56 protein-coding genes, 1 other RNA gene and 1 riboswitch (2 of these 58 cut by a window edge) are annotated in these 57,671 nt (G+C 40.0%); of the genes, 16 read left to right on the top strand and 41 right to left on the bottom strand.

From position 1 onward, the window contains the following. The 4 genes from FPV17_RS10925 to pdxR all read right to left on the bottom strand — a co-directional run. Positions 1-775: the 5' portion of an ABC transporter permease gene (locus tag FPV17_RS10925; protein ID WP_144559012.1), read on the bottom strand. 125 nt of this gene lie to the left of the window's left edge; 775 of the gene's 900 nt are visible here — the first part of the coding sequence; its start codon is at positions 773-775; its stop codon lies off the left edge, out of view. 11 nt (positions 776-786) lie between these two features. Further along, positions 787-1,701 (bottom strand): ABC transporter permease, encoded by a 915-nt coding sequence (locus FPV17_RS10930; protein ID WP_144559013.1) that lies wholly within the window; start codon positions 1,699-1,701, stop codon positions 787-789. An 18-nt stretch (positions 1,702-1,719) separates the two neighbouring features. Further along, positions 1,720-2,340 carry a TetR/AcrR family transcriptional regulator gene (locus tag FPV17_RS10935; protein ID WP_035398245.1) on the bottom strand — a complete coding sequence of 207 codons (621 nt, stop codon included), beginning with the start codon at positions 2,338-2,340 and terminating at the stop codon, positions 1,720-1,722. Positions 2,341-2,575: 235 nt separating this feature from the next. Continuing rightward, complete coding sequence (pdxR, locus tag FPV17_RS10940) at positions 2,576-3,970, bottom strand: MocR-like pyridoxine biosynthesis transcription factor PdxR (protein ID WP_035398247.1); 1,395 nt, start codon at positions 3,968-3,970, stop codon at positions 2,576-2,578. A 108-nt stretch (positions 3,971-4,078) separates the two neighbouring features. On the opposite strand from pdxR, the gene FPV17_RS10945 reads away from it, so the two are divergent. Further along, positions 4,079-4,792 carry an aspartate/glutamate racemase family protein gene (locus FPV17_RS10945; protein ID WP_367614606.1) on the top strand — a complete coding sequence of 238 codons (714 nt, stop codon included), beginning with the start codon at positions 4,079-4,081 and terminating at the stop codon, positions 4,790-4,792. A gap of 42 nt (positions 4,793-4,834) precedes the next feature. Here the strand turns inward: FPV17_RS10945 and FPV17_RS10950 are convergent, their stop codons facing one another. Genes FPV17_RS10950 through FPV17_RS10960 form a run of 3 tightly spaced genes read right to left on the bottom strand, consistent with a single transcriptional unit; the run spans position 4,835 to position 7,603 of the window. Beyond that, positions 4,835-5,632 carry an MBL fold metallo-hydrolase gene (locus tag FPV17_RS10950; protein ID WP_060705280.1) on the bottom strand — a complete coding sequence of 266 codons (798 nt, stop codon included), beginning with the start codon at positions 5,630-5,632 and terminating at the stop codon, positions 4,835-4,837. An 11-nt stretch (positions 5,633-5,643) separates the two neighbouring features. Further along, positions 5,644-7,077 carry a DEAD/DEAH box helicase gene (locus tag FPV17_RS10955; protein ID WP_144559014.1) on the bottom strand — a complete coding sequence of 478 codons (1,434 nt, stop codon included), beginning with the start codon at positions 7,075-7,077 and terminating at the stop codon, positions 5,644-5,646. A 55-nt stretch (positions 7,078-7,132) separates the two neighbouring features. Continuing rightward, the gene (locus tag FPV17_RS10960; protein ID WP_035398250.1) at positions 7,133-7,603 is read right to left on the bottom strand and encodes a peptide-methionine (S)-S-oxide reductase; all 471 of its coding nucleotides are present in this window, start codon (positions 7,601-7,603) and stop codon (positions 7,133-7,135) included. 159 nt (positions 7,604-7,762) lie between these two features. On the opposite strand from FPV17_RS10960, the gene FPV17_RS10965 reads away from it, so the two are divergent. Continuing rightward, positions 7,763-8,977 (top strand): MFS transporter, encoded by a 1,215-nt coding sequence (locus FPV17_RS10965; protein ID WP_144559015.1) that lies wholly within the window; start codon positions 7,763-7,765, stop codon positions 8,975-8,977. A gap of 122 nt (positions 8,978-9,099) precedes the next feature. Here the strand turns inward: FPV17_RS10965 and FPV17_RS10970 are convergent, their stop codons facing one another. Beyond that, positions 9,100-9,945, bottom strand: a complete 846-nt coding sequence (locus FPV17_RS10970; RefSeq protein ID WP_035398253.1) for a YitT family protein — start codon at positions 9,943-9,945, stop codon at positions 9,100-9,102. 197 nt (positions 9,946-10,142) lie between these two features. On the opposite strand from FPV17_RS10970, the gene motA reads away from it, so the two are divergent. From motA to ytvI, 3 genes are all read left to right on the top strand, one after another. Then, on the top strand, positions 10,143-10,949 hold the full coding sequence (gene motA, locus FPV17_RS10975; protein WP_144559016.1) for a flagellar motor stator protein MotA: 807 nt from the start codon (positions 10,143-10,145) through the stop codon (positions 10,947-10,949). Next, complete coding sequence (locus FPV17_RS10980; RefSeq protein ID WP_060705281.1) at positions 10,927-11,697, top strand: OmpA family protein; 771 nt, start codon at positions 10,927-10,929, stop codon at positions 11,695-11,697. The genes motA and FPV17_RS10980 overlap by 23 nt, the downstream gene beginning before the upstream one ends. 143 nt (positions 11,698-11,840) lie before the next feature. Continuing rightward, a complete protein-coding gene (gene ytvI, locus FPV17_RS10985) occupies positions 11,841-12,971 on the top strand; it encodes a sporulation integral membrane protein YtvI (RefSeq protein WP_060705391.1) in 1,131 nt (376 codons plus the stop codon). A 39-nt stretch (positions 12,972-13,010) separates the two neighbouring features. On the opposite strand, the gene FPV17_RS10990 is transcribed toward ytvI, so the two are convergent. From FPV17_RS10990 to fadH, 7 genes are all read right to left on the bottom strand, one after another. Beyond that, positions 13,011-13,547: a TraR/DksA family transcriptional regulator gene (locus FPV17_RS10990; RefSeq protein ID WP_144559018.1), complete on the bottom strand. Its 537-nt coding sequence runs from the start codon at positions 13,545-13,547 to the stop codon at positions 13,011-13,013. A gap of 115 nt (positions 13,548-13,662) precedes the next feature. Continuing rightward, complete coding sequence (gene parC, locus FPV17_RS10995) at positions 13,663-16,101, bottom strand: DNA topoisomerase IV subunit A (protein ID WP_144559019.1); 2,439 nt, start codon at positions 16,099-16,101, stop codon at positions 13,663-13,665. Continuing rightward, entirely contained in the window at positions 16,102-18,069 is a 1,968-nt protein-coding gene (gene parE, locus FPV17_RS11000) for a DNA topoisomerase IV subunit B (RefSeq protein ID WP_144559020.1), read from the bottom strand. It abuts the gene before it with no gap. A 197-nt stretch (positions 18,070-18,266) separates the two neighbouring features. Next, positions 18,267-18,674 carry a CoA-binding protein gene (locus FPV17_RS11005; RefSeq protein WP_081762392.1) on the bottom strand — a complete coding sequence of 136 codons (408 nt, stop codon included), beginning with the start codon at positions 18,672-18,674 and terminating at the stop codon, positions 18,267-18,269. A gap of 15 nt (positions 18,675-18,689) precedes the next feature. Further along, positions 18,690-20,243, bottom strand: a complete 1,554-nt coding sequence (locus FPV17_RS11010; RefSeq protein WP_144559021.1) for an ABC transporter permease/substrate-binding protein — start codon at positions 20,241-20,243, stop codon at positions 18,690-18,692. Between the two features lie 71 nt (positions 20,244-20,314). Further along, entirely contained in the window at positions 20,315-21,370 is a 1,056-nt protein-coding gene (locus tag FPV17_RS11015) for an ABC transporter ATP-binding protein (RefSeq protein WP_060705392.1), read from the bottom strand. Between the two features lie 105 nt (positions 21,371-21,475). Continuing rightward, entirely contained in the window at positions 21,476-22,267 is a 792-nt protein-coding gene (gene fadH, locus FPV17_RS11020; RefSeq protein WP_035397908.1) for a 2,4-dienoyl-CoA reductase, read from the bottom strand. A 239-nt stretch (positions 22,268-22,506) separates the two neighbouring features. On the opposite strand from fadH, the gene FPV17_RS11025 reads away from it, so the two are divergent. Both FPV17_RS11025 and FPV17_RS11030 read left to right on the top strand, forming a co-directional pair. Then, the gene (locus FPV17_RS11025) at positions 22,507-23,574 is read left to right on the top strand and encodes a tyrosine-type recombinase/integrase (protein ID WP_144559022.1); all 1,068 of its coding nucleotides are present in this window, start codon (positions 22,507-22,509) and stop codon (positions 23,572-23,574) included. Positions 23,575-23,781: 207 nt separating this feature from the next. Then, a complete protein-coding gene (locus FPV17_RS11030; RefSeq protein ID WP_144559023.1) occupies positions 23,782-24,381 on the top strand; it encodes a hypothetical protein in 600 nt (199 codons plus the stop codon). A 51-nt stretch (positions 24,382-24,432) separates the two neighbouring features. Here the strand turns inward: FPV17_RS11030 and FPV17_RS11035 are convergent, their stop codons facing one another. Continuing rightward, a complete protein-coding gene (locus FPV17_RS11035; protein ID WP_144559024.1) occupies positions 24,433-25,929 on the bottom strand; it encodes a carboxypeptidase M32 in 1,497 nt (498 codons plus the stop codon). A gap of 107 nt (positions 25,930-26,036) precedes the next feature. Between FPV17_RS11035 and FPV17_RS11040 the strand changes: the two genes are divergently transcribed. Then, the gene (locus FPV17_RS11040) at positions 26,037-26,354 is read left to right on the top strand and encodes an iron-sulfur cluster biosynthesis family protein (RefSeq protein WP_035397900.1); all 318 of its coding nucleotides are present in this window, start codon (positions 26,037-26,039) and stop codon (positions 26,352-26,354) included. 23 nt (positions 26,355-26,377) lie between these two features. Here the strand turns inward: FPV17_RS11040 and FPV17_RS11045 are convergent, their stop codons facing one another. The 12 genes from FPV17_RS11045 to FPV17_RS11100 form a co-directional block, all read right to left on the bottom strand. After that, the gene (locus tag FPV17_RS11045) at positions 26,378-26,641 is read right to left on the bottom strand and encodes a DUF2564 family protein (RefSeq protein ID WP_035397898.1); all 264 of its coding nucleotides are present in this window, start codon (positions 26,639-26,641) and stop codon (positions 26,378-26,380) included. Between the two features lie 88 nt (positions 26,642-26,729). Continuing rightward, positions 26,730-28,190: a gluconokinase gene (locus FPV17_RS11050; protein ID WP_144559025.1), complete on the bottom strand. Its 1,461-nt coding sequence runs from the start codon at positions 28,188-28,190 to the stop codon at positions 26,730-26,732. Positions 28,191-28,206: 16 nt separating this feature from the next. Then, entirely contained in the window at positions 28,207-28,494 is a 288-nt protein-coding gene (locus tag FPV17_RS11055) for a hypothetical protein (protein ID WP_144559026.1), read from the bottom strand. A gap of 182 nt (positions 28,495-28,676) precedes the next feature. Continuing rightward, positions 28,677-29,813, bottom strand: coding sequence for a THUMP domain-containing class I SAM-dependent RNA methyltransferase (locus FPV17_RS11060; RefSeq protein ID WP_144559027.1), 1,137 nt, complete (start codon positions 29,811-29,813; stop codon positions 28,677-28,679). Between the two features lie 20 nt (positions 29,814-29,833). Further along, positions 29,834-30,091: a hypothetical protein gene (locus FPV17_RS11065; RefSeq protein ID WP_060705289.1), complete on the bottom strand. Its 258-nt coding sequence runs from the start codon at positions 30,089-30,091 to the stop codon at positions 29,834-29,836. Between the two features lie 100 nt (positions 30,092-30,191). Then, positions 30,192-30,567, bottom strand: an RNA gene (rnpB, locus tag FPV17_RS11070) — RNase P RNA component class B. 48 nt (positions 30,568-30,615) lie between these two features. Next, positions 30,616-31,029, bottom strand: a complete 414-nt coding sequence (locus FPV17_RS11075) for a ribonuclease HI family protein (protein ID WP_035397894.1) — start codon at positions 31,027-31,029, stop codon at positions 30,616-30,618. Beyond that, positions 31,026-31,340 (bottom strand): cell division regulator GpsB, encoded by a 315-nt coding sequence (gene gpsB / locus FPV17_RS11080; protein ID WP_035397892.1) that lies wholly within the window; start codon positions 31,338-31,340, stop codon positions 31,026-31,028. Before gpsB ends, FPV17_RS11075 begins: the two co-directional genes overlap by 4 nt. Before the next feature lie 102 nt (positions 31,341-31,442). Then, the gene (locus FPV17_RS11085) at positions 31,443-31,979 is read right to left on the bottom strand and encodes an SLOG family protein (RefSeq protein ID WP_246117031.1); all 537 of its coding nucleotides are present in this window, start codon (positions 31,977-31,979) and stop codon (positions 31,443-31,445) included. A gap of 52 nt (positions 31,980-32,031) precedes the next feature. After that, positions 32,032-32,523 (bottom strand): spore coat protein, encoded by a 492-nt coding sequence (locus tag FPV17_RS11090; protein ID WP_144559029.1) that lies wholly within the window; start codon positions 32,521-32,523, stop codon positions 32,032-32,034. Positions 32,524-32,699: 176 nt separating this feature from the next. Beyond that, entirely contained in the window at positions 32,700-33,911 is a 1,212-nt protein-coding gene (locus FPV17_RS11095) for a ribonuclease H-like domain-containing protein (protein ID WP_144559030.1), read from the bottom strand. A 36-nt stretch (positions 33,912-33,947) separates the two neighbouring features. After that, the gene (locus FPV17_RS11100; RefSeq protein ID WP_144559031.1) at positions 33,948-36,200 is read right to left on the bottom strand and encodes a DEAD/DEAH box helicase; all 2,253 of its coding nucleotides are present in this window, start codon (positions 36,198-36,200) and stop codon (positions 33,948-33,950) included. A gap of 162 nt (positions 36,201-36,362) precedes the next feature. Between FPV17_RS11100 and pepF the strand changes: the two genes are divergently transcribed. Continuing rightward, a complete protein-coding gene (gene pepF / locus FPV17_RS11105) occupies positions 36,363-38,162 on the top strand; it encodes an oligoendopeptidase F (RefSeq protein WP_144559032.1) in 1,800 nt (599 codons plus the stop codon). A gap of 32 nt (positions 38,163-38,194) precedes the next feature. Here pepF and FPV17_RS11110 read toward each other — a convergent pair whose 3' ends face one another. The 3 genes from FPV17_RS11110 to FPV17_RS21960 form a co-directional block, all read right to left on the bottom strand. After that, positions 38,195-38,887, bottom strand: coding sequence for a hypothetical protein (locus FPV17_RS11110; protein WP_144559033.1), 693 nt, complete (start codon positions 38,885-38,887; stop codon positions 38,195-38,197). A 109-nt stretch (positions 38,888-38,996) separates the two neighbouring features. Further along, complete coding sequence (locus FPV17_RS11115; RefSeq protein ID WP_144559034.1) at positions 38,997-39,611, bottom strand: alpha/beta hydrolase; 615 nt, start codon at positions 39,609-39,611, stop codon at positions 38,997-38,999. 100 nt (positions 39,612-39,711) lie between these two features. Further along, positions 39,712-39,873, bottom strand: coding sequence for a hypothetical protein (locus FPV17_RS21960; protein WP_186370605.1), 162 nt, complete (start codon positions 39,871-39,873; stop codon positions 39,712-39,714). Between the two features lie 472 nt (positions 39,874-40,345). On the opposite strand from FPV17_RS21960, the gene FPV17_RS11120 reads away from it, so the two are divergent. The 3 genes from FPV17_RS11120 to dapA all read left to right on the top strand — a co-directional run bounded on the left by FPV17_RS11120 (position 40,346) and on the right by dapA (position 42,321). Beyond that, a complete protein-coding gene (locus FPV17_RS11120) occupies positions 40,346-40,870 on the top strand; it encodes a hypothetical protein (RefSeq protein WP_144559035.1) in 525 nt (174 codons plus the stop codon). Positions 40,871-40,967: 97 nt separating this feature from the next. Then, positions 40,968-41,120 carry an aspartyl-phosphate phosphatase Spo0E family protein gene (locus FPV17_RS11125; protein WP_078440115.1) on the top strand — a complete coding sequence of 51 codons (153 nt, stop codon included), beginning with the start codon at positions 40,968-40,970 and terminating at the stop codon, positions 41,118-41,120. 52 nt (positions 41,121-41,172) lie between these two features. Continuing rightward, positions 41,173-41,347, top strand: a riboswitch (Lysine riboswitch). 77 nt (positions 41,348-41,424) lie between these two features. Next, positions 41,425-42,321: a 4-hydroxy-tetrahydrodipicolinate synthase gene (dapA, locus tag FPV17_RS11130; protein ID WP_144559036.1), complete on the top strand. Its 897-nt coding sequence runs from the start codon at positions 41,425-41,427 to the stop codon at positions 42,319-42,321. 50 nt (positions 42,322-42,371) lie between these two features. On the opposite strand, the gene kapB is transcribed toward dapA, so the two are convergent. The 6 genes from kapB to gltB all read right to left on the bottom strand — a co-directional run bounded on the left by kapB (position 42,372) and on the right by gltB (position 50,130). Beyond that, positions 42,372-42,743 (bottom strand): kinase-associated lipoprotein KapB, encoded by a 372-nt coding sequence (kapB, locus tag FPV17_RS11135; RefSeq protein WP_060705296.1) that lies wholly within the window; start codon positions 42,741-42,743, stop codon positions 42,372-42,374. A 17-nt stretch (positions 42,744-42,760) separates the two neighbouring features. After that, positions 42,761-42,946, bottom strand: coding sequence for a hypothetical protein (locus tag FPV17_RS11140; protein WP_144559037.1), 186 nt, complete (start codon positions 42,944-42,946; stop codon positions 42,761-42,763). A gap of 6 nt (positions 42,947-42,952) precedes the next feature. After that, positions 42,953-43,207 carry a hypothetical protein gene (locus FPV17_RS11145; RefSeq protein WP_035397876.1) on the bottom strand — a complete coding sequence of 85 codons (255 nt, stop codon included), beginning with the start codon at positions 43,205-43,207 and terminating at the stop codon, positions 42,953-42,955. 106 nt (positions 43,208-43,313) lie between these two features. Then, positions 43,314-43,955, bottom strand: a complete 642-nt coding sequence (locus tag FPV17_RS11150) for a YpjP family protein (protein WP_186370606.1) — start codon at positions 43,953-43,955, stop codon at positions 43,314-43,316. 72 nt (positions 43,956-44,027) lie between these two features. Then, positions 44,028-45,512 carry a glutamate synthase subunit beta gene (locus FPV17_RS11155; protein ID WP_144559039.1) on the bottom strand — a complete coding sequence of 495 codons (1,485 nt, stop codon included), beginning with the start codon at positions 45,510-45,512 and terminating at the stop codon, positions 44,028-44,030. Positions 45,513-45,579: 67 nt separating this feature from the next. Then, positions 45,580-50,130: a glutamate synthase large subunit gene (gene gltB, locus FPV17_RS11160; protein ID WP_144559040.1), complete on the bottom strand. Its 4,551-nt coding sequence runs from the start codon at positions 50,128-50,130 to the stop codon at positions 45,580-45,582. 491 nt (positions 50,131-50,621) lie between these two features. Here gltB and FPV17_RS11165 point away from each other — a divergent pair, with 491 nt between their 5' ends. From FPV17_RS11165 to FPV17_RS11175, 3 genes are all read left to right on the top strand, one after another. Next, complete coding sequence (locus FPV17_RS11165; RefSeq protein WP_144560479.1) at positions 50,622-51,587, top strand: toxic anion resistance protein; 966 nt, start codon at positions 50,622-50,624, stop codon at positions 51,585-51,587. 21 nt (positions 51,588-51,608) lie between these two features. Further along, positions 51,609-52,529: a hypothetical protein gene (locus FPV17_RS11170; RefSeq protein WP_144559041.1), complete on the top strand. Its 921-nt coding sequence runs from the start codon at positions 51,609-51,611 to the stop codon at positions 52,527-52,529. Between the two features lie 82 nt (positions 52,530-52,611). Beyond that, complete coding sequence (locus FPV17_RS11175; RefSeq protein ID WP_144559042.1) at positions 52,612-53,625, top strand: DUF2777 family protein; 1,014 nt, start codon at positions 52,612-52,614, stop codon at positions 53,623-53,625. Positions 53,626-53,645: 20 nt separating this feature from the next. Here the strand turns inward: FPV17_RS11175 and FPV17_RS11180 are convergent, their stop codons facing one another. From FPV17_RS11180 to FPV17_RS11195, 4 genes are read right to left on the bottom strand one after another with little or no spacing between them, the layout of a single operon-like run. Beyond that, positions 53,646-55,115: a PH domain-containing protein gene (locus FPV17_RS11180; protein ID WP_186370607.1), complete on the bottom strand. Its 1,470-nt coding sequence runs from the start codon at positions 55,113-55,115 to the stop codon at positions 53,646-53,648. Beyond that, the gene (locus FPV17_RS11185; protein WP_035397923.1) at positions 55,108-55,590 is read right to left on the bottom strand and encodes a PH domain-containing protein; all 483 of its coding nucleotides are present in this window, start codon (positions 55,588-55,590) and stop codon (positions 55,108-55,110) included. Before FPV17_RS11185 ends, FPV17_RS11180 begins: the two co-directional genes overlap by 8 nt. A 47-nt stretch (positions 55,591-55,637) precedes the next feature. Then, a complete protein-coding gene (locus FPV17_RS11190) occupies positions 55,638-55,856 on the bottom strand; it encodes a hypothetical protein (protein WP_035397925.1) in 219 nt (72 codons plus the stop codon). A 13-nt stretch (positions 55,857-55,869) separates the two neighbouring features. Next, complete coding sequence (locus tag FPV17_RS11195) at positions 55,870-56,985, bottom strand: conserved virulence factor C family protein (RefSeq protein ID WP_144559044.1); 1,116 nt, start codon at positions 56,983-56,985, stop codon at positions 55,870-55,872. Positions 56,986-57,131: 146 nt separating this feature from the next. Between FPV17_RS11195 and FPV17_RS11200 the strand changes: the two genes are divergently transcribed. Further along, positions 57,132-57,671 carry the 5' portion of a metallophosphoesterase family protein gene (locus tag FPV17_RS11200; protein ID WP_035397927.1) on the top strand. The gene runs 186 nt beyond the window's last position, so 540 of the gene's 726 nt are visible here — the first part of the coding sequence; its start codon is at positions 57,132-57,134; its stop codon lies beyond the right edge, outside the window.

Consider the following 57,671-nt stretch of genomic DNA (forward strand, 5'->3'; position numbering starts at 1 on the left):
TCCACCAGCTTGTGGCGATGTAATTTCGTCCATCGTTAAGCATACTTCCCCACGTAATGCCTGGTGGCTGTACACCAAATCCAAGAAAGCTTAATGACGATTCAGTTAAGATAGCCGTACCGACGCCAATTGTTGCGATGACGGTAAAAGAAGAAAGAACGTTCGGCAATATATGTTTGCGAATGATGTACGCGCTGCTTGCGCCAAGAGTTTGAGCCGCTTGCACATATTCCCTTGCTTTTACTCCAAGAACGTCTCCACGAACGACTCTCGTATAGTTCACCCAGCTCGTTAATCCGATAACAATTATGAGAGTAAGTAAATTTGCATCAAGCACAACCATTGCAACAAGAACAAGCAAAAGTGTTGGAATAGCTAACATTGCGTCTACTATCCGCATTGTTACAGCGTCAATCCAGCCGCCGAAATAACCAGAAACTAGTCCAAGTGATAACCCAATGAGACCAGCAATCAAGACAGAGATGACGCCAACTAGAAGAGAGACTCGAGCACCATGAATGAGGCGGCTAAACATGTCTCTACCTAAATGATCTGTACCAAGTAAATGTGCACTGGACCCATTGTCCATCCAAGAAGGTGGAATTAAGCGAGAGGTCGCTGTAATTTGCGTAGGGTCATAAGGCGCAATCCATGGTGCAAACACCGCTAATAAGACAATAAGCCCTATCATTAGTAAACCAAGTAGGCCAAGTGGCGAGATAGAAGTCAAGAAACGACGGCGAATTGTGTCATTTGATTTTGTTAAAGCTGCCATGTTTATCGCTCCTAGTTATATTTAATACGGGGGTCAAGTACCCGGTATAGCAAATCTGTAAGTAAATTAATCACAATCGTAATGAATGCGATGACAAAAACAATCGCTTGAACGACAGCCATATCGCTATTTTCCATTGCCGTAAGCAATAAACGCCCGATACCAGGCCAAGAAAAAACGGTTTCAACAACTATGGCTCCTCCTATTAACTGAGGAAACTGTAAGCCGATAATTGTCACAACAGGTATGAGTGCGTTTAAAAAGACATGTTTCCCAATAACTATTCTTTCTTTTTGTCCTTTCGCACGTGCGGTTTGAACATATTCTTGTTCAATGACTTCAAGCACGCTTGCACGAGTTAACCGAGTCATTTCGGCTGCAAGTGCGATACCTAACGTAAAGGCAGGCAACACAAAATGTAAAGGAGATGCGGCTCCTGATACAGGAAAGATTGGAAACAGAACAGCAAAAAATAATATAAGCATGATGCCAATCCAAAAGTTTGGCATTGCTTTTCCCACTATGGAAACCCCAGAAATCAAAAAATCTAAAACCGTGTTTCGTTTTAAGGCTGCATAAATACCAAGAGGAATTGAAATGATGATAGCAATTACCATTGCAATCAAGGAAAGCGTGAGTGTTGCTGTGAGTCGGCTAAACACTAAATCGCTAGCTGGCTGTTGATATTGAAGCGACATGCCGAAATCACCTCGAACTAAATCCCCTAGAAAACCCATATATTGAACGAGAAAGGGCTCGTTCAACCCTAATGATTCTCTTAACGCCTCTCGATCAGCAGGTGTTGCATTTTCAGGGAGCATCATAGAAACAGGATCACCGGCAACATAGACAAGACAAAAGATAATAAAGGTTAGAATGAGTAAGCTTGGGATGACTTGTAGTAAAATTTTTTTAAGTAAAGACAATGCATCCACCTCCCTTAATTAAGAATGAGACGACGTAAAACCTCGTAGTCCGAAAAATTCAAATGAAACGATTTGACGCGCCATCTCTTCTGCATTTAGTGTTGCAAGAGAATCTCCTTCACGAAAAAGCCAGCGATCAATTGTTCCAAATACTAAGCTAGCTAGCATAGCGGCTAGAGTATGGTTGCTATACGTTGCAGGAAGCATATGTAATTCTTGCGCTCGTGCGATGTTATTTGCAAATGCTTGCTCAATTGCTTGTAGTGTAGACGCAATTTGGCTACGAATCTTTTCATCACTATCTTGCCCCGTTTTTAGCAGCAATTGCATATAATCCTTATTTGATTCTGCATACGAAAATAATGTTTGCATCAAATCTTTTGAAGAAGTCGTCATATCGTTTAACGATCCGACTTGTTTTCTGTAACCAGAATAAATGACGTTTAATAAATACCGTTCTCCTTCTTTTAAAATGTGTAGAACAATCGCTTCTTTATTCTTAAAATGCCAATAGAACGTACCTTGAGCAACACCAGCTTGTTTAACGATGTCAGATACCTTTGTTTTATGAAATCCCTTTCGTGCAAGCAGTGGCAAGGCTGCGTCCATTAATACTTGTTGATTTTCAGTCGTATGCATTGTTTCTCCTTTCTCTTGATTGACGAGTCAGTCAGTTATCCAATAATCCTAATATATTTAGTCGGATATAAATTGTCAAGTATTTCTTACCGCAGATGTAACGAATCATTTAAACGTATGATCATTTCCATCTTTATAAGAAATAAGATTGATCACGATAACCGATTGTACAGGCGGCTGTTTTTGACGGCCATTCATATGTGAAAAGTTCATCGTATATAAACCACCACCCTCCTTATTCGGCAACACATGAAGTGAGTGCTTTTTTTAATCGCTTAATTCCTTCTAATATATCTTCTTCTTGTAAATGGCCATATCCGAGCACCAGCTCGTTTTGATGCTGACCCTTTTCAATGGAAAAATGTTCTACTATGATGGCGTGAACATGGTGGTTTACCAAGTCATGCGCATGAATTCGGTTTACATTATTAAAGCGAACAACTAAGTGCATACCTGCTGCTTGGCCGATAATGTCGCACTGGGAAAATGTAGCTTGAATGGCCTCTACGAGCACCTTCCTTCTCTTCGCATACAGCTTCTTCATTCGTCTAATATGCTTTTCAAATAAACCCTCTTTTATAAACATTGCTAATGCCACTTGTTCTAACGAAGACGTGTGACGATCTGTAAACCACTTTTGTTTCTTTGCTCGTTCTACTAGATGGTAAGGCAGAACCATATAACCAATACGCAAACTCGGCGATAGAATCTTACTAAAGGTGCCCAAATAGATAACGTGTTCTGTATCAAGTGATTGCATCGCTTGAACAGGTGTGCCTTCATAAATAAATTCACTATCATAATCATCTTCAATAATATAGGTTTCCATTCTTCGTGCATACTCCACTAATTCAATCCTTCTCTTTACTGGCAATATAGCACCAAGTGGAAATTGGTGAGATGGAATAGTAAAAACAAAACGTGGTTTGTGATTCTTCGGTAAGTGAGCTGGATTAATTCCGTGTTCATCTGTATGAATTGGTTCAATCTTGGCCCCAGCTTCTGTGAAAATGCTCCTCATTTCCTCAGTAACCGGATCTTCAACGCAAACCTTTTCTCCGACTGTTTGTAACAACGTCGTTAATAATGAAAGTGCTTGTGTAGCCCCTGTTGTAATAACGATTTGATCAGGTAGAGCTTCTACACCTCTTAAGCGTCCGAGGTAGTTGGCAATCGCTTCTCGTAGTTGGACGTGACCTAAGGCAGACTGGTAACCAAATACATCTTCATTTGCTGTAAGGCATACCTGTTTGTACGTATTGGCCCATGCTTGTCTAGGAAAATGATCAAGAGCTGGCTGACTCGCTTTAAAGTCAATGATCGGTTCTTCCGGCTGATGGATCTGTTTTTCAAACGGTGGCATTTGTCTTCGTTCTTTTTTAAAAGCAAGCCCTTTAGATACGTACGTACCTGACCGCGGGATACGGTATATATAGCCTTCCATTAGCAATTGCTCATAGGCTTCATTCACCGTATTACGTGATACGCCTAATGAGTGAGCCAATTCCCGTGATGAAGGTAGCTTTTCATTTTCACGCAATTGACTAGCCAAAATTCTTTTCCTTAGTTCCTCTTCAATTTGAACAGCAAGTGTCTGTTCTTCGTTTCGTGATAAAGTAAACCAAAGCATTGTATTCTCCTCCTGGTACTATTAAACCAATCTAAATGTGGATCTTTGTTGGTCCAGTATATCATGGTACGCTCTATTAAGATTATTTAAATGAAAAGGAGCGTTCAAATGATGAAGACAATTGGATTAATTGGTGGATTGAGTTGGGAATCTTCAGTGTCCTATTATCAATATATTAATCAATATGTAAAGAGAACATACGGAGGACTTCATTCTGCAAAATGTTTATTGTATTCCTTTGACTTTCAAGAAATCGTTCATTTACAAAAAGCAGGAGAATGGGCAGAAGCGACGGAACGGATGGTTGAAGCGGGGAATAAGTTAAAAGCAGGCGGTGCCGACATGCTTGTTATTTGTACGAATACCATGCATTTAATGGCAGACGAAGTAGAAGCAGCAACGGGCCTTCCTGTTATTCATATTGTTGATGCACTAGCAGAAGCTATTAAAGCACAAGATATGAAATCAATTGGTTTAGTAGGAACCCAGTTCACAATGGAAAAACCTTTTTACCGTGAACGGATGGCGCGTCATGGGATTGAACTGATTGTTCCAAATGAAGAAGACCGTAAAAAAGTCCACGATGTTATATTTAACGAGCTATGTGTTGGCACAACTTGTGCAAACTCCAAGCAGTACTACTTATCTGTTATTGACCAACTTGCTGCAAAAGGCGCAGAAGGTGTTATCCTTGGTTGTACCGAAATTCCATTACTTATCAATCAAAACGATTGTGCACTCCCATTATTTGATTCAACAAAACTCCATGCAGAAAAAGCCGTTTCGCTCGCAATTGAACGTAACGAAAAAAAAGACCATTAAGTAGGGTCTTTTTTTCGTTACACAGTGAAATACATTTATATGTCATATTTCATTTTTGGCCATTTGTCTATTCATCGTATGAATGTGTTTCATTCCTTCAAAAAATAAATATTCTTGACGTAAAGCCATTTCAAACTCTTTGTCGTCTTTATCAAGCAGAGTTAAATACCTGTTAGCAGAAAGCAATCTTTTATCGAGTTCCTCTTTTTGCTGAGTAACTGAGCCATGACCAGGTATATGAATGGCTATCGTATGCTGACTTAAAATGGTTTCAGCTAGCACCATTGTTTGGCGGTAATCTCGGTAGCTACTAAATATAAAGGGAAACTCAACATCAGATAAGTAATCACCAGAAAGAAAAATACCCTCTGGTTCAATAACGGTAAACAGGGAATCATCTGTATGCCCAGGGGCGTGATAAAATGTTAATGTTAGTGAACCTAATCGTAACTGTTGTTTATTGTGTGTGACAACAAAATCAATAGTAGGATAGATAGGTTTATAGCTTCGGTTTAAATAATACCTTTGATCAAACGTTCCTATTTTTTCTAGAATCGCTTCTTTGTCAGGGTTGTTTACAAATTGACTAGTCGCTATTCCTTTTGCTTCTGGGAATGCTCCAGCGCCAATAATATGGTCAAAATCACTATGAGTATAAATGATATATAGTGGTTTGTTTCCGAGATTGAGGTTAAGATAATTCTTTATTTCATCTACTTCACTCGGTAACCAATTTGGATCTGTCATAATGACAACATCGCTCGTTTCAATAATCGCTGACGTTGTCTTATATAATGAAGATTGGAAAACGGTTAGATTGCCTGCCCTGTATTGAATCATGATAGCCCCCGCTACTTTTTCGCCCGATGCACTTTTAACTTCTTTCCCTTCACCGTTGCTGTACGTAAATGCTCAAGAACATAAGCGCCTTTGTCATTAAGAATATCAACAAAGCTTGCTGTTTGTTCAACAGTTATCACACCAATATCGTTTGCATCTACGTTAGGTATTGAGGTGATGGTACCGACAATGTCTCCGGCGCGGATTTTCTTCTGTTTCCCACCATTTAAATAAAGTTTCGTAATTCCTTCGTCAATCTTTTTTTTATTCGTAGAAATCTCAACGATCTTTTTCTCTTGGTAAAAATTTAGTTGCTGTTCAAGGGAGACAACCGGCTCAACTTGCTCAATAAACGAAAAACCAAGCTCTTGTTCAAGTAATAGACGAGCTTCCTTTTCAACTGGTTTCATTAATAAAATGGACTTACCTATAGCGCCATTTCTTCCAGTCCTTCCTGTTCGGTGAATATAGTCTTCAACTGTTAGAGGCATGCTTGCATGTATCACAAGCGCTAATTCATGTACATCTATTCCTCTAGCCGATAAATTAGTTGAAATTAAGTAACGACAGCTACCTGCTTTAAATTGGGACATGGCATGTAAACGTTCTTCTTGCCTCATTCCACCATGCAATTTAGCTAATGCAGGGATTGATGCGTGCAAATCACGGTAAAGTTGATCAACGTCTTTTTGTGTCTCACAAAAAATCAGCGCATGATCTGGTCGTTCAGTGCTAAGTACATGGCGTATAAGTGTATCTGTACGCTTACTGGACACAACAAATGCATGGTGAATGGCCGGAGTCGCTGCTTTCTCTTCATTTTCAAGAAAGAGTGGTTCATCTAGTACTCGTTCTATTAACTGCTGCAGTGCATCTGGAAAGGTTGCTGAAAACAACAGGTTCGTTCGTGTTTTCGGTAGAAACTGAATAATTCCTTCTAGTTGATCAAGAAAACCACGATTAAATAGCTCGTCCGCTTCATCTATTACGAGATACTTTAGTTTTGATACATCCAGCGTCCCTTTTTGCAAGTGATCGAGGATACGCCCCGGGGTCCCGACAACGACATGGGTTTTTTGTTTAAGACTCCACTTTTGTTTTTCAAACGATTGCTTTCCAAAAATTTCTTTTACTTGAAGACGTTTAAACCGGCCGATAGCTGTTAAATCCTCTTTTACTTGAACGGCAAGTTCTCTTGTTGGTGTTAGGATTAGTGAATGAACTTTGTTTTCGTCCCAATTGATTTTATCGCATAGTGGAATCCCATATGCCGCAGTCTTACCGCTACCTGTTTGGGACTGCACAACAAAATCTTGTTTTTCATTTTTCACTAACAACGGAATCACTTTCTGTTGAATAGAAGTAGGGTTTATATACTGTAAAAAAGTCAATGCGCGCTTTATTTCCGCGCTTATAGGATACGTAGAAAATGGTTTATCTTTCATGGAACACCTCACTCTCCTAAGCATACGCTATTTACGACAAAATGGGAAAAGAGTTTTACGTATACTTTTGTAGCAGTTCTGTCGGTATATGACAATAATCATTCGGATATTTGTCAAGTCGATCTTGATGCTCTTCAGCGCTCTTTACATAATTTTGAAGTGGGCTTACCTCAACCATAATTCGATTAGAATCAGCTCTTGCAGCAATAAACTCTCGTGCATCGTTTAAATGCTCGATTTTCTCACTATAAACGCCTGTTCTATATTTCATTCCAACATCTATACCTTGCTTATTCAAACTGTACGGATCAATAATTTCAAAGAAGTAAGCCATTAAGTCTTTAACGGATAAAACAGTTGGATCAAATGTCGTTTTCACGCATTCGGCGTACCCGTCATAATTCACGTTAAGAGATTGGCTTGTACCATTTGCCCTACCAGCTTCTGTTTCGTGTACGCCTGGTAATGTTTTGATAAATGCTTGCACACCCCATAAGCAGCCGCCTGCAAAATAAATTACTTCCACTGACTACTCTCTCCTTTCGATCACGTTTTACCCAATTGTCATCTACAAGATTAACATAGGACGATAAGAAGACGTAAAAAAAGTCATAAAGAGCCCTTGCATACGACGTAACGTCACCATCTAGAATGAGACTTACTTTAGATGAAAAGGATGATCTCTATGGAAAAACCATTAATTAAAAATCCCCCCTTTATCTTTTTATTCAGTGCGAGTTTCTTAGCCATTATAGGCTTTAGTACGTTTTTCATGACCACAACATGGTTTGTAATTTCTGAACTAGGTTCAGCGAGTTCTCTCGGTATCATTCTTATCGCGATTACAGTACCACGCATTTTAATGATGGCGTTTGGTGGCGTTCTAGCTGATAAATTTAAGAAAACAACGATTATGTTTAGCACGAGCACAATCCAAGGCTTTCTATTACTGATCGTATTTTCTTTGCATGCTTCAGACCAACTAAGTTTTAGCTATCTTCTTATTATAGGCTTTTTATTTGGAACATTAGATGCGTTTTCAGGGCCAGCAGGAACCTCTTTAATTCCAAAAATGGTTGCGAAAAATCAAATCAAACAAGCCAATGCCATCATCCAAGGATTAGGGCAAATTGGCTTTGTAGTCGGTCCCGTTGTCGCAGGAACAATAATGGAGTTTGGTGGGATCACCTCTAGTTTCTTAACAGCTATGATTATCGTTTTTTTATCCGCTCTCTTTATGTTCCCACGTTTTTTAAAAGAAGGTCCTGTTGAGAATACCGTGAAACAAACACCTTTTAAAGATCTTCTTGAAGGCTTCTCCTATGTAAAAGCAAATTCTTTTCTCGTAACAGGAATTTTCATCTTAATTACGTTAAACTTTTTCGCATTTGGTGCGATTTCAATTGCCATACCGATTTTAGTAGAAACTTATGGAGGATCCCCCATTAATTTGAGCTACATTGAAGCCTCTTTAGCAATTGGCATGCTCGTTAGCACCGTCATTATCGGTACTGTTAAGCTTCGCAACCGCGGGTTAACATCTATCCTTGGGTTAATCGCAACATTACTAGTAGCATTAGCTTTTAGCCAAATTCCAAACTTAACAGCTGTAACCATTTTAGCGTTTCTGCTTGGATTTACCATGACGTTTGTCGCCATTCCATTCTTTACTTCTGCGCAAGAAGACACGGACCCTCGAATAATGGGAAGAGTGATGAGCATTATTTTTCTCGCTATGAACGGCTTTGATCCACTTGCTTATGCAGGAGTAACGCTGCTCGTTTCAAAAGGAATCGACATTCAAACGATTATTTTCGTTTTCTCTGTAATTGGCTTACTGATTGCTTTACTTCTATTTTGGAAAGGAAGAACGTATCGAACGTATCGTTCACAAATTTAATTTCAAGGGGAGAACAACGTGTTGCACGCATGTCATCCATACAGATACTTTTTCTGAATGCCATGTTGTCATCACAAGAAGAAGAGGGTCATATTCTAAACAGCTAAGGCTGTATCTCCTATTTAATGATCCTCTTTTTGTTTAAATGTTGAGCCTCTTGATTCATGGGCATCGATAATCGTGAAAAATGCATGTTTGTCGACTGCATAAATCGCTTTTTTCAACTGAATAATTTCCATTCGTTTTACAACAACATAGAGCACATCTTTTTTGTCACCTTCATAACCTCCTTGTGCTTTTAAGCGTGTTACCCCTTTTCCTAACCGCTGTGTAATAATCGTTGTCAATTCTTCATAATGACTCGATACAATCATTACTGCCTTTGTTGCATCAAGCCCTTCAACGACTGTATCAATGGCCTTTGCAGCAACATAATACGTTAAAACAGAATACATCGCGTTTTCAATTCCAAAAACAAAGGCTGCCCACGCAAAAACAAAAAGGTTAAAGACAAGAACACACTCACCCACAGTGAACGGCAATCGTTTTGTAATAATTAATGATAATATCTCAGTTCCATCCATTGCACCGCCATTCCTTATTACAATCCCAACGCCAATCCCTAATAACAAACCCCCGAAGATCGTCGCCAACAAAGGTGTATCTGTAATAGGAGCAAAATGAAATTGGTGTAAAATGGCCTCAGTAACGGCTAGTCCAACAATACCTAATAGGGAATAAATAAAAAAACCTTTCCCTAAATGTTTATATCCAATGTATAAAAAAGGAAGGTTGATAATAAAAACAAGCAGCCCAAAATTGATTGATGAAAGCTGATTCAGAATCAACGAGATACCTATTATTCCACCATCTATAATATTATTCGGTAATAAGAATAATTCAATTGCAACAGCAGCAAATATAGCTCCAATCAAAACAAATAGCCATCGTAACGAAAAATAAACCATCTGTATACACCTCTTCCTCTCATCTACTATGGACAATTGGAGAATTATTATGCAATTTTACCCATATTCTCGTCATTCTTTAGACTCAATTCTTGTGAACAAACCATGAATTCAAATAGGAACCTTCAATGTCGACTCATTTTGACCGATTTAATGGGTGAGACGTATTCTTAAATTAACATTAAAAGGAGACATACATGGATAAGTCATCATTCATTGGTATATTTTTTGGTATCTGTACACTCGTGCTTGGTATGCTTTTAAAGGGTTCAAGTCTTGAAGTTTTGTTAAATCCTGCTGCAATCGTCATTATTGTGCTAGGAACATTTGCTTGCGTTTTTATCGCATTCCCTTTTGAAGATATAAAACGAATTCCTAAGTTATTTCGAGTTCTTTTTTCAAATAGAAAGGGTATGACTCAACAGGACATTATTGAACAGTTCGTTGACTATGCATCGATTTCGAGACGAGACGGCATGCTCGCTTTAGAAGGAAAAATTGATGAAATTAAAGATCCTTTTTTTAAACAAGCCATTCGGATGATGATTGATGGACAAGATCCTGATTACATTCGTCATTCCTTACATGAACGAATTGACGCTATGCAAGAGCGTCATGCTTCTGGAGCTGCTATATTTAGTCAAGCCGGAACATATTCTCCGAGTCTTGGTGTGTTAGGAGCTGTTTTAGGTCTTATTGCAGCACTAGGGAATCTCGACGATATTACAATGTTAGGAGAGTCTATTGCAGCTGCGTTTGTGGCAACATTACTCGGTATTTTCTTTGGCTATGTGCTTTGGCACCCTTTTGCAAACAAATTAAAGCGAAAATCGACCAGGGAAGTATTACAACAGCACATGATTATAGAGGGAACCGTCGCCATTATCGGAGGAAGTTCTCCTCGTTCAGTTGAAGAATACTTAAGTGTCTATCTAGAAGAAACAGAACAACAACGAGGAAAAGGAGGCGTGAGAAGAGACGATGTCGCAGAAGCGGAGATTTAAATCTCGGTCTGAGAACGAACACGTGGATGAATCTTGGCTCCTCCCTTATGCAGATATGTTAACATTGCTTGTCGCTTTATTTATCGTTTTATTTGCTATGGGACAAGTCGATCAAGCTAAATACGATGAGCTCCGGGTTGTTCTCTCAGAAACGTTAGGTGGAAAAGGCGTTCTTGATTACCAAGACTCGATCGTTGAAGACGAAAGTCCGACACAAGAGTCTACAGAATCAGTAGAAGCGTTACTAAGTGAAGCTGCGGAAACTGAAAAAACCGAATTAGAAGAGTTACAATCCCGTCTAAATGGGTATATTGAAGAGAAGGCACTTGCTGATCGGTTACAAACAGAGCTCGGTGCTTCAGGACTGCTAATTACAATTAACGATGGCATTCTTTTTGATTCTGGCAGTGCGGAACTGAGACAAAACTCTCATGAATTAATGGATCAATTGTCTGCTATGCTTGCTTCCGACCCTCCCCGTTATATTCAAATTTCTGGTCACACCGATGATGTGCCGATGGGTGGAGCTAATTTTGAATCAAATTGGGATTTAAGTGGAGCACGTGCATATAATGTAATGAAGCTATTCTTAGAATCTGATTATTTAAAGCCCGGTCAGCTTTCCTATTCAGGTTACGGTGAATACCACCCTATTGCTACAAACGAAACAACAGAGGGAAGAGAACAAAACCGTCGCGTTGAAGTCCTCGTTCTTCCGTTAGAAAATCTTGCTGAACCAGCTTTATAATGATGTCTTTATTGTTCACACCGCTACGTTTCTTTTTACGTGCGGTGTTTTGCTTACCTGTCTAGATTTGACAGTAAAATAAGCACTCTTATACAATAAAGGATAGAAAGAAAGCTTACATGTTGTTGGAAGAAGGTGTGTCTTTGTCTAAAGAAGTTGGTTGGATGGCGTTACGAACACTCATCATCATCCTGTTTCTCATTCTTTTTGGCTGGCTTGTTGCCCAAGTCTTTTCACTTACATATCCATTCTGGTTTGCAGCTTTGTTTGCATGGATGCTCCAGCCAGTAGCACGTTTTTTTCAGTATAAGTTAAAATTCAACAAAGGCTTTGCGAGTCTTTTTGGTTTACTTGGCGGTATATTAGCGATAAGTGCAGTGTTAACGGGCATCGTTTTTCTTGTTTACTTCAGCTTGCGCGAGTTTTTTGAACAAGTCCCCATGTGGATCGAAGAAGGTGCAGCTAAAATTCAGCTTTACTTTAACGAGACCATTTTGCCGTTGTGGCATGAATTTCTTCGCACAATCGATCAATTTGATTCAGGTGGAACAAGTCCGCTATCAGAAGGAATCAATCAGCTTGGAACGTCGATTAGCAATATTGTTGGTAATGTCGGACAGGCTGCTTTGGACGTGGTGGCCAATATTTTAATTGGACTGCCAAGCTTTCTTGTTGCTTTTCTGTTTATCATTTTGAGTATTTATTTTATGGGTAAAAGCTGGAGTTTTTATCAGTCTGTTTACGATCGGCATGTTCCTCGTAAAGTTCGTTCTAAAGGAAAAGAATTTGTCCAAGCGACACGCATTCGTTTGTTTGGCTTTATACGTGCTCAACTTATTTTAATGGTTGTAACTGCGTTAATTGTGTTTGTTGGTTTACTTATTCTTAACGTTGAAAATGCGTGGATGCTTGCCATTGTTGTAGGTATTGCAGAGTTACTTCCTTACCTTGGAACAGGAACTATTTTAATTCCTTGGTTCATTTACTTATTTGTAACAGGAGATATGTCTGGCGGCTTAGGTATTGCGATTCTTTATGTCATTATCGTGATTGTTCGTCAAATGCTCGAGCCAAAAGTGCTTTCTTCCAATATGAATTTAAATCCTGTTGCTGTATTAATTTCGCTTTTTGCAGGCTTACAGTTGTTTGGAGCATTTGGTCTGTTCTTGGGTCCTGTTTTACTCGTACTCATCGTTATCTTAAACGATATCGGCTTTTTCCGCACCGTCATTTACTTTATACGGTTTGGTTTTGAGGATACAAACAGTAAATAAATACCCCCCATTCGTTAGTAAAACGAATGGGGGGTTTTATTATTGGTTGCTTTGTTCATCTGTCTTCTCCACATAGTGATGATCTGCATCTACTTCGCTAGAATGTTCATCCGCATCTTGTTCTCTCGCTAATTCTCTAGTCGTCTCAGTGTCTCGATCAAGTTGAGCGTGGTGTAAGCCGACCGCACTATCCTCTTCGCTACTATCTGCAAAGGGCTCCTCAGCTTCAGCTTGAGCTTCTGTTGTACGTTTAGCATACGGCAATGCTTCTAATCGCTCATATGGAATTTCCTTGCCTGTATCAATACAAGTGCCGTAGCTACCGTCTTCCATTCGCTCCAGTGCTTCATTAATCTCAGCTAATCGTTGTTCATCAGCTTCATTAATCGTTTGTGTTCGCACTCGATCCTCATATTCTGAGGCTGTTTCTGCTAAGTGATTATCTACACCACGAGCAATATCGCCTCTCATTTCCGACATTTCCCCTTCAGGTGTAGACGTTCGATTCTCTATTGAAGCTTTCATAGAATGTAATTCTTTTTTTAAATAGTTTAATTGATCAGTTGTTAATGACATTATGACTCCTCCAATCATTCGTTACCTAACTCTTTCCCTTATGATGCGTACTTTAAACAGTTAGACGTGAAACAAAAAAAACACTGCTATCGTTAATCGATAACAGTGTTTTGACTTATTCTTGATCGACGGTATCTATAACCACTTTTAATCGACGCGCTTTCCCACGGTCGTTTTCATCAAATGCATAGGACCCGTTCGAATAACGATCCGCTTTTCGATACTTGCTCGGATCAACGAAAATGTGTTCATCTTGATCGGTTTCGACTAAAAATAGCTTTGTATCAGGTGTAATCTTTTTAAACCCAACAAGACGGTGAGGATTCGATTTCAGCTCACGAAGCAAGACCGATCCACGCTTATTTCGGCTTGATTTTTCAAATTCGGTAATGGCCATTCGCTTAACAGACCCACGCTGTGTGACACAGAGGAATTCGACTGTGTCCTCTAATTCAAATGTTTCAAAACCAACGATGTAGTCCCCTGGCTTTACGTTCATCCCTTTCACACCTGCTGCACGCTGGCCAACAAGCGATATATCATTTTCTGAGAACCAGAGTCCATACCCAAAATGTGTCGCAGCAAATAGCTCTTTTTTACCATTTGTTTTTTCAACTGATACGAGTGCATCGTCTTCTTTTACCTTTAAAGCCATAAGTGGTTTTGAGTTGCGTTGTGCTTGATAAAGCTTTAATTCGGTACGTTTGATCATCCCGTTTCGTGTCATAAACAGGAGCGACTCATCGGTATCAAAAGAAGAAATAACAAGGGTCGCTACTAATTCGTCATCGGAATCAATGGGAATAATATTAGCGATATGCTGACCGTCGTCTTTCCAGCGGATATCTGGCAGCTGATGAATCGGTAAGTACAAGTAGTTCCCTTTTTTTGTAAAGAGGAGAAGAACGTCAGTGGTGGAAGCAACAAGAGATTGAAGAACCGTATCACCGGCTTTCATTCCAGGAGCATCTTTACTAGAAGCTGTGTATGAACGAATGCTTGTTCGTTTCACGTATCCTGCATGTGTAATCGTAACACGCACATCTTCCGTTGCAACAAGTTGATCCATATTAATCTTTAACTCTTCTATTTCTTCTTTAATGACTGTGCGTCTTTCAGAATGGAACTGTTTTTTTACTTGGACTAACTCTTTTTTAATAACTTGAATAAGCTTTTTTTCACTTGCTAGAATGGATTCTAGCTCCGTAATACGCTTTTTTAATTCTTCTGCTTCTTTTTCAAGCGTCGTAATATCCGTGTTCGTTAATCGGTAAAGCTGCAAATTCACAATTGCTTCAGATTGAGGTTCTGTAAACGCAAATTGCTCTTGCAGATTGTGTTTCGCGTCTTTTTTATCTTTTGATCCGCGAATAACTGCAATCACTTCATCGAGAATCGAGACTGCTTTTATTAATCCTTCGACAATATGAGCACGCTCTTGCGCTTTTTTAAGCTCAAATCGAGATTTTCTCGTGAAGACATCTTTTTGGTGATCAATATAGGCTTGAAGAAGCGCTTTTAATCCCATCAATTGGGGTGTTTTATTATAAATGGCAACCATATTAAAGTGGTACATTACTTGTAAATCAGTATGCTTAAACAAATAGTTCAAAATCGCATTTGCTTCTGCATCTTTTTTTAATTCTACAACAATGCGCATTCCTGTTCGGTCGGTATCATCGCGCACTTCTGCAATCCCATCTACTTTTTTATCAAAGCGGATTTCGTCCATTTTCTTTACGAGATTCGCTTTTACTACTTCATAAGGCAGTTCAGTTATGACAATCTGCGTTCGACCGCCTCGAACTTCTTCAAATGCTGTTTTGGCTCGTACGACGACTTTTCCCTTTCCTGTCTCGTACGCCTTCCGAATCCCGTCTAAACCTTGAACGATACCGCCAGTTGGAAAATCAGGTCCTTTTATAATCGTGAGAAGTTCATCAATCGTCGTTGACGGCTTTTCCATTAAACGAACGGCACCATCAATGATTTCAGGTAAGTGATGCGGCGGAATATCGGTTGCATAACCTGCAGAAATACCAGTAGAACCGTTAACGAGCAAGTTTGGATACATCGCAGGTAGTACGACAGGCTCTTCTATAGAATCATCGAAGTTCGGAATGTAATCAACAGTTCCTTTATCCAAATCACGCATAAGCTCAGCACTAATCTTTGAAAGCCTTGCTTCGGTATAACGCATCGCAGCTGGAGGATCTCCATCAACCGAACCATTGTTTCCGTGCATATCGATTAAAAGCTGTCGCACTTTCCATTCTTGACTCATACGTACCATCGCGTCATAGACAGAACTATCACCGTGCGGGTGATAGTTTCCAATCACGTTCCCGACGGTTTTGGCTGCTTTCCGATACGGTTTGTCGGCTGTATTTCCATCTGTATACATGGCGTATAAAATTCGTCGTTGTACCGGTTTCAACCCATCTCGCGCATCAGGAAGTGCACGTTCTTGAATGATGTACTTACTATAGCGACTAAATCGATCTCCTATGACATCTTCTAAGGGGAGATCAAGATACTTTTCTGCATTTGACAATTAGGTTTCCTCCCCTACATGAAGGTTTTCATTTTCGAGGATGTTTGTTTCTTCCTCTAATCCAAACGCTACGTGGCTTTCAATCCACTTTCGGCGTGGTTCCACTTTATCACCCATTAATGTAGCAACATGCTTTTCTGCACGTGCGGCATCTTCTAATCGAACTCGAATAAGCGTTCGTGTTTCAGGATCCATCGTGGTCTCCCAAAGCTGAGTAGCGTTCATTTCACCTAAACCTTTGTATCGTTGAACAGTCGATCCTTTTCCGATCGTTTTTAAAGCTTGTTGAAGTTCCGTCTCTTCCCACGCATACTGGACTTTTTCTTTTGCACCAGAACCTTTACTTACTTTGTAAAGTGGTGGTAAAGCAATATAGATCTTACCAGCATCAAGTAATGGTTTCATGTAGCGGTAGAAAAAGGTTAGTAACAGCACTTGAATATGAGCACCATCTGTATCTGCATCGGTCATTATGACCACTTTATCATAGTTACAGTCAGACAAATCAAAATCTGCTCCAACGCCAGCTCCGATCGTATGGATGATCGTCCGAATTTCTTCGTTTTTCATAATATCATCAAGCTTTGCTTTTTCGGTGTTAATGACTTTTCCTCGTAACGGAAGAACAGCTTGGAATTTCCGATCTCGTCCTTGCTTCGCAGAACCTCCAGCAGAGTCTCCCTCTACTAAGTAAAGTTCATTTCGGTCTGGATTGCGGGACTGAGCGGGTGTTAATTTTCCGCTTAACAGAACGTCTTTACGTTTATTTTTCTTGCCATTTCTCGCATCTTCTCTGGCTTTTCGGGCTGCTTCGCGTGCTTGTGCAGCTTTAATTGATTTTTTAATCAAGGTTGTGGCGACGCTCGGATTCTCTTCTAAGTAATACGAGAGCTTTTCGGAAATAATCGCATCAACGGCTGAGCGTGCTTCAGCAGTCCCCAGTTTGCTTTTTGTCTGTCCTTCAAACTGAAGTTTCGCTTCCGGGACGCGAACCGATATAACCGCTGTAAACCCTTCACGAATATCTGAGCCATCAAGCTTTTTGTCTTTTTCTTTCAACAAGCCGACTTTTTTAGCGTGCTCATTCATCATTCGGGTGACTGCCGTTTTCGCTCCTAACTCATGGGTTCCACCATCACGTGTACGAACGTTATTTACAAACGAGAGAACATTTTCTGTATAAGCATCATGAAACTGGAATGAGAAATCCATTTCAATTTCGTTTGCTTGACCTGAAAATGACACAACAGGATGGAGAGGCTCCTTTCCTTCGTTTAAATAGTCAACAAAAGCTTCCAGTCCGGTTTCAAACTGAAAGAGCTCTTCCATTTCCTTTCCTGGTCGCTCGTCTTTCAACGTAATTGCGACACCTCTTAATAAAAATGCGGCTTCTCGTAAACGTTCCGATAACGTTTCTGTATTAAAATTCACCGTAGAAAAAATCGATTCGTCCGGCATAAAACGTACGAGCGTGCCCGCACCTCTCGTCTTCCCCTTCTTCTCAAGTGTCGTTACCGGCTTACCACCGTGCTCAAAACGCTGGGTATAACGATAGCCGTCACGCTTAATGTCGACTTCAAGCCAGGACGAGAGCGCATTCACAACGGAAGCGCCGACACCGTGCAATCCTCCACTTGTAGCATAACCACCTTGCCCAAACTTTCCCCCTGCGTGTAATACGGTAAAAATGACCTCAGGTGTTGGTTTGCCAGAGCGGTGCATCCCGACAGGCATTCCTCTCCCTTCGTCTTGAATGGAGACACTACCATCTTTATGAATCGTTACATAAATTGAAGCACCGTGACCTCCTAACGCTTCATCGACTGCGTTGTCGACAATTTCATATACAAGATGATGCAATCCACGGGTATCTGTAGAACCAATATACATACCTGGTCGCTTCCGAACGGCTTCTAACCCCTCTAGCACCTGAATGGAATCATCATTATAGTCATGTTGTTTTGCCATTCCGTTCCCCTTCCTAATACCCTTACACACATAAGTACAAGTGTTCTGTTAAAAGAATATACTCCATCTTTATTTTAGTCAATGTTTTCCTTGATGCAACAGTTTTTTCTATTAAAACCTTATCATGCCTGTTTCGTCTCTGCAAATTTTTCCACAAAAAAGACCGTACTGCTCACATGCGCAGTACGGATATTCATTTATTTAAATTTAGCGTGCTCTACTTTAATGCAGCGATCCATAATCGTTTCGACATGATTTTCTTGCAAATACGAATAGGCTTCTTCGCTAACAACACCAAGCTGAGACCAAAAGATTGGGATGCCTGCTTGTACGGTTTCTTTAGCAAGTTCCGGCAAAAACTCGCTTCTACGAAAGATATTTACCATATCTACCTCTTGATCTAAGTCTGAAATAGAAGCATACGCTTTTTCTCCTAAAACCGTGTCCACATTCGGATTAATTGGAATAATTGTATACCCTGCATCTTGCATTGCTTTTGAAACCATGTAGCTTGTTCGATCCGGGTTATTTGAGAGCCCGACTACAGCAATACGCTTCTTTGTATGAAGAATTTCTTTTATTCGCTGATCTGATGGGTTTTTCATCATTCATTCTCCTTTTTAATTGGTAAGTAGTCCTTTTTCTTTTAAAAAGTCGCGAGCAACTGTGGCTGGATCTTCGTCATTAATGTCAACACGGTAATTCAGTTCAGAAATTTCATCTTCCGACCCTACTCCCGCCAGCTGGTTTAAGATGTCCTCGAGCTCCGGGTACTCACTTATGGCTTGACTGCTTACAAGTGGCGCTGCCTGATAAGGTGGAAACAGCGTTGCATCATCTTCTAGGACAACCATATCGTACTCGACGATTTGAGGATCTGTTGAGAAAACATCACTTAATTGAATGCTCCCATTGGAAATAGCTTGATAACGAGTTGATACATCAATCGTTGTGACATTGTCAAACGAGAACCCATACACTTCTTCAAATCCCGCATATCCATCTTCTCGGTCTGCAAATTCAAAGGTAAAGCCAGCTTCAAGCTCGTTTGCGTAGGGTTCTAAATCAGATATAGTCTCCACTTCAAGCTCTTCAGCCAATGCTCTCGGCATAGCAATGGCGTAGGTATTTTGAAAACCCATTGGCTCTAGCAATATATGCCCTAATTGTTCGTACATTTCGTCTCGTGCTTGTTCAAATGATTCCCGTTCATCATAGCTAAAGTTCTCAATGTTTAATAAGTCAGCAAGTACAGTCCCTGTAAATTCAGGATAGATGGCAACATCACCAACTTCTAATGCATTAAAGTTTACACTGGTTGTGCCGAGTGGTGCAATGACTTCGACTTCTAAATCAGTTTCTTGTTCAATTAACTCTTTATACATATTGGCTAAAATAGGCGGTTCTGGACCCATTTTTCCACCAATAACGATATCGGCTTGGCCAACACCTCGGACTGCATTCACTGTTGGCGGGACCGTAACGATAAGGAGGGCAATGACCACAACGGCTATCATTGGCTTATAGGACCCTGCGCGTTTTTTCTCCGATCGTCTTTCAGTAAAACGTAAAACAAAATCAAAAAAGAGAGCGAGCAACGTAGCTGGAAGTGCGCCAAACAGAATGTATTCGTTACTCGTACGTTGGATACCGAGCATAATGATTTGTCCAAGTCCACCCCCTCCAACAAGAGCAGCAAGTGTTGCTGTACCAACAATCAATACCATTGAGGTTCGAATGCCTGCCATGACCGTTGGCATTGCAAGAGGTAACTCCACTTTTACTAGACGTTTACGAGAATTCATTCCCATCCCTCTTGCAGCCTCTACAAGCGCAGGATCCACTTCTTTTATCCCTGTGTATGTATTTCGAAGGACTGGCAAAAGCGCGTACGCTGTTAATGCGATAATGGCAGGTGTTGTTCCAATTCCAACAAATAAAACAAGAAACCCAAGTAAAGCGAGAGAAGGAATGGTTTGTAAAACAGCAGCGATGCCAATAACGAACTCAGAATACCGTGTATAGCGGGTAAGTAAAATACCAACTGGAATGGCAATCGCTACGGCAATTAGTAAAGAGATAAGAGAGAGCTGTAAATGCTCCCAAAACGATTGCAGTAGTAAATCCGAACGTTCTTCGAAAAGTGTAAAATAAGATGACCAAAAAGATTCCATAACAAAATAAGTGCAATCGAACGTGTATTACGCACCCTAACGATTCACTTTTCCTTCCAATTACATTAGGGTTATGCGTGATGTAGTGATGGTTGTACAGCTAGTTTTGCAAGGTTTTGATAAGAAACAACGCCCATACATTTATCGCCTTTTAAGACTGGCAGCGCCGGAAATGGACATTGTTCTAACTGATGGTACGTTTGTTCAAGCGTATCGGTATAATGAATGATTTGGTATTGCTCAATGGATTTCCCTAAATACTGTACATCTTTCAGCTCATCGTCGTTAGAAAGAACAAATTGTAGCTCATTGGAAGACTGATGTTCTCCTGTTGTCACATACTCACTTTCTTCAATAGGAGTAAGAATCGAACCAACTGTTTGAACCGAAGTTTGGTCAAATCCATCGGAATTGCGCAAAAAGCGAGCGACAGAATGAGAAGCTGGGTTTTCGATTAATTCTTGTGCTGTGCCAATTTGAAGCACATGTCCGTCTTCCATCATCCCAATGCGATCTCCTAAGAATTTCGCTTCCTCCATATCATGGGTAACGAATACAATTGTTTTCTTGATATCTCGTTGCAGCGCCTTAATGTCTTTTTGCAATGAAGCTCTTGCCACTGGATCTAGTGCACTGAATGGCTCATCCATTAATAAGATATCAGGGTCTGCTGCCAAAGCTCGTGCAACCCCTACCCGTTGCTGTTGACCTCCAGACAAATCCCCTGGCAAACGATGTCGATAGGTTTCTGGGTCTAGTCCTACTAACGATAATAATTCGTCAATACGAGCATTTGTTTTATCGCGATTCCAGCCCTTTAATTCTGGGACAATGGCAATATTATTAGCAACTGTCATGTGCGGGAATAGCGCAATTTGTTGAAGGACATAGCCAATATTCCATCGCAATTGATCAATATTACCATTGCTTGTATTGGCACCATTAATGAATATTTCTCCCGCTGTAGGCGGAATTAAGCGATTAATCATTTTTAACGTCGTTGTTTTTCCGCAGCCACTTGGTCCAATTAAAACAAAGAACTCACCTTTATCAATTGTGAAATTCGCGTCAGCTACCGCTTTTGTTCCATCTTCGTATTGCTTTGATACTTGCTTAAATGTGATCAACTCTTTCGCCACTCCTTTTATACAAAAACGCTCTTTATTCATACCCGTTATTGTGCCTATTTTAACCTGAATTGCATAAAAAAAACACGCGAAATAAAACGCGTGTTATCGTTGAAATGCTGCCGCCCCTGTCAAGAAGCCTGATTGACCAATGGATTGGCCACCATCAATTGTAATGCAAGTGCCATTAATATAGGAGCCCTCTGGGGAAAGAAGATAATGAGCAAGTTTAGCCACTTCTTCTCCTTTACCAAACCGTTTCATCGGAATGCTTTTTAATGCCATTTGATGGGCTTTTTCGCTTTGAATTAGCTTGTCTACACCGCCTGTATCCTCAATTGGTCCAGGTGCAATGGCATTAACACGTATTCCGTACGTCGCACCCCATTCAACTGCCAATGTTTTTGTCATTGCAAGTACCCCTGCCTTTGCACTTGCAGAATGAACCACACCAGGCCCACCTGTATCAGCGTACGTTGCCACAATATTTACCATTGCACCTGCTTGTTTTTCTAGAATCCATCGCTTCCCAACCGTTTGAGTCATGTGCCACGTACCATTCAAGACAATATCAATAACGGAATGCCAGCCGTTTTCGCTTAAGTCTTCAGATGGACAAAGAAAATTTCCAGCAGCGTTATTGACAACAGCTGTAATTGGTCCAACCGTTTCATACACATCATTTACCATCGCTTCGATATCCCCTCGATTTCGGATATCTAAGGCGAAGGTTGTGATTTGCTCAGGGAATGTTTCTAATTCTTGTTTCGTTTGCGTCAATCGTTCTTCGTTACGTGCACAAACGATAACCCGCGCACCAGCATCTGCAAAATGTTTGACCATCGCTTTACCCATACCACTACTACCGCCAGTTACAATAATGACTTCCTCTTTCATCTACTTTTTCCCTCCAACCTCAAAGCAAGCCGTTCTCCTCACCTTTATTATGCAAAAATTTACGCCATAATGAAAGGGTTTACAAAATATCGTCTAATTGTTTTTTCATTATCCAATGTACGTTGCATTGAGCAAGATAGTTATTCAAGTCACCTTTTGTCACTGCAAAATAAACGTTCCATGAAATAATCATTTCACAGAATGTTCATTTTGCGGTAAACTACTAAAGAGGTGATCCAATGTCAATCTTCGCGAAAATAAATCAGCATCAACGTTCAAATGAAAATCAACAACAACCCATTCAAAAACAGCCCTTTCGTCGACTTGATGACTTACCTGTTTTTATTCACGCATATATTCAATACATTCGTTCTCTAGGTTATAGCCAAGCGACCATTCAACGGTATATTTATGATTTCCTTGATTTCTTTCATTTTGTTGAGCGTCAAAGTGGAGAGGAATTGTTTACAGCTAAAGACAGTAGCCTTTCCGATTTCTCGCAACTTAACCAACAAGGGATTGAATATTATGTTCATTACTTAGCAATGGAGTTGGAAAATGAAGCAAAGACAATCAATCGGAAGTTATCAGCACTACAATCGTTGTTTCATTACTTGATGAAGCAGTATCATTTGAAAGAAAACCCTGTTCAAGCTGTGACACGACCAAAAGTGAAAAAAAGGGAGCCTGTTTACTTATCGATTGAAGAAATGAAAGCTGTAATGGCATTAACGCTTAATGATGAAGGCTTAACCTTGCGTCAAAAAAAATACCACCGTTTATTAGCTTTACGAGACTTAACGGCGATCACCCTACTCGTTCGCACAGGTTTACGAGTATCAGAACTCGCTTCACTAAAACGTTCACAGCTTCACGTTGGTCGAAAAGAAATGCAGGTACTTGGTAAAGGGAATAAACAACGGACGATTCCGCTTACAGATGAAGTGATAGAAGTCATTCAACATTATCTCCAATCCTTACCTGAAACGGTACAACCGAAACAAGAGGATTCCCTGTTAGTCGGTTTTGACTTCCGTACGATGACGTATTCGCGCTCTATCAGTGTTAGTGCTCTTCAAAAAATGATTCAACGCCTGTTTGAACGGGCAAAAAAAGTAATTCCTTCTCTTGAAAATCGTACGATCACTGCCCACAAACTCCGTCATAGCTTTGCAACGGCTTTAATCCGAAACGGGGTAAATGTGTTAACGTTACAGCAGCTTCTAGGTCATGAGTCTGTTGCTACAACCCAAGTGTATGCTCATGTTGATTACGAGGCGAAAATTAAAGCGATTCAATCATGGTAAGAAGATTGAATCGCTTACTATAAAAAATAACTTTAAAGTTTACATAATAAATATTACGTAAATAATTATTTTTACACAATTCCTCATGATTTTCCCCTGCCAATTTCTACGAAAAGATGTATAGTCTTCCTTTTCTCGGATAAACTACAAGCAAATTACGACACAACAGACTTAAACACTGTTTAAGCGGGCAAAGGAGTGAGATTCATGTTTTCGTTTTTCATTCATTCATTTACTTCAATTTTTTCTGTCACTTATCCCATTTTTTTTAACCATATGAGCAAGCCTAAAAAAACGATTGAAGGCGAAGAATTTGTATCTGGAACCGTTCTATTTACAGTTGCAATTAGCATCTTCATTCTTCTAGTCGGTCAAGTCGCTTTTTCATGGACGTATATCCCCATTGGCTTCATGCAAATTCTTGGTGGTGTCGTTATTTTATCAATAGCCATTACATTAATGCGCAAAAAAAGTCCTGTTCCATTAAGTTGGAAAGAATGGTTCGGTACAGACTCTTTTGAGTTTGGCTTTAGCCGAATGAAAGACATGTTTCGCCCTGTTCAGGAGCTAACTTCAGACCAACCAAAGTCGGCAACCGCTTATGTAACCTACCTTGCTTTTTTTGCTGTTTACTGTGTCGCCTACTCTGTACATCTACTCGTTTGTTGGATTTATGGCCAAATGAATACTCGTTCTTTGTTTCTCCTCACTAAATTCACAGGACTTCTGCTCACGTTTTTTGCCCTAGAAATGTTGCTCTTCGGTTTTATGGATGTTATTAGTTTGATTGATCAACGTGCATCTTAATTCATAGTAAAAGGGTAACTGAATGTTGACATTCAGTTACCCTTTTTGGCATTAAAGCTTATACAAGCGTGTATATTTTTCTGTTAAATAATGAATTAATGGCTGTGGGTCAATACCACCACCAGTAATGGCTTCAATTAGGTCTTTTGGCTTTTTCACGGCGCCATACTGATGGATATGCTCTGTCAACCACTCTCGAATTGGCTCAAGATTTTCGGAGCGTATGAGATCGTCGGTTTCTGGAATCTCTTTCTTTATCACTTGATTTATTTGAGCTGCATAAATGAAGCCTAGTGCATACGAAGGGAAGTAGCCAAAGTCTCCTGATGACCAATGGACATCTTGTAGCACCCCTTCTCCATTATGTTGTGGTCGAATACCAAGATACTCTTCCATTTTGTCATTCCATAGCTTTGGTAGTTCGTCAACTTCAATTGACCCTTCAAACAATCCCTTTTCTAATTCATATCGAAGAATAATATGTAAGCAGTAGGTGAGCTCATCCGCTTCAATTCGAATCATCGAAGGCTTTGATTCATTTAATGCAAAGTAAAAATCGTCTAATGGAACGTGCTCAAATTGACCTGTTCCGTGGGCTGCTAATTCTTGATACATGCCTTCCCAAAACGAGTACGACTGGCCAATAAATTTTTCCCAAAAAAGCGATTGTGACTCATGAATGCCCATTGAAGTCCCTCGTGCAAGATTGTACGGGATAAGACTTTCATCAATATGCTGTTCGTAAAGCGCGTGCCCGCCTTCATGTATCGTTCCTAATAATGCAACGCGAAAATCGTTTTCATTGTACTTCGTTGTCACTCGCACATCTGAAGGGTTAATCCCAATGGCAAATGGATGTACACTCTCATCTAAGCGGCCTTTTGTAAAATCATAATTCATTGTTTTAAGGAATGAAACGTTTAATTTCTCTTGATCACTTTTCGGGAAGTGCTTAAATAAGCATGTAGTCTCTGGTTGGTGTTTTGAAGCAGAGACACGTTGAATAAGCGGGATAAGATGACTTTTTAACTCAGAAAAGACCGCATCTAATGTGTCTGTAAAAACCCCTGGTTCAAAATCATCTAAAAGTGTATTATAAGGATGTTTTTCATAACCTAAATAATTAATAAAACGCTTTTTAAATGCTACTAATTCTTTTAAAAACGGTTTGAAAATGTCAAAATCATTTTCACGCTTTGCTTCTTCCCATTTCGCTTCCGCATTTGTCTGTAACTTCACAAATGCTGTGTACTCATCAGCAGGAATTTTTGTATTACGATTGTATGCTTTTTCTGCCTCCTCAACCGCTCGTTTTAACACAACTGAAGAATCTGTTTTTGTTTTTAATTCATCAATTAGCTCTTTTAATTCAGAAGATGTTGTCATAGAAAAGATGTCGCTTGAAATGGTGCTCATCACATCTGCTCTTTGCTCTACTGCACCTGTAGGCGCTCCAGTACGAGCATCCCATATCATTAAGCCTAACAATTGCTCATAGTGATTTTTCTGTTTTAAATAATCAGTAAATTTCTCTTCTGCTTGTTTCATATTGTTCGCCACCTTTCATTCTCAGCATACTAGCATTTGCATGTTTAAACAACTCCTAAGACGAAAAGAAGACTCATGTGATACACTAGCTGAGTAGGAGTGATGAAATGAATGTACTAATAACGAAAGAAGCTGTGCAGTTCTATCGTCAAGAAATGAATTTAGTAGATGGCGATCAGCTCCGATTATTCGTCCGTGTCGGTGGTGTTGGTTCTGGTGGCTTCTCTGTGGGCATTACGAGAGAGATAGAGGGTTTTGAATACGAAACCATTCAGCAAGATGGCATTTCTTTTTACGTATCGAAAGATGATTTATGGTACATTGATGGAATGCACATTGACTATGATGAAGATTTAGAAATGGTTCTGTTTAAACAGGGCAAATTTGATAATCTTGACCATCCGCTATTTATAGAAAAAACGTGAGCCTTACATTGGCTCACGTTTTTTTAGCGATACTCATCTTGGGCTTCTTCTAATTGATGATTGGCTTGATCTAAAAGTGCGGAAGAATGGGCGAAGAATGCTTCATCTATATTTCCTTGATAAGCAAGTGCTTGTTTAAACTGTGCTTCAGCTTGCTCAAGAGCTGCTGTTGCTGCTTGTAATTGCTCACCATCCATACTATGTGTTGCTTGTCCGACCATGTGTTGTGCTGCTTTTATCGCCAGTTCAATTTGTTCTAAATTTTTGTAGCCATCCTCATAACTCATTATGAAACCTCCCTTTTTGCTTTACTAATCACTATTCACCAAAAAGGTATCTTTTATACAAAGTTTACATAATAAAATTATAGTTAACTTAAATATCAGCTACTAATTCAGGAAACACCGGTTCTAACTGATTGTAAAGTACTTGATACAGTTCGAATTTTTTCTTATACACATCCCTGTCTCGATCGTTTGGTTCAAATTGTTCCATAACTGTTTGTTCTCCCTGGTCTAATTCGTTGTGCGCTAGTCGAACAGCACCTAGTGAAGACGCGTGATGTGTCTCTTGAATTCGGACTGTTTTTCCTGAAATATCAGCGAGTAGTTGAACCCATTGCTTAGATCTTGCAAAACCTCCTGATGCATGAATTCGCTTAATCGGACCGACAGACTCCTCTAGGGATGTTAAGACAGATTGTAAACTATAAAGAATTCCCTCAAGGACGGCTCGACTGAAGTGTGCACGATTATGCGTTCGTCTCATGCCAATAAATGCGCCACTTGCTTCACCATTCCAATACGGAGCACGTTCCCCATTTATAAAAGGTAAAAAAAGTAACCCTTCTGCACCTGGCTTAACTGTAAAAGCCTCTTCGATAATCTCACTTACAGTAGCTCCCTTGGCAAAATGCTCGATATACCAAGTAAGTGCAATCCCACCATTGTTTGTTGCTCCACCGGCAATCCATGTAGAGTCATTTAACACATAGCAAAATGTACGCATAGCGCTATCGGTTAACGGCTCTTTAATCGTCATTCTTATCGCACCACTTGTACCTATTGTCAGTGTAGCGACTTCGTCCAATAAGCCTCCTGCGCCAACATTTGCGAGCACACCATCGCTAGCACCGATATGGTATAAACAATCGTCTGCGAAAGAAAATGAACGCATCACGTCTGTTGGCGCTTCAAAACGATAATTAGTACCAACCACCGTTGATAATTTTTCCTTCTTTATATGCAAGAATGATAGAATACTAGCGTCCCAATCTTTTGTTTTTAAGTTGTAAAGTCCTGTACTACTCGCTATTGATTGATCAACAACATATTCCCCAAAGAAATGCACGCAAATAAATTCTTTAATCGATATAAATTTGTATGCTTGACTGTAGAGGTTTGGCCAATGCTGTTCCATCCATTTCATTTTTCCGATCCAAGACATGGGGTGAATCGGTGTCCCTGTTTTTTCGTAAAATTGTTTTCCCTGATCGGTTTTCTTTAACGAATTTGTGATTGATTGAGCTCGAGTATCTGCCCACGTAATTACATGTGTTAATGGATTCCCCTCTTCATCAACCGCTACTAACGAATGCATTGCGGCTGAAAAAGATAACGTTGTTACTTTCTTTGACTCAATGTTTGTTTGCATTAATAATTGCTGCAAACTATGTAAAACAGCATCACGAATCACAATTGGATCTTGTTCCGCATAAGATGGTTTTTCTTGGAGTAATGGATAAGCAGTTTCATAATCAGCTTTGTAACGATAATCTTTTGAAAATAAAACTACTTTAGCACTTGTCGTACCAATATCAATGGCAATGGAATACATGTTCAGTCTCCTCACATTAAAGCATCCGCTTTGCCCCTAAGTCACAAAACCATTTTACATCACCGCTTTCCAGCGCAAGATGCTGCAATGCGTGATAATCTAAATCTTGTAAATGACTTTCCACAGGGATGATGTCTTTGTAGTAAATTAAAATCGGTTCTTTTGATCGTCTCTTATCTATTGTATAAAAAAAATACGTTTGATACATACCCTCACGGCAAATACAGGCAGGATTTTTTTCGATCCAACCGAGTACATGCTGCATACCTCTTTGAAGATAGATCCAAGTACCATCATTTACCATGTCTGCACCCCTTTTTTAATTAGTGTATCTTTTATTTTTAGTTTTATGTATTTAAATACGGTATGTGAAATTATATTTTTGCACAATAGAGGATAGGTAAAAGACGAAAAGTTAGATGATTGGTCATCAGTCTCTTCGCCTTTTACTCGCTTTTTATGTGCTACTCTATCGCCTTATCTTTTTTATGACCTCGGAGGTCTAGGACCGAAGAATTGATAGTAGTCGGTTTTAATATTACCGTTATATAATTTGCGTTTCTTACTTGCCTGCTTGCCATACAAAGCTTCAAAGCCTTCATGAGAAGTCAATACATAGACAGACCATGTTTCAAACGACTTCATAATTTGCCCCATGTCTCTGTACATCTCTTCTACTTCGGCTTGCTCACCAATTCGCTCTCCATATGGCGGATTAGCGACAAGAACACCGTATTGACCACGATGGCTAAAGTCGCGAATTTGCATCTGCTTAAAGGAAATGAGATCTGCAAATCCTGCCTCTGCTGCATTGTTTTTTGCAAGTTCAATTGAGCGATGATCAATGTCCGATCCAACAATATCTAACTTTTGATCATACTTTGCTAAATCTTCTACTTCTTGACGGGCACGGTCCCACTTTTCTTGTCCAATCCAATGCCACTGTTCTGATACAAAGTCTCGATTAAACCCAGGCGCAATATTTTGTCCAATAAGCGCTGCTTCGATGGCAAGGGTTCCCGATCCGCAAAATGGGTCAGCAAATGGGCGATCGACATTCCACGTAGTAAGCTGAATCATTGCGGCAGCTAGTGTTTCTTTTAACGGGGCTTGATTATGTAGCGCCCTGTATCCTCTTTGATGCAGGCCAATGCCACTAGAATCAATGGTTAGTTGCGCCTGGTCTTTTAATAATGCTACTTCGATTCGGTACAGTGGTCCATCTTCATCAAACCAACCGCGTTTGTACTGCTTTTTTAAACTTTCAACAACCGCTTTTTTAACAATAGCTTGGCAATCGGAGACACTAAACAATGTTGATTTAACCGAGCGGCCAATAACGGGGAATTCCGCATGAGGTGGCAAGAGATCTGCCCACGGCAATGCTTTTGTTTTCTCAAATAGTTCATCGAACGTGAGCGCTTTAAATGAACCAACAAGAATTTTTATTCGGTCTGCCGTTCTTAACCATAAATTTGCACGGGGGATGGCGTCAACGGTTGATGTAAACACGACTCGTCCATTTTCAACTGTAACGTCTTCATACCCGAGTGCCTTTACTTCTCTTGCACAAATTGCCTCTAATCCCATCGTCGTTGTTGCAATTAATGTTACTTTATTCATTTTGTTCACTCCTTATCGCGTTACAGTAAATAGCCGCCGCCTTGTGTTTCAGCAATAAACGCACCAACAATGGCGACTAAACCAAATATAAGGGCCAATAAAGTAGCTGCACGTTTGGCTGAACCGTGATAAAGAAATACTGCAAGCATATAAAACGCAAATACCGCTACTAGAAAGATGCCTCCTAAACCAATTAAATAGCCTTGAATGGCAAATCCAATTACATTTAAAAGAAATAACACGGCTCCAAGCCCATACATTACCTTTGCTTGTGTCATGATAACCCCTCTTTTCTTGTCTTTTTTGTTAGTGTACCAGAAACAAAATAAAAAAACCCTCAAAAGGGTTTTTACTCGTTTATAAATTCATCTGCATGCCAGTCATAAGCCATGTTCTGTTCTTTTGTACTGCAAACGGTGATGAACCTCGTACTCCAGTAACAACCATCTATCTACGAATAATCGTCCTTATAGCTCCGTTCATTTTCGGACTATAAAATGCCCCTACCATTGTTTGGGTTTCTCGCTCGTGGGGTTTACCTCGTTCCACTCTACTCGTTTCCAAGTAGACTCCGTCACTGTGGCACTTTCAAAGAGTGTATCCCATGTCGTTAAACGATTTAGGGAAGCCTCTTGCCGTCAGTTATCACTAACTGCCCTAGCTTATGAATTGGCTAGGCACGATCACTACCGGCGTCGCAGCCAGTGCGAGCATGGACTTTCCTCTACACCAAGTGCAGCGGTTGTTTCATGACATGCTCATTCATAAACGACTTGTTCATTATAGCGTACAATGTAGCAGATTACAATGCTTCTTTAAAGATTCGCTTCGGTTCACGAATGGCTAATCGAGCTAGCTCGTCCGCTTTTTTGTTTTGCTTACTCGGAACCCACTTTATGAAGAATAAATCAAATGCCTCAATAAGCTCCTGTGCTTTTTTGACATATGGGTCAAATTGCTTTCGCTTCACATAGCGCTTTTCAATTGCTTCGCTCACTAAACGAGAATCTGTTTGAACGAGTAAATGACCTAACTGCTTATGCTTGGCAATTGTCAGGGCAATGATAAACGCTTCAAATTCCGCTTCATGATTATTAAGCAACCCTATATGGTAGCGAAATTCTTCCGTCTGTCCGTCATCATATACGAGTAAAATCCCTATACCAGAAGGGCCCGGATCTCCTGCGCTTGCTCCATCAATTGACATTCGGTTCATTCGTACATTTTACTTCCGAATACTTTTTTCTCTAAATTAGAAAGACGCTGTAAAATATCATAATTTGTACTTCCAGCTGATTGTGGGGCACTTTGATTTCGAGTAGGACGATCTGTTTGTCGCTTCATTTCTTGTCTAAGTTCTTCATTTTCTTTCATTAATTGATCTACTCTGCGTTGGTATGCTTCATAGTCTTGAATGACAACATCTAGAAATTTGTCTACCTCATCTTGATTGTACCCTCTCATGCCAGTCTTGAAATCTTTATCTAGAATCTCCTTGGCATTTAACTTAATCTCCACTGAACTCATTTCTATCACCTCATGTTCAATTCCCGTTACATTCTATTCTTCCAAAAGTCTGCTATAAAGTCAATTTAAACCCGGTGCTTTTGTTATTTTTAAGAAATCTACTTAAAAATCATCTAATGCTTCCCTTCTTGCTTCTTCGATTTCTTCTGGAGAGATAACGAAAATAGGCTTGTCCATTGCTTGTGCAACTTTCATATAAAAAAGTGGTGATCCTTCCTTTTCTTCATCGTACAGTACGAGTAAACCATCTGTTTTCTGCACTAGAAAATCATTTTTCACTTTTAATTGCATTGGGTTTTCATAAGGTCGTTTTGAAATAGAATCAACAAAGTCTGCTTTATCTAGCCGCTCATGATAGAGCTCCTTTAATCGCTCATTCCATTTTGATTCTTGCTCTTCAAAAGGTGTTAATAGCCCTAATTTTATATGAGGGTACTCTTCTTGTAATTCATTAACAACATCCATTGCCCATTGTTCAACGCCTAGCTGACCACTCGTAATAAACCAAGTGACGCCCTCTTCAATCAATGCTATTATTCTTTTTCTTAAGACATATTTAATCCATATAACCCCTTCGTGGGATTCATTAAACACGCCAAGCTCATGCATTTTGTAGCCGGTGACGAGTATGGCATTCACTATTGATCCCCTCCTAAAAAAGAAAGCGAGCTCTTTCGCTCGCTCCTCAAACTTATTTTTTAAAGCCACTATATGGTGAAACATTAGAAGGCTTCATGTTTGTTGGTGCTGTGTTCGTTGGTTTTACATTGCTCGCTGGTTTTACGTTGTTCCCTGGTTTCATATTGTTCGTTGGCGCAACATTATTCATTGGCGCCATGTTATTCGGCTTCATATTCGCTGGAGAAACATTTGATGGCATATTGTTCATCATTGGCTTCTCACAATATTGTTCGTTCATAACATTTTCCTGCACGCTATCTGTGTGCGGGTAGTGATGAATGTGCTTATATACGTGATTCTTCACATGAGTAGTGTGTGAAGGATGAATTTCCGGAACGATATATTCTTGCGTGCTTTCTACCACATTATGCTGTGTTGGATGAACAACTGCTGGTAGCTCTTGCGAACATGTTGGCATCGTCATATTTGGCTTATGATTACCACCACATGGATCACACATAGGTCTTGGTGGGCAACAGTGATTTGGTCTTTTATGAAACATAAGTTAAAGTCCTCCTTTAATTTTAAGTCACTATTACCTTATGTATCTCCCCACCTAGGTGTACTAGTTGATTGACCCAATTTTAGGTGTTTTCTCATTGCCCAATGAATAAAGTCGATTTATCTGTTATTTCTTGCGATATACGTCGACTTATGCGCTTCCCCAGGAAATAACGATTATTTCTGCTTTAGACGGTTGATTCGTTTAAGTGCTTGCAGACGTTCCTTCTCTATGGTCGCAAACGATAACGCTTGATTTGCATAGGTAAATGCCTTCGTGAAATCTTTTAAGTAGTGCTCATATATAAGCGCTAATTCATTAGCACTTTTAAAACGTAACGTCTCATCCTTAAGAGCTTTTTTGAAGTCTGCAACCGCTTGTTCATATAATTGCTTTTTCTTATAAGCGTAGCCGCGATAAAAGTAGGCTTCCCCTTTTTGACTACTTTGCTCCTGAGGGGCATTAATACCACTCGTTAACATAGTAATCGCAACCTCTAGTTCTCCATTACGTTGATGCCATTTTGCGAGCTGCAAACGCTCGTTAAGAGATGTCTGCTCTTCCCAATTAATAACTTTCTCTGTTAATTGAGCATAGAGAGCAATTAACGATAATACATCTTGCTCGTGATGTTCAAATACACTCGCAATAAGGCCAGGATCTTGTTCGCGAACAAAATCAAAATATAGGAGTGGTACGAGATGAGACGGTGTATCCACATTTCTTTCAATTCCAAGCTTCTCTTCTTCTATAACGCTCAGTTTGCATGATGGTAGTTCGTTTTTCCACATTCGTCTTGCACTATGAAGCAAATCAAAATGACCAAACTGTGGTAAATGTGGCACTGTATCTCTTAAGTAAGCATGACGTGTTTTTAAACGTGGCCAGTCAAATGCTTTACCATTAAAACTAACGAGGTGTTCCAGCTGACCAACGTCTTTAAGAAAATAGTGATATAAAGCAGACTCTGCATCTGGAGAAGGTAGCAAGTATTGGCGAACAACGATTTCTTCTTCTTCAAAACAAGCAAAACCAAGTAAAAACATTTGCGTACCTGCTCCTGCGCTTAAACCAGTTGTTTCTGTATCAAAGAATATAAGTTTATTTATTGGAACCGATCGTCTTGAAAGCGGGTGGGAAAAAGATTGGCTGTCCCATTGATAAAGACCATCTCTATATGCGCGAAAGGTTTTGAAACCATACTGTGCATCAAGTGAATGTCGAACTTCACGAATATAGCAGACCTGCTCATCAAAAGTATGAGCTACTGTCTCTAGTGACGCCCAACTTTTTGAAGCTGAACGATTCGCTTCATTTCGTTCCACAATTGGCGTTTCTTCTTGTTTCATATGAACTTCCATTCGCTTTAGTTTTGCTCGTAATGACATGGTTTTTCCTTTCTTTAAATATGGTATGTGAAATTATCAAGCTCTTCTTTGCAAATCACTTATTAATGTGATCACTTTTTTCTTAAACAATGTGTCTTCCTTTACTTCTCCTACACATGCTGGACATCCTTGTTCGCATAAACAACTTGTAATGAGTTTACTCATATGATCTAAAACCGTGTCAAGATGGTCATATACTTCTTTAGCAAGTCCGATGCCTCCTGGATAAGCATCATAAATGAACACAGTCGGTTTCCCTGACACATCTGCTTTCACTTGGGGTGTTACGTGAATATCACTTCGTTCACACATAAGATGTAGTGGTGCGACATGATGAAGCAGTGTTGCAAAGCTCATGAGCATGTCTTCGATCTCTTTAGGTTCTGCAAATTCGGCAGGAAATGTTACCCACATACCACTCGTATGCATCTCTTCTTCAGGTAAGTGAACAGGGCCAGATCCAATGTTTTCCATAGTCGTTAATCGAATTTTTTTAAAGATCGTTACTTTTCCTGTTACAGATACATCTCCATAGGATAAGTGCGCCTGTCTTCGCTGGCTGAAAGCATCCTCTTCCAAAATGGTTAAAGAGACGGCTAAATTGGCATCCGTAAAGTAATCAACTTTTACTTCTCGCACGAACGCTTTCTTTTCATCCCAATCCAAATATTCAACTTGAAATTGTATACCTTGATGAAGATAAATGGCTTCATCATGGAGTAACGTCATGGCACTAAACCGATCCATCTCGCCAATTACTTTATGCGTCGTTACGTCACTTTGATCAATAATCACAACATTTTCTTGAGAAGCAGAGCGTAGACTAATGCCATGGGCAGGAAAGGCGTCCGTCATCCAGTACCAGCGATCTTTTTTTTGTAAAAGCACTTGCTTTTCAGTTAAATACATTAAATAGTCGTCGACTACTTCACCAATAAATTGATCTCCTACTTGAAATGGCAGTTCATATGCCGCACACTTTAAATGATCCAAATAAATGATTAAATTTAAAGGATTTACTCGCGCTGTTTCTGGGTTGCGATCAAAAAAGTATTCTGGATGATTCATAATGTATTGATCAATTGGTGAAGACGACGCGACCATAATAATTGCCGCTTCATTTTGTCTTCTGCCAGCTCGGCCAGCTTGCTGCCAAGCACTCGCTATTGAACCCGGATACCCGGTCAAAATACATACTTCGAGTTGACCAATATCAACACCTAATTCAAGAGCATTTGTGGATACTACACCAATAATTTCACCGCTACGCAACCCTTTTTCAATCTCTCGTCGTTGATTAGGCAAATACCCACCACGATATCCAGCAATGGTTTTTTTACCAAACGTATGCTTAATCATTTGCTGTAATTTTGTTAAGATGAGCTCTACTCTCACACGACTTCTAGCAAATAGAATAGTTTGAATCCCTTCACGAAGAAAACCTTCTGCTAGTTCTTGTGCAGAGCGCATCGCACTTTGCCTAATTTGCAGAGGCTCGTTAACGACTGGAGGGTTGTAAAACAGAAAATGTTTTTTTCCAGAAGGTGCACCGTTTTGATCGATGATGTGAAAAGATTCTCGGACTAATGTCTCCGCTAACGCCTTCGGATTGGCAATGGTTGCGGATGTACATATAAACGTTGGATTCGAACCATAGTAGGCACAAATACGCTTTAGCCGTGCAATCACATTTGCTACGTGGCTTCCGAATACACCTCTATACGTATGGAGCTCATCAATGACGATATAATCTAGGCGCTCAAAAAAAGCAACCCATTTTGTGTGATGAGGCAAAATAGCTGAATGGAGCATGTCAGGATTTGTTATAACAACATTGCCTGACTGACGGACATTCGAGCGAATCTGTGGCGCTGTATCACCGTCATACGTATGACATTTTAATGAAACGCCAATATCACTAATCATTTCATTTAGTTCTGCCATCTGGTCCTGGGCCAACGCTTTTGTTGGAAACAAGTAAAGGGCTCGGCTAGAAGCGTCCTTTAAAAAAGATGTCAGTACCGGAAGATGGTAGCAAAGCGATTTTCCTGATGCGGTCGGTGTTACAGTAACGAAATGATCGCCTCTCTGACTGGACTCTAGTGCCTCCTTTTGGTGACAATAAAGTTCACTAATTCCTCGTTTACGCAAGCCATGGCAAATTTTCATATCAAGCCATTCGGGAAATGGCTCTGTTTTCGCATTCTTCGCTTCTATTTCATGCCAATAAATGATCTGTTTATCTTGTTTTAATTCCTGTAATTTTTGTTGTAATGTTTTTTTAAACATGATCCACCTCAAAAACGTCTTCTTCTTCTATTTTAGCGAATGGTTGTTCTGTTGGCTACTAGCAATTTATCACTCTATTTTTTTGAGGAGTAGTGTAAAAGCTTTTTGTTTATTGTATACTAATAGATATTTCGATTTACGAAGTTTAAGGAGGTAGAAACAATGACACTCACACACCGACAAGAGATTCCACTTGAAGAAACGTGGGATTTAAACGATCTTTTCTTATCAGATAAAGATTGGGAGCAAGCACGTCAGCACGTAGAAAAAGAAGCAGAGAAATTATCTTTATTTACAGAAAAAATTGGCGAACGGGCAGAAAATCTAGCCAATGCTTTGCAGGCAAGAGAAGCATTGATGAAAAAACTAGTGCCTATTGTTACCTATGCGACGTTGTCCTTATCGAGCGATGGTACAAATGCATCCGCTCAAGGAAACGCAAGCCTTGCTCAAAGCACACAAGCTCTTGTTCAAGCAGAATTAGCAAAGCTTGAAGCGGAGATCATAAAACTACCAGAAGCTGTCATTGAACAGTTTCAACAGGAGAATGAACTGCTTCAATCGTTCCACGTATTTTTAGATAAACTACTTGAATCAAAACCATTTTCACTCTCTTCTGAAACGGAAGAAGTGCTTGCTTCTCTTACACCAATTTTGACAAATCCCTATTCAACTTATTTAACAAGTAAAGCCGCTGACATGACTTTTCCAGATTTCATTGGTGCAAATGGCGAACAAAAGCCGCTTTCTTTTGCCAGGTTTGAAGACCAGTATGAGCTGTCTGCTAATACAGAAGAACGACGACATGCTTTCATTACGTTTGATGATACGTTGAAGCAGTACGAGCATACTTATGCGAAACTTTACGCCGGAGAAGTTATGAAACAAGTAACCCTCGCACGCCTACGTGGGTATGACTCTGTTGAGCATATGCTATTGCACAGTCAACAAGTGACGCCAACGATGTACCATAACCAGCTAGATATTATCTATAAAGAGCTAGCACCTCATATGCAGCGGTATGCGAAACTAAAAAAAGACGTTTTAGGTCTTGAATCTTTTGGCTTTTCTGACTTAAAAGCCCCTCTCGACCCTGAATTTGAACCGCCTACAACATACGATCAAGCTTATGAGACGATTATAGAAGCGCTTAAACCCCTCGGCGAAGACTATAGTCGCATGCTTGTGAAGGCTAAAAATGAACGCTGGGTAGACCGAGCAGACAATATCGGCAAGGCTACTGGTGCCTTTTGCTCTAGTCCCTACGGATACCACCCTTATATCTTATTAACATGGAAAGATACGATGCGCGGTGCTTTTATTTTAGCTCATGAACTCGGACATGCTGGACATTTTTATAACGCAAATGATGCCCAACCACTACATGCGACACGTCCTTCTACGTATTGTATTGAAGCACCCTCTACAATGAATGAGCTGTTTCTTGGAAATCACCTTCTAGCGTCAACCGATGATCCGCGAATGAAGCGTTGGGTTATTCTTCAATTTATCGGTACGTACTACCACAATTTCGTCACTCACTTATTAGAAGGTGAATTTCAACGCAGAGTTTATGCACTTGCGGAGAATGGCACACCGTTAACCGCCATTACGTTGCGCGAAACAAAGCAAGCGGTTCTCTCTGGTTTTTGGGGTGATGCAGTTGAGATTACAGAACGAGCTGGGCGTACATGGATGCGCCAACCTCACTATTATATGGGCCTATATCCATACACTTACTCTGCTGGTTTAACGGCAGCAACAAAAGCCTACACGCTCTATCAAGACCAAGGTCAACCAGTTATTGACCAATGGCTAAGCATGCTTCGCGCTGGCGGAACACTTCAGCCGCTTGAGCTGTTTAAACTGGCTGGAGTTGATATGGAAAAGAAAGAAACGATACAAGATGCGGTTGCATATGTCGGTTCTCTCATTTCAGAGCTTGAAAATAGCTATCAATAAAGAAAACGGGATGCATCAGCATCCCGTTTTCTTTATTTATCTTCTTCGTTTGCTTGAAGCAACGCTTTATAGCCAGATCGTGTTAATTGATTGTCTTCATCAATATAATTAGAGTTCGCAAGTGATTGATTACTCTCTTTGGATAAACGCGGTAGTAGACGCTGAATTTCTTCATTTAGTGCAGCAAATGAGCCTGATTCTAAAATGTCCGGATCCATTGATGCCGCAATTTCCCGCATTGGTGATTGTTTAACAAATAACTTCTTTGTTCCTTTAACAACGTTCATTAAACGACTCGACGCATTAAGCCATTCTTGACGAACTCTCGATGTTTCAGTATCGGTTTGTTCGAGGCGTTCACGAATTTTTTCTTTTTCCAGCTCTGCTAATTCGGTTTTACTTAATAGTTCTTCAAACAATTGAGTTCGATCCAAATCAAGCTTTTGTAATTGATATTCTTTTTCTTGTAACGCAACAAGATCATGTTCTTTTGTTTTTTCATGCTCATGATCGAGCTCTACTTTCTCGTCTTGATCCTTTTTTATAAATTGATCGAGCTTCTCTTCTAATCGCTTTGTTTTTAAAACAAGAAACACAAATAAAGCGATTAAAGCAGATAGGACGACAATTTGATACCATAAATGGCTCAGTAGCGCTAAACAAAACACACCGACTAAAACCACTCCAGCGAGTGCATAAAGCCAACTGCTTCTTTGTTCTTTCAACCTACATTCAACCTTTCTTTGATGCTTATCGTTTAAAAGCAGTTTAACGAAGTTTCGATTTTTTGTCCACTTTTAATAAGAAAGGCTCATGCTTACATGCCGAACCGATTTAGCCACGTAATGCGTCATACCAGCGTTTTGCTTCGTCAATTTCTTCGCGTAGCAATTGATGGCCACCTGTTGTCCAATAGCTTTCAACAGATGCCCCTGCTTGTTGTAAATCTGTAATGAGGGTGTTCGTTTGCTCAGCTGGAATCATAGGATCATTTTTTCCTGCGCCAACAAACACAGCCGTTTCGCTTAAATTCGGTAATTGTTGCTTTTCTTGCGGAACCATTGCATGGAACAAAAATACGCCTTTAAAAACAGAGCCGTGTTCATATAGAAGATTAGCGGCGATGTTGGCACCATTTGAGTAGCCAATCGCATATACATCTTGATCTTGAAACTTGTACTGAGAAGCTGCTTGTTGTAAAAAATCGTTTAATTCATCCGTACGCTTCTTTAAATCTTCCATATCAAAAACACCTTCTTGCAAACGGCGGAAAAAGCGAGGCATTCCATTCTCTAAGACATTTCCGCGAACACCTAGTACATTGGCTTTATCATCGATCATCTTTGCGAGAGGCAACAAATCGCTTTCATTCCCACCAGTTCCATGAAGCAGCACAAAAGTCGGTCCACCGTTCTCTTTTTCTTGAAATACATGTTTATGTTCGCTCATGTTTATTCCTCCATACACATTTTTGTTTCCTTTACTATAACAAAGAAGATAATAGTTTACCACTAAACTGTACTCAATAAAAAAAGAATTAGCCACAGGACTAATCCTTTTTTTCGTTTTTAAGCGCGTCAATTTCTTCTTCTAAAACAGAGACGTATTCTTCGTAAATCTCAATAAAAGCTTCTCGTCGGTATTGTTCTTCTTCTTTTCGCATTTCGTCAATTTTAAAACGGTATTCTTCTTTTGAAGGTGTAAAGCTCATCTTCTCTCCTCCTTCATTCTTTTCAAACAATAAGTGCCCTACCTCTCACTCATCGTTACGGTTCCTAGACCGAGCCACTTGAATGAAAAAAATGTATGCCGTAAAGTCGCAAAATCAAAAAGCACCTCTCCTTTTCCGTGGACATTTATTCTATACCCGCTCTATCTGTTTTAAAAACAATCATTTATAAGAATCTGTATTACTACACAACAAAAAAAGAGCCAAGAGGCTCATTAGGCATAATAGCTATTAATCATGTCTAAAATCGTTATATCCTCTTCTTGTTCATTACGCTGCGAGTCTTTTTCAGTTGCCATAGTATCTCCTCCTGAAATTGATTGTGCTTACTACATACTATATGCCATTGTATTATAACAGTCAATACTTTTTTTGTTTGTTTTATAACAATTGTTTTTGAATAAACCGTATTTTTTATCACAAACTAAAAAAAACGAGACAGAGGAGCTTTTACATGACACGTTTATTTAAAGTGTGCGTCACGTTCATACTTGTTGTATTAGTAGCAACTGGTTGTGTACAAGGTCATACACCACAAAAACAAAGTGAGGACATAAAGAAGTTATCAAATCGTCAAGATGTTAATCACGTCAAGCTGGAACAAACAACAGAGAGTGAAGTCTATGCAACTGAAATTGAAACCTATTTAGGCTCTGTTTACTCATTACTTCCGGGCCTTGGAACAGAAGTAGATAATGGGATTCATGGCGGAGTAAATCAACTTGATACTCTTTTAACAAAAGCGGAAGAGTTTGAAGCCATTCCATCGGTAGAACCATTTCACAAGTTAAAGGATTTACATCATTCTTACCTTGTTGCGTTAGAAGAATTGGATGCTGCAAAAGATGAAAATGATGCTCGGCTTCATTATAGTTATGCGACATTAACAATTCGCTTATATGCAATGGAATATCAATCACTGGCAGCCGAGAATGGCATTAAAGCGACAAAAGATTTTGATATGTCGAGAATTGACTAAGAAAAGAACTATTTGACTAGTTTTGAATAAAGCTTTTTCTTAGCAGAAATTCACGCTATAATACATCTTGTACTAATTCCATAGGTGGAGTGAAACTATGATTCATATTGATATAGAAGTAAAACGAAGTGAAATGCACATGATCGCAAAGAAATTCGGTTTAGGCGCTACTAAAACCGTTAAGTGTTCTCAAGAGCTTGATTCACTATTGAATTGTCTTCAACAACATCGAGGGAAATTTCATCGCTAACCTTGCTTTATGCGAGTAATTTTGGTATGGTAAAGCCATATTAATTGAACAGATTTATAGTAGAGGCGCATGATCAAAGAGTACGTTCACTGAAGGATTAGGCCTGTCGATGTGGATGGAAAGGTGTGATTGCCGAAATAAGGAATGACCTACTTTCATTCTTTATTGGGGCTGTTTCTGAACAAGAGCAGTACTGTCATACATTTGTATGGGGGGCTACATGAAGGTAGGTACGACCTATGCAGCAATGGACTTGTCATTGTTGTTTTTTTATTCCTCTCTACTGTTCATAAGGAGGATTTTTATGCATTTCGGACAATTATTAACCGCAATGATCACACCATTTTCACAAGATGGTTCCATTGACAAAGAAGGCACTTATTCACTTATTCAGCATTTAGCAAATACAGGAACGGATACCCTTGTTGTTAACGGTACGACAGCTGAGTCACCTGTTCTAACCGCTTCTGAACGAAAAGATATGTTAAAGCTGGCGATTCAGGCAACAAATAAACAAATGAAGGTTATTGCTGGTGTCGGTTCTAATAATACGGCTCACACAATTGAATTGGCAAAAGAAGCAGAGGCTCTCGGAGCTGATGGCATAATGGTTGTTACACCATACTACAATAAACCTTCACAGGAAGGAATTTATCAGCACATGCTTCAAGTGGCCACTGCCGTCTCTCTTCCCGTTATGCTCTACAATGTACCTGGAAGAACTGGAGCCGATATGTCAGTGGATACAGCGATACGGTTATCGTTGATTCCTAATATTGTTGCACTTAAAGAAGCGAGCGGAGACATTGATAAAGTAACCGAGATTGTTTCGCAAACGACGGACCATTTCCAAGTGTATAGTGGTGACGATTCCTTGACGCTACCGATGATGGCAGTTGGTGCTACTGGTGTAGTCTCTGTTGCCTCTCATATAGTTGGACGTGAAATGAAAGAAATGATTTATGCACTTCATCATGGTGAATTCCAGCGTGCAAAAGCCATTCACCAAAGCATTTATCCTGTTATGAAGGGGTTATTTATGGCTCCTAACCCTACAGCAGTAAAAGCAGCACTAACTGCATTTAATTTACCTGCTGGCTCGGTTCGCCTTCCACTCATTCCGTTAACGGACGAAGAACATCATGCACTTCATGTACTTTTGCACCCTTTTCTTCCGCAAACAACGTTATATGCAAATTAATAATCCAAAAAGCGTATGTTCTATTGAACATACGCTTTTGAATTGCTTCGTTAAAAAGAATAATCTTGCCGTAAATCATCTAACAAGTGGAGACTCTTTTTCGCCCATTCTGAATCATCTTGCGCTATGGATTCATAGGCAGTACGCCATGCCTCACGCAAAGAGACGTTGTAGTCAGGTGCCTCTTCTTCTTCAAAAGGTTTGACCGTTGTATAAGGTACCCACGCTTTTTCTAAATAAGCAAGCGCTTTTCGCTGATGAAAATAAGCAACGTCTACTTGTTTTGGATTATGTAAATCCCCTTGTTTCGGATGGGTTACTACAGCTAACACTTTAAAAAGCGCACGATTTTGATCTTCTTGCACTTCAATAAGTTCTCCAATATAAATACCTGTTTTGTACTTTGCTTTTACTAAACCCATCTTTACACCAACCCTTTTTATAGAAGAAACGTAAACATCATAACAATAAATAGCAGTGCACATACGAATGCCAATGGAATACTCCAGTATAGAGGTTTTTTATTGCCCTTTAACGCCGAAGCTAACGCAATTCCGCCAAAAATACCGGCTACGATAAAACAAACAATAAAAAACGCAAGAAAACCTATGTCTTGACTACTCATAACTAGTTATAAACCTGGCACAAGTCGAGTAAATAAGTCCCATAAAAACTCTGAGGCCGGCACTAAATACTGTTCATTCATCGTTCTTAAGCTATCATTATCCATAAACAATTCGAGTACAATGAGCGTAAAAGTTCCTGTCATCGTTAAAATGGCCGAAGCAAGTACGAGCACTAATAAACCAATATAGGCAAATACAATTCGTAAGAGCCACTTAAGCCAAGTCGGCCTTTGTTGTCTGCCTTTGTTTTCCGCTTCCATTAACCATACTCCTTTTTTCGTTGGTATACCTCTACTGTACCAAAAGATTCGATAAAAAGAGAACAAAAATACGAAAAAAGAACGACTTTTTTATAGAAAACGAACCTCACGCTTGATAAAGCGGAGGTTCGTTTTTTCCCCAATAGATAGAGCCTAGTTCATAATGTTCATTAAAGTTATCTTCATACGAGTGATAGTGGAATTGAAATACATGACCTGTCTTTGGCGGTCGATCAATGCGAACGTGAAACCGCAGTAAATCATCGCCTGTTTTTGCATGAACGATGTGCATAATCTTTTCACCCCGTCCAGTAGAAGATGCTTCTGTCATGCTAATTTCTTGCCACATATTACGGTCACTCGTTTCCAACACTGTTGCCACTGCTTGTTTCAGTTCTGGCAAAATTTCATCTTTATAAGCAGCTTCAATTTTTTGTCCGATTCGTTGACCAAACTTCTTCATACCTTGGCGATACGCTTCATCCATGATCATAATCTCAGTCAGCCAGTGTGATTCTAGCTCGACGTGCTCATATTGCGCCGGCGAACCGACAACAAACGGGAGCAACGTGTATTCTTTATCATTTGTTTGATACACATTTGATTTCGAGTCATTCCACTGCCATGCTTTCACAGTAGATAGTTCTCCAGAGTCCGCTTTTTCTACCCAAGGATCCATAATTGAAAGATTAATAGAAAAGAAGCCAACGAGCACCATCATCATATGTTTTAAATACGTTGTGACCATTTTCATCATCCCATTGGCTTTTTTCTTATTATGACACGGAGCGAAGCTGTCGGTCTAGAACATTTTCACCAATTAAGGCAATTGGCTACTTCCCATTAAGAAACGATCACATTCACGGGCTGCTTCTCTTCCTTCGTGAATAGCCCAAACCACTAAACTTTGACCGCGACGATTATCTCCAGCAGCAAATACGTGGGCTTGATTCGTTTGATAACGCCCATATTCAGCGTCAATGGTTTGACGATTTGTTTGCTTAATATTCATTTGTTCAAGTAGTTTCCGCTCCGGTCCAGTGAACCCAACTGCAAGTAAAACAAGATCTGCTTCCCATAATTTCGTTGAATCTGAAACTGGATGACGAACCTTTTTTCCATCTTCTAAAGTAGTATTCACTTCAATTGTTTCAAGACCGACCAACTCGCCTTCTTCATTACCAACGAATTTCGCGGTTTGCAGTTTATAGCTGCGCGGATCACGACCGTAAACCGCTTTAGCCTCTTTATGGGCATCTTCTTCACTATAGACATTTGGAAATAGCGGCCATGGATTTTGAATGTGACGAATCGTTTGCTTTTGTTCATTAATATCAAACTGAGTAACCGAACGTGCTCCATGACGAATAGATGTCGTTATGCAATCCGCTCCCGTATCACCACCACCGATTACAATGACATCCTTACCTTTTGCAGAGATATAATCATCGTCTTGATGATTTGAATTTAACAAACTTTTCGTATTCGCTGTTAAAAAGTCCATAGCATAATGAATGCCTGTTAACTCTCGGCCCTCTTGATCAACATCTCTTGGCATCGTTGCGCCTGTTGCCAAGATAATAGCGTCGAATTCATGATCCAATTCCTCCGCTGTTACATCAACACCGACCTCCACATTGGTTTGAAATACAATTCCTTCTTCTTTCAAAAGTGTAATACGGCGATCAACAATTTTATAAGCGAGCTTCACATCCGGGATACCGTAGGTTAATAAACCACCTGGACGATCCTCTCGTTCAAATACAGTTACGAGATGCCCTGCTTTATTAAGCTGAGCCGCACTCGCTAATCCAGCAGGTCCTGAACCAATAACGGCAACTTTTTTACCTGTTCGCTCCTTAGGAGGATTGGGTTTAATCCAACCTTCTTTAAAGCCTTTTTCTACTATGCTGTACTCAATCGATTTAATTGTAACTGGCTCATCACTGATGGCTACTGTGCAAGAACCCTCACATGGTGCAGGGCAAACTCTGCCTGTGAATTCTGGGAAGTTGTTTGTCTTATGAAGACGGTCGAGGGCTTCCTTCCACTTCCCACGGTACACGAGCTCATTCCACTCTGGAATGAGGTTGTAAACTGGACAGCCAATTTCGTTTGACCCCGGCATGGTTGTACCTGCTTGACAGAACGGGATGCCGCAATCCATACAGCGAGCCCCTTGACGCTTTAACTGTTGCTCTGGCATAACAATTTGAAATTCCTTCCAGTTCTTTACACGAGCCATTGGATCCTTTTTTCTAGGCGCCTCTCGCTTGTAATCCATAAACCCCGTTGGCTTTCCCATCGTTTGCTCACTCCTTACTTAACTCGATTGAAGGAAGAGTGTGATTACCCACTCTCCCTTTTCTCTATTAAACATTTGATAGTTTCGTTATTTTTTCATCGAAGGCAGCGAGTGCCGCTTCATCATCATTTAATCCTTCTTGCTTGCGACGCTCAATGGCAGAAAGCATTTGCTTGTAATCTTTAGGAATAATTTTCACGAAATGCTGTTTCTGCTCTTCCCAATTTGCAAGAATCATCTCTCCATGGGTGCTGTTTGTAAAACAAACGTGCTCTTCAATAAGCGATTTCACCAACGTTTCATCATTTGCTGCTAACGATTCCAGCAAAATCATTTCATGGTTGCTTTTTTCCGCAATCGATGTATCCAGGTCATACACATAAGCTGTTCCACCGGACATACCAGCTGCGAAGTTTTTGCCGACATTACCTAAGTTAATACAAATCCCACCAGTCATATACTCAAGGCCATGGTCACCCATTCCTTCAATCACGACTTGTGCACCGGAATTACGTACGCCAAAGCGTTCTCCTGCTTGGCCTGCGATAAATGCTTTCCCACTCGTCGCCCCGTAAAACGAGGTATTTCCTATAATAACGTTATCTTTCGCTACAAACGTCGCTTCCTTAGGTGGATACACATTGATTTGACCACCTGATAAGCCTTTGCCTGTGTAATCATTGGCATCCCCTTCGAGAGTTAACGTCACACCTTTTGGAATAAACGCGCCAAAGCTTTGACCTGCTGAGCCTGTAAAACGGAATTGAATGGTATGCTCATTTAATCCAGCTGATCCGAAAGCTTTGCTTACCTCACTGCCAACAATGGTCCCAACAACGCGGTCAGTGTTACGAATTGTCGTTTGATACGATACCGTTTCACCTTTTTCAATAGCCAGTTGTGCTTGTTCAAGTAATTCGCGGACGTCAAGAGACTGATCCAATTTATGATTTTGTTCAACTTGTTTTATTTGCTGTTGCTCATTTGTATTTGCTGGACGATATAGCACACTCGATAAATCAATGGAATTTGCTTTCTCATTTGTTGTTACCCGTTGAGTCAATAAGTCAGAGCGGCCAACTAGTTCGTCAATGGTTTTAATCCCTAATGACGCCATAATTTCACGCATCTCTTCAGCGATATACGTCATGAATGTAACAATTTGGTCAGCTTCACCAGTATACTTTTTTCGTAATTCAGGGTTTTGTGTAGCAATTCCAACTGGACAAGTATCTAGATGGCAAACACGCATAACGACACAGCCAAGTACAACAAGTGGTGCAGTCGAAAAAGCAAATTCCTCTGCACCTAATAGCGCAGCAATAACAACGTCTTTTCCTGTCATTAATTTCCCGTCTGTTTCAAGAGTTACTCGGTTACGTAGATTATTTAACAATAAAGTCTGATGGGTTTCTGCAAGACCGATTTCCCACGGCAAGCCAGTATGTTTAATACTCGTGCGTGCTGCTGCACCTGTTCCACCATCATAACCACTAATAATAATCCCGTCTGCACTTCCCTTTGCAACACCCGCGGCAATAGTGCCTACCCCAGTGCCTGCAACAAGTTTTACGCTTACTTTGGCAGAAGGATTCGCATTCTTTAAATCATGAATTAATTCTGCTAAATCTTCTATTGAATAGATATCATGATGCGGCGGCGGTGATATTAACCCTACGCCAGTCGTTGAACCCCTTACTTCTGCAACCCACGGATACACTTTTTGACCAGGTAATTGCCCACCTTCACCAGGTTTCGCACCTTGTGCAACTTTAATTTGTATTTCATCTGCGTTTACCAAATAATGACTCGTTACACCAAAACGACCTGAAGCAACTTGTTTGATAGCACTTCTACGTAAATCACCGTTTTTATCTGGTGTGAAACGAGATGGGTCTTCTCCACCTTCACCAGTATTGCTCTTAGCCCCTAATCGATTCATTGCGATAGCAAGGGTCTCATGCGCTTCTTTAGAAATCGAACCAAACGACATCGCTCCAGTGCGGAAACGCTTAACGATAGACGAAGCTGGCTCAACTTCTTCAATGGAAATAGGTGTCGTTTTTTTAAACGCTAAAAGACCACGTAAAGATGTCTGCTTCTCGTCTTGTGTATTGATTGCACTTGTATAATGTTTAAATAAAGTGTAATCAGCCGTTCGACAAGCTTGTTGCAGCATGTGAATTGTATGAGGATTGTATTGATGCGCTTCCCCATCTCTTCGCCACTGTAAATCATCACCAGAGTCAAGCTGGTCATCATCGCCAGCACGAGTCGTAAATCCACGGCTATGACGAACGAGTACTTCTTTTGCAATGTCTTTTAACTGAATACCACCAATACGAGACGGTGTCCAAGTAAAATGCTGATCGATTACATCTGGGTGAATGCCGATTGCTTCAAAAATTTGTGCTCCTCTATAACTATGAATCGTTGAAATCCCCATTTTTGATAGTACTTTCATTAGTCCTTTTGTTATACCGTTCACATAACGGCTACACGCTTCAACATAATGGTATTCTGTCAACAATTCTTCTTGAATCCATTCGTCAATTGTATCAAATACAAGATAAGGATTAATGCCCTCCGCTCCGTAACCGATTAACAAAGCATGATGATGAACCTCTCTCGGTTCTCCTGATTCAATAAGTAAACTGACGTCTGTTCGTTTCCCTGTACGAATAAGATGATGGTGCAGACTCGACACCGCTAATAATGCAGGAATCGGTGCTTCATCAGCTGATACATCTCGATCACTTAAAATAAGGAGGGTTTTCCCTGCCTCAATCGCTTGATCTGCTAGCGTACATAGTGTTTTTAAACCTTCTGCTAGCCCTGCTTCATTAGCCGGAAAAAGCATAGGGATCGTTTCAGCTTCAAATCCAGCTAGTTGATTGGAGCGCAATTTTGCTAATTCTTCATTATTTAAAATAGGTGTAGGTAAGTGGATATGCTGACAGCTTTCTTTTTTAGGATCTAATAAGTTTCCTTCTTTTCCAATTGTCGTTCCTTGCGCTGTTACCACTTTTTCCCGAATGGCATCTATAGGTGGATTCGTCACTTGCGCAAATAGTTGCTTAAAATAATTGTACAAAAGTTGAGGCTTCTTTGAGAGCACCGCCAGTGGCGAATCATAGCCCATCGAACCAACTGGATCATTTTCTTCTTTCACAAGGGGCATCATCATTTTATTTAACTCTTCGTACGTATAGCCAAAAATAAATTGACGTAAGCGGATGTGCTCAAATTCTGTTTCTGGAACGTCTGCTGTTTCTAAAACATCATCAATATGGCGTAACCCATCACGCACCCATTCTTCATAAGGATGTTCAGTGGCAATCGATTGTTTAATTTCTTCGTCAGGAATAAGACGCCCCTCTTCAAGGTCGATAAGCAGTAATTGACCTGGATGAAGACGTTCTTTTTTCACAATGGTGTGAGACGGTAATTCAAGAACCCCTACTTCGGAACTCATCACAATCATGTCGTCAGTTGTTAGATAATACCGTGACGGTCTTAATCCATTTCGGTCAAGGGTTGCACCAATTTTTGTTCCATCTGTAAACACGATTGCTGTTGGTCCGTCCCATGGTTCCATCAGCGTACTATGATATTGGTAAAAAGCTCGCCGCGCTGTATCCATTTGCGCGTTATTCTGCCACGGCTCAGGCACCATCATCATTGCTGCATGTGCAAGGGATCTACCTGACAGCGATAAAAATTCTAACGTGTTGTCAAACATGGAAGAGTCACTACCATCCTGATCAATAATAGGATGTATTTTTTGTAAATCGTTTCCAAACACAGGCGTTTCAAATTTCGCTTCACGTGCATGCATCCAGTTAACATTTCCTTTTATCGTGTTAATTTCGCCATTATGGATCATGTAGCGATTCGGGTGAGCACGCTCCCAGCTAGGAAATGTGTTTGTACTAAATCTTGAATGAACGAGTGCCAGTGCGGAAGTAAACATAGGGTCATTCAAATCTAAGTAAAATAGACTTAATTGCGCTGTTGTCAACATTCCTTTATACACAATAGTCCGACTAGAGAAACTAGCAAAATAAAATGAATGCTCTGACGACATATGGACCTCATGTTCAGCTCTTTTTCGAATGACATATAGCTTTCGTTCTAAGTCCACACCTGTCAGACTTGTTTTCGGCGATACAAACAGTTGTTCAATAACTGGCATAGATTGCAAAGCCGCATTTCCGAGGGAAGACGAATCAGTAGGAACATCGCGCCACTGAATAAGATCAACTTCTTCTTCTGCTACGATCGCTTCAATTTGTTTTTTCACTTCCGCTCTCGTTTGTTTATGCCGAGGAAGGAAGACCATGCCAACAGCATATTCGCCTTTTTCCCTTTGAATAAATCCTTTTTCACGAAAAAACTCATGTGGGATTTGTGTTAAAATTCCAGCGCCATCTCCAGTGTTTTCTTCGTCTCCTTGACCACCACGGTGTTCGAGGTTTTCAAGTAAAAGAAGCGCATCCTTTACTGTTTTATGTGTCGCTTTTCCCTTTACATTAGCTAAAAAACCAATGCCGCAGTTATCATGTTCAAAATTCGGATCGTATAACCCTTGTTTTTTTGGTAAGTATGGGACTCGCATGGTTTCACCCTCTCTCTTATAAACTCTCTCCAGTAAACATTTTTTTGTTTAGCACATCGTAACGCACATATTCACAAGTGAAAATTGTATAAAAACCAAAACAATCGCATAAAAATTCATGATTGCTTACTAAAAGAATTGTCCGTCATGGAAACACAAGTGTGCAAAGACGAACATTTTGAAATAACCTAAAAAAATTATTCTGTGTTTGAAGTTTAGCGATTTTTTTGTTATTCGTCAAGATTGAAGTGCATTTTTGTTAAGATAATTCCCGATTTACCTGCAAATAAATTGCTTAACATTGCATTTTCGTTCATAATAGAAAGATAAAAAATGAAACGTTTTTCATTCCATTTCGTATTTAAAGAAAACGAAACTATTAACCTGCTGGAGGTTCCACTATGAGTGATAAATCATTACAAAATCATAACCAAGACGAAGCATTACAGTCTTCTGAAGGTATAGACAACCAATCATCAAATCTTCCATCAATGGAAAGTGAAACGGATTTAAATGACCTGTTAAAAAAGCTCGACACCTTAGGAGAAGCAGAGCAACGTGAAGCTGGTGAATCGTTAGAAGCATTAAAACGTCCTGTTCGAGAAATGATGGGTGATGAATCAAATACATTGCCAAAACAACTACATGAACTGCGAGAAGTTGTCGGGCAGCTTGAGCCTGACCACCTAAAAGATTCACAAATGAAGAAACTGTTTAATCGCCTTATTCGCCGTAACCCAATTGAACAATACGTTCGACGCTATCAAACTGTTGAAGCACAAGTTGATCACATTGTAGAAGGTTTGTTGACAGGAAAAGATAAGCTCCAAGAAGATAACGTTATGTTGAAAGAACTAAAAGTTGTCGCAAGAGAGCGGATCGGTAATTTAAACGAACAAATCACTATGGGTAAAGAACTGCATGCAATGCTTGAAAAAGAGATGACGTCAGAAAAATGGGCTGACAATGCCAACGAATTGAAAAAAGGTCAGCTAAAAGTGACTACGCGAATGAAAAACATGCAGCAAGCCGTTATGGTGTTGCAGCAATCTCTTGCATCTGTCGATCTTATAATGGAAAATAACGAAAAGCTTGAGGAAGCCATTTTTAATGCGATTACGATGACGAAGAATATTATTACAGTGACAGCTTCTATTCAGCTCGCGTTAACGAATCAGAAAAAGGTTATTTCTGCTGTACAAAATGTTAATCAAGCAACCGAGTCTATGTTGCTATCAAATGCTGAACTGTTAAAACAAAATACAGAAGAAACGCTCAAAACGTTAGAAGAGCCTGCGATTGCCCTTGATGCATTCCGTAAAGCATACGATAATGTCTACAAAGCCATCGAACTTACGGAAGAATCAAATGAGCGTATTGTTTCAAGCGGCAAGCAATTTATAGAAGAAATGGATAAATTAAACTCAGAAATGCAAACGAAATTGTTAAATCGCTAAAACTGCAGGAGGTAGAGATGTGTGAAATTCTTTTCTACGACAGGACTACTTGATTTCTTCACACCTGCTTATAAGCGGCCTGTTGATGATCATATTATACAAGACGAGACAACGACTCGCTTAATAAACGATACGGAACGATTATTAAAACGAATGACTGAAAACGCAACGGGTAAAAATGAACGAAAAAATATTCGGCGTCGTCAGAAAGACTGGGATATTCGTGTCAAAATTAATTACAACTATATTCGTCTTATTGTAGCCGACACAAAAAACTCCCGTTCCCCCATTCATAAACGATTACGAATTGTTTGTTACCGAAAGTATATTAAATCGTCAAATGGAATGGGTAAAATTAAAGAAGCTACGATTCATTATTTAAAAGATGGGCGGACGCATGTACGCTCTCTCTTGAACGTCTCACACTTTAAAGGCATATTATACGGTATTCATCAATTAGACCTAGCGTATGTTGGAACAAAATCAACAGAAGTTTCACTAGAACGATTGAGTGGTCATGAGCAACAGTTGAAAAGTGAACACGCAAATGACATTCGTGTGCTCGTGCAGGAAGCTAAGCGCTATGTACAGGCAATGGACACCCTTTCGATTGATCCTATGCTCGATAATCGCTTGCAACGTATTTTAACCCATGTCGGCAAACTTGAAGATGATTTTCAGTTATTTGATTTTGAAGACAAACACACTGTTCGTCGATTGTTACGAGAAGACATCCCTAATTTAATGGGGGCATTCTTTGCACTATCTAAACAAAATCAACTTGAACAACGTGACAACGTCTTTGTATCCCTTTCTAAAATGGAATTATCACTTATCCGTCTACTAGAAGAACTTGAGAAAACGAAAATTGAGCGGATGAACCATGTGATGCGCTTACAAGAATTACGCTATGGTGCTACTGAGAAGCTGAATGACGAATAACGATTTAAGCGCTACACTTGCAGGAGTGTGGCGCTGTTCGTTATAATAGCAATAAGATTTTAATGATAAAGGTGAGGATGAAATGGATCGATATGAAGCGCAACAACAAATTGGCAGCCTTCTCGTCATCGATCTCGGTGAAAAGGGAACTTACTTAGGTGAGCTACTATCGGTACTAACCGAGCCAAAAAGACCGTGGCGCGGACGCATTCAAATTAAATCTGTCGTAACGCTGCCTGAATTTATTTTTCAAAAAGAAACGATCGCCATTCATGAAATTCCTTATTCGGAAGATGATGTTGATACATTTGCTAGTCAATATTTAAAAGCAAGGTCGCCGCATATTCATGTGGAGTCCTATATTGATTCGATCTTAACGGACTTAAAAAAACGTCACATCCGGTTGAAAAATAGCGGTGCGCCTTCATCTGTAGAGCTTGAAGCACTGGAAGTCTATATTAAAACAATGACGAGTCAAAAGCGTAAAAAGAACCGACTTGTAACAAGTGATCAACAAGATCAAGAGCAAGCCCCATCGTTCGTTGAATATACCTTCCATGTAAAAGGTGACCATTATTTTCTGCAGGATCATAAAGGCGAACAACTTCCGTTGACTGTTTCTCATTTTCATTATACTTGGAACCAACAAGGTCAGCTTGTCACTGGTCGTTACGAAGGTGACGGTATTTTTATTCGAGAGAACGGTAGCCGCTTCATTCCAAATGAAGGTGACTTCATTCTAATTGATAAAGAACAGTTTAATCCGTACTCTATTTTCCGAACAGAATTAGAGCCAGCTGCCTTACAAGGCTTTGAGCACAACTTGGCTATGCATCATGTATCTCATAAAGACTTGATTCATTGCTATAACGCTCTTATTGATCAACTTTTTCATTCTGAATCAACGACAACGTTTCGAGGGGTTAATTTTTTAACCTATCAAACCGATGATCAGTTTGTTTTAGTTCAGCATCATTTTAAAAGGGAGCTTCGTTCACAGCAGCACCAAACAAAAGACACTGTCTACGATCGGTTTGAATTTACGACGGATAAAGGAAAACGAACGATCGCCCTTTATACAAATGCTTACCAATAAAAAGTGTAGCCCTCAGGGGACTACACTTTTTTTGTTGAATCATGGCTATTTTGATAAGAATACCATTTATATAGTTCGTCACTCGTATTTTGACTAATATCTTTTACTGCAAAAGACTTTCCTGCCATACTTGATTGCACGTTTAATTCAAACGTTGCTAATTCTTTACGCTTTTGTAGCCAAGAAACTTGTTTCGCAATGGACTGAATTTTCCTTTTCCGTGAAATGATTAAGGCTTGCCCGATTGTTCGATAGCGTAGCCAGACAAATTCTCCTTGCGCACCGGCACCCGCATCTTTGTATTGAAACCAAGCTAGAATGCTTGCTACAGCGATAACAATAAGTCCAAGAGAACCGATCCAACCCCAGAGGTACACTGCGCCAGCTGTTAACAACACGGGGAGCACCAGCATGCGGATAAAGAAGCGTTTCGCCGCGCGTGAAGGAGCTGCAGTTAAAGGCGTTTCAATGGCATAGTCAGGGACGATCGTTTCCAAAAAATCGTGTAAATCCCTTTTATGAATGAGGGGCACGAGTAAGGTCGATCCTTGTTCATTGTTATTACCTCCTCCTGCCGACTCCACATACACAGAAACAAAACCAAATGGCTGTCGGATAACACTTCGAATGACTCGAATCGCTGTAATCCGACTGTACGCTAATGTTAATTGCCGTTTTTCTAACAATCCTCTTTGAATAACCATCTCTTTATCGTAAGTTTCAATATGAAAGTTTCCATAGGTAACAATAGTAATAATGCTTGAAATAAACCACGAAAGAATAAGAACAATGATGGCCATTCCAATTAACAACAACATACTTAAACTAACGACTGTTTCAACTGTATCTTCATAAATGGAATCCGGAATAAATTGAGCCGTTTGCGAAAGCAACGCAACAACAGCAGATAAAACCAGACCAACACTACTTGAGGTGAGCGCAGTGTAAACTAATCGCCTTTTACCTAATTGCCAAACGGTACGGGGGTTCTGTTCGATTTCATCAGACGGCTCTCCCTCACCATCAATTTGTTCTTCTTCTTCGTTGTGACCTGCTGAACGCGGCTCTTTTAATAGAAGCGAGCGAATAGAATCTGCCTCTTTCTTTGTAACAGCAACAAGCTCTACTTCTGCTTCCATTCCACCGCCAGCTGTATCAATATTGACTTTGACAAGTCCAAAAATTCGCTGTAAAACGCCAGCCGAAATATTGATGGCTTGCACACGCTTTTTTTGAATGTATCGTTTTTTCTTGACAAAGATACCTTGTTCCACGTACAGCTCGCCTTCTTCAAGAGAGTAGCGAAACTTATACCAGCTCAGCCAGCTAAAGCCAATCGATACGAGTATTAACCCAGCTAACGCCAGGAAAAAAATCCACAATATCCCTTGAAAAAAAGCCACAATGGCAAACGGAACTGCAATTTGAGTAAGTCCTTTAGCAGCATTGATAAAAATTGCTGCTACATGTTGTCGCTTTAACTCATTCATCTTCATGCACCGATGCAAGGGACGCAATCTGATCTCGTAATGCATCTGCATCTTCCGTATTAAGTGTTGGAATTTGATGAGTTGTTGCGGCTGTTGTAATCGAGACCGCTGCCATTTTGTATCGTCTTAAAATCGGACCTTGCTCTGTATCAACATGCTGTACTCGAACCATTGGCACAAGCGTTCTTCTTACGATTAAAACACCTTGTTGAATATCAATTTCATCGTCAAACACTTCGTATCGAAAACGGTACCATTGAATTGTTGGCCAAATCAAGACACGCGTTACACCATATAGAACAACCAAACCGGCTAACACCCACGTTATCCATGTAAAGAAACGTTCAAATATGTATGCTTGCACAAAAAAGTAGATAACTGGAACAAGGGCAAAAAATAATGTATCAAATAGATTCTGGATGCGCCATACTTGAATCGCTTTTTTTGGTAATCGTAACTCAGGCTGCTTTCGCATGTCATTCCCCCTCTTTTAATAAAGGAATAACATGTCATGATGACATGCTATTCCTCCTCATCGGTAACTTCAGTAATTGTTACACCTTGCTCTTCTAACCACGTTAACAACTGTTTATTTTCTTCCTGATCGTACAATAAGCCAATTGAGGGTACAATCTCGACCTCTTCTAAATGACCTTTGGCTGCATCATCAATAATTTCGACAATGTCCTCTTTACCTTCTCGCTCTAGCTTTTCCCTTAGAGCCGTTATTATCGGTGTCATGGTTTAACTCCTTTTATTTGTTTCGTGCTTCTGTCATTTGTTTCCAAACAGAGCCTTTTGCTTCTTCGCCACCTTGAATACGTTCTAACGCCATTTTGACTTGTAGCGCTACTTCAAATTCAGGGTCATCTTCAGCTGCCTGCAAAGCCGGAATCGCTTCGTCTGTCCCAACTTCATAAAGAAACATAGCAGCACGCCAACGAACAATTTTACTTGAATCTTGTAAAGAAGCTATCATAGCTGGAATCCCTTTTTCTGAACCAATATCAGACATACAATCCCCAGCTGTACGTCGTACCGTTACAGAAGGATCGTTTAACGCTTGTTCAAGAAGAGGTAGTACACTTTCTGTTTCGATCATCCCTAAATACATTGTTGCTAATCGACGAATTGACGCCTTTTCATCTTGTAAAGCAAGCTCTAATACAGGAAGATCCTTTTCTTTGGGATCCATTTGTTCTAGAGATGCGTATCGGTTACGCCAATCTGGATCTTCAAGCATGTCTTTTGTTACTTCTTTAAAACGTGCAGCAAACGCTTCTGCGGCTTCTTTTTCTCCTTGGGCAAGCTTCACTAAGCTATCTAATCGAGTTTCTGAATAAGCCGCTTCTAACTCCGCTGTTACTTCATCAGCCACCTGCTCTAGCTCACCATAACGAGGCGCTTGGTCGTCCCATTTCCGCTCAAGCACGACGTTATCCCCTTCTTGTTCAGCATTTCCAATCGCTTGCACAAAGCGTTCAGGTAACGCTCTTCTTACTTCTCTTTCATCGTCCGTTACTTTTACTTGCATAGGAATTCCTTTAAACATCTGTACTTGAACACGGACTTCACCAAAGCCTTCTTGAACAGCCGCTTCTTGATTGTGATCTGAGGCTTCGCCAAATAACGCTCGAATTTCTGGTAAGACCACTTTCCAATCTGCTTTTGGAAGCCGATCAACGGCTAAAAAATCACCAACATGAAAAACGGCTTTTATGCCTTCTACAGCTAGTATAGCTTGAATAAATGACGGTGCTTGATCTTTATTTTTCTCGCTATACGTGGTGCTAGCTCCGTCATGCGCTTCACTTAAATTTAATTTCATCGTATTTGGACTAGGTGTCGGTTCAATGGAACGAATATGCATACGTACGTTTCCTCCTTGAGGCTTTATTCTCAGCTAAATTTTAACATGACTACTGTGCCTTTACCAGTCGAACGCCTCTCTCTATCATTCTAGTTCCCTAACTACTGGTCCATCTGTTACAATACAAGAAAGGAGGCTTCATAACGATGAGATTTGCTTTTTTATCAGATATCCATGGTAATGCAACAGCTTTGGAAGCGGTTTTAAATGACTTGCAAGGACAACAGATTGATCAGATTTACATACTTGGTGACCTTTGTTTTAGAGGTCCTGAACCAAAGCGTGTGCTTGAGCTTGTTCAAGGCTCTGGAGCAAAAGTTCTAAAAGGCAACGCAGATGAATGGTTAATTCGAGGATTTAAAGACGGAGAAATCCCGAAGGAACGTCTTGAACTGTTTCAAAAAGAGAGAGACTGGACGTTAAGCCGTTTAGATCAAGAAGATCTTGACTACTTAAAAAACCTTCCAACAGAGTTTCTTATTGACGATGGGCAAGATTTAATCGTTCACGCCTTTCACGCAACACCAGCTAGTTTATTTGATGCAGTCCCAGTTGATGACTCTGCTAAAATTGAAAATGACATTATGATTCGCGATGAAGCAGATATTTACATTTATGGACATACGCATCATCCTTATATTCGGAGTATCCACGGCAAAAATGTTGTTAACACTGGTTCAGTAGGG

Origin of the sequence: Shouchella miscanthi (assembly GCF_007725405.1) — a bacterium.
Classification (GTDB): Bacteria; Bacillota; Bacilli; order Bacillales; family Bacillaceae_D; genus Shouchella; species Shouchella hunanensis.

Coding starts and splice junctions, on each gene's coding strand:
- FPV17_RS10935 (WP_035398245.1), bottom strand. CDS start 2,340: ATGCATACGACTGAAAATCAACAAGTATTAATGGACGCAGCCTTGCCA.
- pdxR (WP_035398247.1), bottom strand. CDS start 3,970: ATGCTTTGGTTTACTTTATCACGAAACGAAGAACAGACACTTGCTGTT.
- FPV17_RS10945 (WP_367614606.1), top strand. CDS start 4,079: ATGATGAAGACAATTGGATTAATTGGTGGATTGAGTTGGGAATCTTCA.
- FPV17_RS10950 (WP_060705280.1), bottom strand. CDS start 5,632: ATGATTCAATACAGGGCAGGCAATCTAACCGTTTTCCAATCTTCATTA.
- FPV17_RS10955 (WP_144559014.1), bottom strand. CDS start 7,077: ATGAAAGATAAACCATTTTCTACGTATCCTATAAGCGCGGAAATAAAG.
- FPV17_RS10965 (WP_144559015.1), top strand. CDS start 7,763: ATGGAAAAACCATTAATTAAAAATCCCCCCTTTATCTTTTTATTCAGT.
- FPV17_RS10970 (WP_035398253.1), bottom strand. CDS start 9,945: ATGGTTTATTTTTCGTTACGATGGCTATTTGTTTTGATTGGAGCTATA.
- motA (WP_144559016.1), top strand. CDS start 10,143: ATGGATAAGTCATCATTCATTGGTATATTTTTTGGTATCTGTACACTC.
- FPV17_RS10980 (WP_060705281.1), top strand. CDS start 10,927: ATGTCGCAGAAGCGGAGATTTAAATCTCGGTCTGAGAACGAACACGTG.
- FPV17_RS10990 (WP_144559018.1), bottom strand. CDS start 13,547: ATGTCATTAACAACTGATCAATTAAACTATTTAAAAAAAGAATTACAT.
- parE (WP_144559020.1), bottom strand. CDS start 18,069: ATGGCAAAACAACATGACTATAATGATGATTCCATTCAGGTGCTAGAG.
- FPV17_RS11005 (WP_081762392.1), bottom strand. CDS start 18,674: ATGAAAAACCCATCAGATCAGCGAATAAAAGAAATTCTTCATACAAAG.
- FPV17_RS11010 (WP_144559021.1), bottom strand. CDS start 20,243: ATGGAATCTTTTTGGTCATCTTATTTTACACTTTTCGAAGAACGTTCG.
- fadH (WP_035397908.1), bottom strand. CDS start 22,267: ATGAAAGAGGAAGTCATTATTGTAACTGGCGGTAGTAGTGGTATGGGT.
- FPV17_RS11025 (WP_144559022.1), top strand. CDS start 22,507: ATGTCAATCTTCGCGAAAATAAATCAGCATCAACGTTCAAATGAAAAT.
- FPV17_RS11030 (WP_144559023.1), top strand. CDS start 23,782: ATGTTTTCGTTTTTCATTCATTCATTTACTTCAATTTTTTCTGTCACT.
- FPV17_RS11035 (WP_144559024.1), bottom strand. CDS start 25,929: ATGAAACAAGCAGAAGAGAAATTTACTGATTATTTAAAACAGAAAAAT.
- FPV17_RS11040 (WP_035397900.1), top strand. CDS start 26,037: ATGAATGTACTAATAACGAAAGAAGCTGTGCAGTTCTATCGTCAAGAA.
- FPV17_RS11045 (WP_035397898.1), bottom strand. CDS start 26,641: ATGAGTTATGAGGATGGCTACAAAAATTTAGAACAAATTGAACTGGCG.
- FPV17_RS11050 (WP_144559025.1), bottom strand. CDS start 28,190: ATGTATTCCATTGCCATTGATATTGGTACGACAAGTGCTAAAGTAGTT.
- FPV17_RS11055 (WP_144559026.1), bottom strand. CDS start 28,494: ATGGTAAATGATGGTACTTGGATCTATCTTCAAAGAGGTATGCAGCAT.
- FPV17_RS11060 (WP_144559027.1), bottom strand. CDS start 29,813: ATGAATAAAGTAACATTAATTGCAACAACGACGATGGGATTAGAGGCA.
- FPV17_RS11065 (WP_060705289.1), bottom strand. CDS start 30,091: ATGACACAAGCAAAGGTAATGTATGGGCTTGGAGCCGTGTTATTTCTT.
- FPV17_RS11075 (WP_035397894.1), bottom strand. CDS start 31,029: ATGAACCGAATGTCAATTGATGGAGCAAGCGCAGGAGATCCGGGCCCT.
- gpsB (WP_035397892.1), bottom strand. CDS start 31,340: ATGAGTTCAGTGGAGATTAAGTTAAATGCCAAGGAGATTCTAGATAAA.
- FPV17_RS11090 (WP_144559029.1), bottom strand. CDS start 32,523: ATGTTTCATAAAAGACCAAATCACTGTTGCCCACCAAGACCTATGTGT.
- FPV17_RS11095 (WP_144559030.1), bottom strand. CDS start 33,911: ATGTCATTACGAGCAAAACTAAAGCGAATGGAAGTTCATATGAAACAA.
- FPV17_RS11100 (WP_144559031.1), bottom strand. CDS start 36,200: ATGTTTAAAAAAACATTACAACAAAAATTACAGGAATTAAAACAAGAT.
- pepF (WP_144559032.1), top strand. CDS start 36,363: ATGACACTCACACACCGACAAGAGATTCCACTTGAAGAAACGTGGGAT.
- FPV17_RS11115 (WP_144559034.1), bottom strand. CDS start 39,611: ATGAGCGAACATAAACATGTATTTCAAGAAAAAGAGAACGGTGGACCG.
- FPV17_RS21960 (WP_186370605.1), bottom strand. CDS start 39,873: ATGAGCTTTACACCTTCAAAAGAAGAATACCGTTTTAAAATTGACGAA.
- FPV17_RS11120 (WP_144559035.1), top strand. CDS start 40,346: ATGACACGTTTATTTAAAGTGTGCGTCACGTTCATACTTGTTGTATTA.
- FPV17_RS11125 (WP_078440115.1), top strand. CDS start 40,968: ATGATTCATATTGATATAGAAGTAAAACGAAGTGAAATGCACATGATC.
- dapA (WP_144559036.1), top strand. CDS start 41,425: ATGCATTTCGGACAATTATTAACCGCAATGATCACACCATTTTCACAA.
- kapB (WP_060705296.1), bottom strand. CDS start 42,743: ATGGGTTTAGTAAAAGCAAAGTACAAAACAGGTATTTATATTGGAGAA.
- FPV17_RS11140 (WP_144559037.1), bottom strand. CDS start 42,946: ATGAGTAGTCAAGACATAGGTTTTCTTGCGTTTTTTATTGTTTGTTTT.
- FPV17_RS11145 (WP_035397876.1), bottom strand. CDS start 43,207: ATGGAAGCGGAAAACAAAGGCAGACAACAAAGGCCGACTTGGCTTAAG.
- FPV17_RS11150 (WP_186370606.1), bottom strand. CDS start 43,955: ATGGTCACAACGTATTTAAAACATATGATGATGGTGCTCGTTGGCTTC.
- FPV17_RS11155 (WP_144559039.1), bottom strand. CDS start 45,512: ATGGGAAAGCCAACGGGGTTTATGGATTACAAGCGAGAGGCGCCTAGA.
- gltB (WP_144559040.1), bottom strand. CDS start 50,130: ATGCGAGTCCCATACTTACCAAAAAAACAAGGGTTATACGATCCGAAT.
- FPV17_RS11165 (WP_144560479.1), top strand. CDS start 50,622: ATGGAAAGTGAAACGGATTTAAATGACCTGTTAAAAAAGCTCGACACC.
- FPV17_RS11175 (WP_144559042.1), top strand. CDS start 52,612: ATGGATCGATATGAAGCGCAACAACAAATTGGCAGCCTTCTCGTCATC.
- FPV17_RS11180 (WP_186370607.1), bottom strand. CDS start 55,115: ATGAATGAGTTAAAGCGACAACATGTAGCAGCAATTTTTATCAATGCT.
- FPV17_RS11185 (WP_035397923.1), bottom strand. CDS start 55,590: ATGCGAAAGCAGCCTGAGTTACGATTACCAAAAAAAGCGATTCAAGTA.
- FPV17_RS11190 (WP_035397925.1), bottom strand. CDS start 55,856: ATGACACCGATAATAACGGCTCTAAGGGAAAAGCTAGAGCGAGAAGGT.
- FPV17_RS11195 (WP_144559044.1), bottom strand. CDS start 56,985: ATGCATATTCGTTCCATTGAACCGACACCTAGTCCAAATACGATGAAA.